This is a genomic window from Variovorax sp. J22R115 (assembly GCF_030317005.1).
GTDB lineage: Bacteria > Pseudomonadota > Gammaproteobacteria > Burkholderiales > Burkholderiaceae_C > Variovorax.
Map to the genome: position 1 here is coordinate 1 of NZ_JASZYM010000023.1, position 54,991 is coordinate 54,991.

Below are 54,991 nucleotides of genomic sequence, written 5' to 3' on the forward strand. Positions count from 1 at the left end.
CGCCTTCAACCTGATCTCCAGCCCGGGCGTGGACATCAACGGCGTCACCTTCGGCCAGACCACCTTCTCGCCCAACAAGACCCGCTTCATCCTCACTCTGACCAAGACGCTTTAGTCACAGAAGGCGCGGCCCCGGAGGCTGCGCCGTCCCTTTCATCTGTAGGAGAAACATCATGAAGCTGGTCACAGCCATCATCAAACCCTTCAAGCTCGACGAAGTGCGAGAAGCGCTTTCGGCGATCGGTGTGCAGGGGATCACGGTCACCGAGGTCAAGGGCTTCGGCCGCCAGAAGGGCCACACCGAGCTGTATCGCGGCGCCGAGTATGTCGTCGACTTCCTGCCCAAGGTCAAGATCGAAGCCGCCGTGGCCGACGAACTGGTCGAGCGCGTCATCGAGGCCGTCGAAGCCGCTGCACGCACCGGCAAGATCGGTGACGGGAAGATCTTCGTGTACGACCTGGAGCAAGTCGTGCGCATCCGCACCGGTGAAACGGGCCGCGAAGCCCTCTGATACGCAAGGCACGAAAGACAAATCGAAATGAAAAAATTCCTTGTTTCACTCGCGCTCGGCTTGAGCGTGCTGGCCGCCGGCACGTCCGGCTTTGCGCAGACGGCGGCGGCACCCGCAGCCGAGGCGCCCGCTGCCGCCGCGCCTGCCGCGCCTGCAGCCGCAGCACCCGCCGCCGCTCCTGCGGCCGCGGCACCTGCCGATGCCGCCGCGGCGCCCGCCGCAGCCGCGCCTTCCTTTAATAAAGGCGACACCGCCTGGATGATGGTCTCCACGCTGCTGGTGATCATGATGACGATCCCCGGCCTCGCGCTGTTCTACGGCGGCCTGGTCCGCAGCAAGAACATGCTGTCGGTGCTGATGCAGGTGATGGTCACCTTCTCGATGATCGTCGTGCTGTGGCTCATCTATGGCTACAGCCTGGCGTTCACGGAGGGCAATGCCTTCATCGGCGGCTTCGACCGGCTCTTCATGAAGGGGATCTTCGATCCGGCCACCGGCGTATTCGCACCCGGCGCGACCTTCAGCAAGGGCGTGTACATCCCCGAACTGCTGTTCGCCGCCTTCCAGGCCACCTTCGCCGGCATCACCTGCTGCCTGATCGTCGGTGCCTTCGCCGAGCGCATCAAGTTCTCGGCCGTGCTGCTCTTCATGGCCATCTGGTTCACCTTCAGCTATGCGCCGATCGCGCACATGGTCTGGTTCTGGATGGGCCCGGACGCCTACGCCAGCAAGGAAGTCGTCGATGCGATGAACGACAAGGCCGGCCTGATCTGGCAATGGGGCGCGCTCGACTTCGCAGGCGGCACCGTGGTGCACATCAACGCGGCCGTCGCCGGCCTCGTGGGTGCCTTCCTGATCGGCAAGCGCATCGGCTACGGCAAGGAATCCTTCACGCCGCATTCGCTGACGCTCACGATGGTCGGTGCCTCGCTGCTGTGGGTGGGCTGGTTCGGCTTCAACGCCGGTTCCGCGCTCGAAGCCGGCACCAGCGCCGTGCTGGCCTTCATGAACACCTTCTCGGCCACCGCCGCCGCGGTGCTCGCATGGTGCATCGGTGAAGCGCTGATGCGCGGCAAGGCCTCGATGCTGGGTGCCGCCTCGGGGGCCGTCGCCGGCCTCGTGGCGATCACGCCGGCTGCCGGCAACGTCGGCCTGATGGGCGCGATCGTCATCGGCTTCGTCGCCGGCTTCGCCTGCCTCTGGGGTGTCAACGGCCTCAAGAGGATGCTCGGCGCGGACGACTCGCTCGACGTGTTCGGCGTGCACGGTGTCGGCGGTATCGTCGGTGCGCTGCTGACCGGCGTGTTCAACACCCAATCGCTCGGCGGCCCCGGCCTCGTGGGCGACTGGGTCACGGCCGGCATCGTCTCCAACGGCATCGGCGCACAGGTCTGGATCCAGCTCAAGGCGGTAGTGCTGACCATCGTGTGGTCGGGTGTCGTGTCCTTCATCGCCTACAAGATCGCCGACCTCACCATCGGCCTGCGTGTGAGCGAAGAGGAAGAGCGCGAAGGCCTCGACATCTCGGCGCACGGCGAGACCGCGTACAACCGCTGATCTGAAAAGTTTTTGTTAGCGAGAGTCTCCTTTGGATGTTCGGCCCGCACGCGCTTCGGCGTCTGCGGGCCTTTTTTCGCCTAAGCTGCGGCTGATGTGGACCACGCTGAATGACAGCCTCAGCCAGCTCGGCGAGTCGCCGTTCTGGCACCCGGCCGAGCGGTCGCTCTACTGGCTGGACATTCCGGGCCGCGCAGTGCTGCGCACGCGCGGCGACATCGCCCGGCCCGAGATCGAGCGATGGAATGTGCCGACCGAGCCCGGCTGCATGGCGCCCGCGCGCACGGGGGGCCTGGTGATCGCACTGCGCGACGGTGTCTATCGCACGCGGGAGTGGGGCGGCGAACTCAAGCCCATCGCGCGCGTCGACCACGACGTGCGCACGATGCGCTTCAATGACGGCAAGTGTGATCCGCTCGGCCGCTTCTGGGCCGGCACCCTCAACGAGGCGAAGGACCGTACCAACGCCGCGCTCTACTGCCTCGACGCACGCGGCGGCCGCGCTCCGACGCTCACGCAGATGGCCAACGAGGCGACCACCGCCAACGGCCTCGCCTTTTCGCCCGACGATACGACCGTCTACTGGGCCGACACCGCGGCGCATCGCGTGCGCGCGTGGACGTGGGCGGCGCGGCCCAATCGCCTGTCGAACCCGCGCGTGTTCCGGCAGTTCGGCGACAAGCCTGCGGGCTGGACGGCGGAATCGCTCGTCCGCTACGAAGGCCGGCCCGATGGCGCCACCATTGACGCCGCGGGCCACTACTGGGTCGCGATGTTCGAGGGCGGCCAGTTGCTGCGCTTCGCGCCTTCTGGCGAGCAGGTATCCGCGCTGCCGACGCCCGTGCAGTGCCCGACCATGCCGTGCTTCGGTGGCGACGACCTGCGCACGCTGTTCGTGACCACCGCGCGGCGCGGCCGGCCGGTCGCCGAACTCGAGCAGCGGCCCGCATCGGGCCACGTGCTGTCGATCCGGGTCGCCACGCCCGGATTGCCCGTGCGCTTCTTCGAGGACTGACTGTTGCTCGCCCCCAGGCTTGCCCACTTCGTGTGGCCGCCCACCCCCTACCGGGGGCAACCCCTGCGGGCCGGCAAAGCCGGTTCCGCGGGGTTTCTGTTCTGGATCGGGCTGGGCGAAGCGCGGGAGTGTTAATGGGATGCGCTGGCGGTAGGATCGCTGGCATGGATCCAGCCCTTTGCCAGATCATCGAGCGCATACGCGCCGCCGCCGCCGATGCCACGATGCTGCGCATTCGTGGGGGCGATACCAAGGACTTCTATGGCGAGCCGCCGCAAGGCGCGCCGCTCGCCACCAGCGAACTGACGGGCATCACCAGCTACGAACCAAGCGAACTGGTCGTCACTGCACGCGCCGGCACGCCCTTGGCCGAACTCGAAACCGCGCTGGCCGACAAGGGCCAGTGCCTGGCCTTCGAGCCGCCGCGCTTCGGCGCAGGCGGGACAGTGGGTGGGATGGTTGCCGCTGGGCTCAGCGGGCCTTCGCGGGCCAGCGTAGGTTCGGTGCGCGACTACGTGCTCGGCGCCACGCTGGTCAATGGTCGCGGGGAGGTGCTCACCTTCGGCGGCCAGGTCATGAAGAATGTCGCGGGCTACGACGTGTCGCGCGTGCTCGCGGGTTCTCTGGGCGTGCTCGGGCTCATCGCGGAAGTGAGCCTCAAGGTGCTCCCGGTCGCGCCCGCCGAAGCGACTCTGGAGTTCGCCTGCAGCCAGGCCGATGCGCTGCGCCTGCTCAACGAATGGGGCGGCCGGCCGCTGCCGCTGAACGCAAGCGTCTGGCGCGAGCGGGATGGCGAGGGCGTGTTGTCGCTGCGCTTGCGCGGCGCGGTGGCAGCGGTCGAAGCAGCTTGCACGCACCTGGGCGGCGAGCGTCAAAGCGGTGACCGCACTGCCGCAGGCTGGCAGTCGCTGCGCGACCAGCAGCATCCGTGGTTCGCTGCGCGTGGCGCGCGCGATCTCTGGCGCCTCTCGGTGCCACAGACCTCGCCGGTGCTGGAGGTCGACAGCACGCCGCTGATCGAGTGGCACGGCGCGCAGCGTTGGTACCTCGCGCCGCCCGATCGGCGTCCGCAGTTGCGCGCAGCCGCCCGTGCAGCCGGCGGCCATGCGACGCTGTTCATGCCCTCGGACATCCACGGCCAACGCGTGCTCGGCAGGTTCGACTCGCTGAGCCCCGCCGTAGAGCGCATTCATCGCGCGCTGATGCGCGAGTTCGATCCTCAATCCGTCTTCCATCGTGGACGGCTCTATCCCGCGGACTGACCCCACGCATGCAAACCGAACTCGCTCCCGAATTCCAGGGCACCGCCGATGGCCGCGAAGCCGAGGCGATCCTGCGCAAGTGCGTGCACTGCGGCTTCTGCACCGCCACCTGCCCGACCTACCAACTGCTCGGCGATGAACTCGACGGGCCGCGCGGGCGCATCTACCTGATCAAGCAAGTGCTCGAAGGCAAGGCGCCTACGCGCAGCACGCAACTGCACCTCGATCGCTGCCTGACGTGTCGCAATTGCGAGAGCACCTGCCCGAGCGGCGTCCAGTACGGGCACCTGGTCGACATCGGCCGCAAGATCGTCGACGAGAAGGTGCCACGCCCGCCTCTCGAAAGCGCGCTGCGCTGGACGCTCAAGGAGGCACTGCCTTCATCGCTCTTCGGCCCCGCGATGAAGCTCGGCCAATCGGTGCGCGGCCTGCTGCCCGAGAAGCTCAAGGCCAAGGTGCCTGCGCCGCGGAAGGCCGGGGAATGGCCCACGCGCACCCATGCGCGCAAGGTGCTCATGCTCGCCGGCTGTGTGCAGCCCTCGATGGCGCCCAACATCAACAGCGCGACCGCGCGCGTGCTCGACGCGGCTGGCATCCAGGCAGTGATCGCGCCCACCGCGGGCTGTTGCGGCGCGGTGAAGTTCCATCTCAACGACCACGACGGCGGCAAGGCGCAGATGCGCGCCAACATCGATGCCTGGTGGCCGTTGGTCGAACGCAAGGAGGTCGAGGCGATCGTGATGAACGCCTCCGGCTGCGGCGTGACGGTGCGCGAATACGGCCACATGCTCAAGGACGACCCGGCTTACGCCGCCAAGGCGGAACGCATCAGCGCGCTCACCCGGGACTTGAGCGAGCTGCTGCCCGAGCTGGTGCCGGTGCTGAAGGGCCGCGTCAGCGCGCCGCGCGGCGTGATCGCCTACCACCCGCCCTGCACCCTGCAGCACGGGCAGAAGCTGCGCGGCGGCGTCGAGACGAACCTTCGCGCGCTGGGTTTCGACGTGCAGGTGGCGCTCAACGAATCGCACCTTTGCTGCGGTTCGGCCGGCACCTACTCGGTCCTGCAGCCCGAGCTGGCCTACCCGCTGCGCGATCGCAAGCTGGGCCATCTGAACCAGCTCCGGCCGACGACCATCGTGTCGGCCAACATCGGCTGCATCACCCATCTGCAAAGCGGCAGCGAAACGCCGGTGCGGCATTGGGTCGAGTTGCTCGACGAAGCGTTGCCGACGCCGCCGACGGCCTGATCGCACACGCACTGGGGTTCTGGTCCGACTCGCCGACAGGCGGTGCGAAGGGACCATGCTTGGATGTTCACTACGGGAGCGTTTCCATGCACGCCTCATTTCGATTCATTCTGCGCGGCACAGTGGTTTGCGCCTGCGCGGTCGCACCTTGGGTGGTGCAAGCCCAGTCCGCCGCCGTTCCCGTCGTGGTGCCAGTTGTCTCGCCGACGATGAAGAGCGACGGTTCCGGGCAGTACGTCTGCGGCGGCGTCGGGTCGGACGAATCCGTCGCCATGCGCGCCGCGATGAAGGACCATCCGCTCTCGCTGCTCTTCGCGCGCGCCAGCGGTGCTTACCTGGCGGATGTCGCGGTCACGGTGAAGAACGCGAGCGGCGCCACCGCGCTGTCACTGGTCTCCAACGGACCCATCTGCCACGTCGATCTGCCGCCCGGCCGCTATACCGTCGAGGCAGCGTCAGAAGGCGTCACGAAGAGCCAGGTCGTCACGCTCGGCGGCGGCTCGAAGACCGCCGACTTCCGCTTCTGACGAAGTGGCTCAGGCAGCCAGAGCGGTCTCGATGTCGCGGCTGATGGACTCGGGCTTGTCGAGCGGCGCGTAGCGGCGGATGACCTGTCCGTCCTTGCCGATCAGGAACTTGGTGAAGTTCCACTTGATCGCCGTGCTGCCCAGGAAGCCCGGCGCTTCCTTGACCAGCCACTTGTAGAGCGGCGCGGCACCAGAGCCGTTGACGTCGATCTTCTCCATCATCGGAAAGCTGACGCCGTAGTTCTCAACGCAGAAGGCGCCGATTTCCTCGTTGGTGCCCGGGTCCTGGTTGCCGAACTGGTTGGACGGGAAACCCAGCACCGCGAGGCCCTTGCCCGAGTACTTCTCGTACAGGGCCTCCAGCCCCTCGAACTGCGGTGTGAATCCACACTTGCTGGCTGTGTTCACGATCAGCAGCACCTTGCCCTTGAACGAGGAAAGCGGCACCGGCTTGCCATCGATCTGGCGGGCTTCGAAGTCGTAGACGGTGGTCATGGCGATTCTTTCTGGAGGGAGGATGGTCGATCATCCTCGCCGGCCGGCGATCGCGCAAACGCCGACCACACCGCGGCCAGCACGATCAGCGCGCCGCCGATCCAGATCCGAGCATCCATCGTGGCCGCGCCCAGCGCCACCGACGAGCTGCTGGCAAACAGCACTTCCGACAGCATGATCACCGAGGTCGCGCTCGCTGCAAGCCGCGCTGCGCCGTACTGCAGGCAGATGTTGGCGAAGACGAATGCGACACCTAGCAGCAGGGCCCAGCCCAACCATGCGGTTGAGGCCATCGGCGGCGGGGCGATCGCGCCGAGCGCGGTCCCGGCCAGTGCCGTCGCACCGGCCACCAGAGCGCAGCCGCCGAACATCGCCAGCGCACGCGATTCGCCGGGCGCGGCGCGCAGCCGGCGCAGCAGGATGTTGGTCACTGCAAAGCTGAAACCCGCGGCGACGCCGAGCCAGTCCGGCAGGCTCGACGGTATCGGCCAGTCGGTCTCCGGCGTCTTGAGCACGACCGCCACGCCGACGAGCGCGAGCGCGACCCGTGCGAGCGCCGCCGGCGTCGGCCGCTCGCCCAGGAAGGCCCAGGCCAGCAGCACGCTCCACAGCGGCATCAGGTAGAACAGCAGCACCACGCGCACCACATCGCCCTGCGTCACCGCCCAGTTGAAGCCGACGTTGGTGAAGCCGGCCGCCAGCCCGAGCAACACGAGCCCGGGTTGCCGTACGAACACATGCCACATGCTGCGGCGCAGCAGCGCCATCACCGCGGCGATCGCGGCATAGATCAGGCACGTCGCCCACACCGGATGAAGACCGTGGCTCTCGATCTGACGGAAGGGAAACCAGGAGACGCCCCAGACGAAGGCGTTGAAGATCAGCGCAATGGCAGGCAAGACAGGATCAGTGGTGCTTGTCGCTGCGCGCGATCGCGAGCAAGTGCTCGACCTCTTCGGGGTACTTGCGCAGGTTGCTCTCGTGCCAGCGTTTGATGAGCCACATGAAGCCGGCCACCACGACGCCGAAGGCGGTAATGGCCGCATAGGCCGACAAGCCGAGGCCGGTGCACGCGCTGTAGAACGCGCCGAGGATCAGGATGCAGGATTGCTCGTTGAAGTTCTGCACCGCGATGGAGCGGCCCGCGCCCATCAGGTTGTGGCCGCGGTGTTGGAGCAGCGCGTTCATCGGCACCACGAGGAAGCCGCCCAGCCCGCCCAGCAGGATCAGGAAGGGCACGGCCAGCCAGATGTTGCCGATGAAGTTCATCCCGATCACCAGCACGCCCATGCCGATGCCCAGCGGGATCACGCGCGTCGCCATGTCGAGCCGCATGCGAACCGAAGCGACGATCGCGCCGACGGCGGTGCCGATCGCGACCACGCCCGTCAGCGACGAGGCCTGCGCGGTGTTGTAGCCCAGCGCCAGCGACGCCCACGCGAGCACGATGTACTTGAGGTTGCCGCCCGCGCCCCAGAACAGGGTCGTCGTCGCCAGGGAAATCTGGCCGAGCTTGTCGCGCCAGAGGCGTGAGTTGCAGTGCCAGAAATCAGGCAGCAGCGCGGCCACGTTGCGGACGAAGCCGTGCTGCGGGTTGGAGCGCAGTGGCCGCATCTCCACGCCGGTGTCGGGGATGCGCGTGTTGAACCACGCGGCCACGATGTAGACCAGGATCAGCGCGGAGATCGCCGCTTCGGGCGGTGTGTCGACGCCCGTATTGATGACGGGGAAATCCAGCGAGAGCAATTGGGTCGACAGCGCATGGCCCACGAGCTGGCCGCCGAGCACGATGCCGAGAATGATCGAGGCGATGGTCAGGCCCTCGATCCAGCCATTGGCCTTGACCAGTTGCGAGGCCGGCAGCAGTTCGGTCAGGATGCCGTACTTGGCCGGCGAGTACGCCGCGGCGCCCAGCCCGACGATGGCGTAGGCCAGCAGTGGATGCGAGCCGAACAGCATCATCACGCAGCCCACCACCTTGATCGCATTGCTGATGAACATGACCTTGCCTTTGGGTAAGGCGTCGGCGAAGGCTCCGACCAGCGGCGCCAGCGCCACATAGAAGATGGTGAAGATCGGCACCAGCGCCGCGCGTTGCCACTCGGGTGCGCCGTTGGTTCGCATCAGTTCCACGGCAGCAACGAAAAGCGCGTTGTCGGCCAGTGACGAAAAGAACTGGGCCGACATGATCGTGTAGAAACCGCGCTTCATCGATTGGCTGCTGGCCAGAAATTGAGACTGCTGGCGATAGTGGAAGAGGGGCCGCTTCCGTGGCGGCTGCGCGGTTATAGCATGGGGGTGCGGTGTCAAAATGGCATGACGCGCCTGTCACTCTGGGCGCGTTTGCGTGAGTGTTTCCTGCTTTTCACAGGGTTTTTGCCGTGCCGCGTCCGATCCTCGCCACTGTCCATGTTGCTGCACTGCGGCACAACCTCGATCGCGCTCGCCGCGCGGCGCTCGACTCCCGTGTGTGGGCTGTCGTCAAGGCCAACGCCTACGGGCACGGCATCGAGCGCGTCTTCGACGCCTTTCGCGCCGCCGACGGCTTTGCCCTGCTGGATCTCAAGGAGGCCGAACGTGTGCGCACGCTTGGCTGGCGCGGACCGATCCTGTTGCTCGAAGGCGTGTTCGATGCGCGCGACCTGGAGCTGTGCTCGCGCCTCGATCTCTGGCATGCGGTGCACTGCGACGAGCAGATCGACATGCTTGCCGCCCACAAAACGCAGGCGCCGCAGCGCGTCTTCCTCAAGATGAACTCGGGCATGAACCGGCTCGGCTTCACGCCCGAGCGCTTCCGCTCGGCGTGGACGCGGCTGAACGCGCTGCCGCAGGTCGATGAGATCACGCTGATGACGCACTTCAGCGATGCCGACGGCGCGCGCGGCATCGACCATCAGATCGAAGTTTTCGAGCGCACCACGCAGGACCTGCCGGGCGAGCGCTCGATCGCCAACAGCGCCGCCACCTTGCGCCACGCTCCGAGCACGCGCGCCGACTGGGTGCGCCCCGGCATCCTGCTGTACGGCAGTGCGCCGGACTTTCCGGAACACGACGCCGCGCACTGGCAGCTGCAACCCGGCATGACGCTGTCGACGCAACTGATCGGCGTGCAGAACCTGAAGGCGGGCGACACCATCGGCTACGGATCGAGCTTCACCGCCGAAGGCCCGATGCGCATCGGCGTCGCGGCGGTCGGCTATGCCGACGGCTACCCGCGCCACTGCACCACCGGCACGCCCGTGCTGGTGAACGGCGTGCGCACGCGCATGGTCGGCCGCGTGAGCATGGACATGATCACGGTCGATCTGACGCCGGTGCCCGATGCCGGCTTCGGCAGCGAGGTGACGCTGTGGGGCCGCGCGTCCGACGGCACGCTGCTGTCCATCGACGACGTGGCGCAGGCTGCCGGTACCGTGGGCTACGAGCTCATGTGCGCCGTGGCGATGCGGGTGCCCGCCACGGTCGATTGAAGGCGTGGGTCAGTAAAGGCCCAGCTGTCTCGCCCGCAACCGTGCAAGCCCCAGCAACGCATCGGTGAACGGCGTCTGCACGCCGGCCCGTTGCCCCAGCTCCCGCACCGCCGAAACCAGCGCATCGAGTTCGACCGCGCGTCCCGCTTCGACGTCCTGCAGCATCGAGGTCTTGAAGGCGCCCAGCTTGCGCGTGACGGCATGCCGATCCTCGGGGCTCTCGGCGATCGGCACGCCGATGCGCGCACCGATCTCCTTGGCCTCCAGCATGATCGTGGAGATGAAGCCGCGCACCAGATCGTCGTTGAGGATGAGGTCGGTCGTGGCGCCGGTCAACGCGCTGATGGGGTTGACCGTCATGTTGCCCCAGAGCTTGTACCAGACGTCTTTCTGAATCTGCGGCGAGAGCTTGGTGTCGATGCCCGTGCGCGCCAGCAGGTTGCGCAGGGCTCCCGCACGCGGCGTCGCTTCGCCCGAGGGCTCTCCGATGATGAGTCCGTTTCCGAAGTGATGCCGCACCACGCCGGGCGCATCCAGCGAGCAGCTCGCATGCACCACGCAGCCGATCACGTGCTTCGCCGGGATGGCTGCGTCGATCTTGCCGCCCGGATCAATGGCCTCCAATTGCGCGCCGGCCAGGCTGCCGCCGAAGCCGCCTTGCAGGAACCACCACGGTACGCCGTTCATGGCCGTCAGCACGATCGTGTCGGGGCCGAGCAGTGGCGCGATCTGCTGCGCGACGGCGGGCAACGCCGGCGCCTTCACCGCCACCACCACGAGCTGCTGCACGCCCAGTGCCTTCGGATCGCTGCTCGCGTTGACCGGCACCGACACGCGCGATTCGCCGCTCACCAGCGCGAGGCCGTCGCGCTCCAATGCTTCGAGCGTCCCGCCACGCGCCACCACGTCGATCTCGCAACCCGCCTGCGCGAGCTTCGCCCCGATCCAGCCGCCGATGGCGCCGGCGCCGTAGATGCAAACCTTCATGATTCAGTCAGTTCTTGTAGGAGGAATCGATGCGGTCGACTTGGCGCACAAGGGCGTCGAACACGTCCTGCCCGGCACCGTGGTTCGGATTGAATTGCAGCGCATCGCGCGTGCAGTTGCGGGCGATGTCTTCCGACACCGGAATCGCCGCGCCCATCGAGAAGGTCGCCATCTGGATCTCGCAGGCACGCTGCAGGGTCCAGAGAATCGCGAATGTCTGCGGCAGTGTCTCGCCCCACGCCAGCAGGCCGTGGTTGCGCAGGATCACCGCCTTGCGGTCGCCGATGCTCTTCAGCAGGCGAGGACCTTCGTCGGCATGGATCGTGATGCCCTCGAAGTCGTGGTACGCCACCATGTCGTGCAGCTGCGCGGTATAGAAATTGGTCTGCTGCAGTCCGCCCTGCAGGCAGGCCACCGCCACGCCCGCCGTGGTGTGCGTGTGCATGACGCAATGCGCATCAGGCAGGCCGTCGTGGATCGCGGCATGGACCGTGAAGCCGGCCGGGTTCACCGGCCAGCTCGAACCGTCGAGCACCTTGCCCTGCAGGTCGATCTTGACCAGGTTGCTGGCCGTGACCTCGCTGTAGTGCAGGCCGAAGGGGTTGATGAGGAACTGCTTCTCGCCACCCGTCACGCTGTCGGGCAGCCGCACCGTGATGTGGTTGTAGATCATCTCGGTCCAGCCCAGCATCGCGAACACGCGGTAGCAGGCGGCGAGCTGCAGGCGCGCCGCGCGCTCGTCCGGGTGGATGTCGGGATGGCCCAGCGTCGAGATCGGCGCGGCGAGTCGGGTGTTCATAAGCAGTTCCTTGTCATGGTCAGGCCTCCGCCGTGAATCCGATCTTTTTCACGATCGGCGCCCACATGGCGGTGTCTTTCTTGAGCAGTTCGGCCAGCTCGGTCGGCGACGACCACATCGGCTCCAGCCCGAAGCCATGCAGTCCGTCGATCACTTCCTTGGTGGCCAGCGCGCTCTTCATTGCAGCGTTCAGGCGGTTCACGGTCTCCGGCGCGGCCTTGGCCGGCAGGAAGAAGGCGAACCATTCGCTGAACGCCATGTCCTTGAGCCCCTGTTCGCCGAAGGTCGGCACGTCGGGTGCGAAGCTGCTGCGCTTGGTGCCCGATACGCCCAGGATGCGAATCTTGCCGGTCGGCAGGTGCTGCGTGATGTCGCCGATCGGGCCCGAGACGGCCGAGATGTTGCCGCCGAGCAGGTCGAGCATCGCGGGCTGGGTGCCGCGGTAGGCCGCATGCTTGAGGTCCACGCCGGCGTTCTTGCCGAGCAGCGCGCCGATGAAGTGCGGCGTGGAGCCCGCGGCGGGCGAACCGAAGTTGCCGCCGGCGGGATTGGCCTTCACCCATTCCAGGAATTCCGGCACCGTCTTGACGCTCGTGGGCACGGCCGGGCCGACCGCAAAGCCGAAGTCGAAGATGCAGGCCAGCGACACCGGCGACAGATCAGTCACCGGGTCGTAGGGCAGCTTCTTGTAGATGTGCGGATAGATCGTGAGGATCGAGGTCGGCGTCTGCAGGATGGTCGCGCCGTCGGCAGGCTGGCTCTTGACGTAGGTGACGGCGATCTGGCCGCCCGCACCCGTGCGGTTCTCCACCACCACGGTCTTGGCGTAGTCCGGCGCCAGCTTGGTTGCGAGACGCCGGCAGGTCGTGTCGGAGGTGCCGCCGGCCGCGAAGCCGGTGATGATCCGGGCGGTCTCGATCGTCGTTTGCGCAAAGGCCTGCTGGCCGATGCTGGCGAGCAGCGCGGAGGCGCCGGTGGTTTGCAGCAGGCTGCGGCGGGTGAAGTTCATGCGGATGTCTCCAAGGGTGGTGCTTCAGGACTCGTCGCGCAGCCAGGTGACTGCGCCGGAGTGGGTCACGGCGCCCTGGTGGCCAGGCCGCACGGTGAGGGCATATTTTTCCAGCAAGCCGCCATGCCGCACCCCCGCGTTTACCTCACGTTTCGCGAGCCGCGCGGCGATTTCCGCGTCCGTCAGTTCCACCGCGATGCTGCGCGATTCCGCCCGCGCGTCGATCGCGATCAAGTCACCATCCACCAGCGCCGCGATCGGGCCGCCATCGGCCGCCTCCGGCCCCGCGTAGCCGATGCACAACCCGCGCGTCGCGCCGGAAAAGCGTCCGTCGGTCAGCAGCGCCACCTTGTCGCCCATGCCCTGTCCGTAGAGCAGCGCGGTGATGCCGAGCATCTCGCGCATGCCCGGGCTGCCCTTGGGGCCTTCGTTGCGAATCACGATCACGTCGCCGGGTTCGTAGCGTCGGGTCTGCACCGCCGTCTGCGCCTCTTCCTCCGAATCGAAGACGCGCGCCGGGCCACGGTGCACCAGCGTCTTCAGCCCCGCGGTCTTGAGCAGCGCGCCGTCGGGGCACAGATTGCCCTTGAGCACGGCCAGACCACCATCGCGCGAGATCGGGTCGCCCGCCTTGCGCACCACGCGGCCATCGGGTTCGGCGGCGTCGGCCACTTCCTCGGCCAGCGTGCGCCCGGTGAAAGTCATGGCGTCGCCATGCAGATAGCCCTGCGCCAGCAGCGTGCGCAGGATCACGCCGGCGCCGCCGATGTAGAACACGTCGCGCGCCAGGTACTGGCCGCCCGGTCGCAGGTCGGCGATGAGCGGCGTGCGCGCGAACACCTCGGCCACGTCGTCCAGGTGGAACTTGATGCCCGCCTCGTGCGCGATCGCCGGCAGATGCAGCGCGGCGTTGGTCGAGCCGCCGGTGGCCGACACGACGGCGCAAGCATTCTCGAGGGCCTTGCGCGTCACGATGTCGCGCGGCAGGGGGCTTTCGCCCATTACCGCCCGCATCAGCGACTTCGCGGCGCGGCGCATGAGAGGTGCTCGCTCGCTGAAGACGGCCGGCACCATGCTGGAGCCGATCGGCGCCAGGCCGAGCGCTTCGGAAACCATGCCCATGGTGTTGGCGGTGAACTGCCCCGCGCAGGCGCCCGCGGTGGGCAGGCAGGCACGGCTCATGGCTTCGAGCTCGTCGGGGGTGGCGTCGCCGGCCAGCACCTTGCCGATGGTCTCGTAGGTGTCGACGACGTTCAGGTCGCGGCCGTCCGGGCCAGGCATCTGGCCGGGCAGGGCGGACCCGCCATGCACGAACACGCTCGGCACGTTGCAGCGCACCATGCCCATCATCAGGCCCGGCAGGTTCTTGTCGCAGGCGCCGATGGCGAAGATGCCGTCCCACTGGTGGCCGCGCGTCGAGGCCTCGACGCTGTCGGCGATCAACTCGCGCGAGATCAGCGAGAAGCGCATGCCCGAATGAGCCATCGTCAGACCGTCGCTGACCGACACCACCGGGCACTCGTGCGGCGTGCCGCCGCCCGCATAGATGCCCGTCTTGGCATGCTGCGCCTGCTCGCGCAGGTTCAGGTTGCAGGGGCTCATCTCGCCGCCGGTGTGGAACACGCCGATGTGCGGGCGCGCGATGTCCTCGTCGTCCTGCCCCAGTGCGTGCAGGAAGCTGCGCGTGGTCGCGCGAATCACGCCGTCGCGGATGGTCGCCGAGCGGAAGGGCTTGCGCCCGTTTGGCGAATCGGTCATCGCACTCAGTAAGTGCTGCTCGCGGGCGATGCCTTCGCGCCGTCCTTGAAGCGGGCGGCCAGCGAGGAGGTAGTCCGCACCAGCAGGTTGGTGTCGAGGCCGACGGCGACGAAGAGCGCGCCCAAGTCCAGGTACTTGCGGGCCAGCGCCTCGTCCGGCGTCAGAATGCCTGCTGCCTTGCCGGCGCGGTTGATGCGCGCGATGGCGTCTTCGATCGCCGCCTGCACCTCGGCATGGCCGGGGTTGCCCATGTGCCCCATCGATGCCGACAGGTCTGCGGGGCCGATGAACACCCCGTCGACACCGTCGACTGCCGCGATGGCGTCCAGGTTGGCGAGCGCCTCGCGCGTCTCGGCCTGCACCAGCAGGCAGACCCGGTCGTTCGCTTCCTTTGCATAGGCGGGGTAACGGCCCCAGCCCGACGCCCGCGCGCCGCCCATGCCGCGGATGCCGTCGGGCGGATAGCGCATCGCGCGCACGATGGCTTTCGCCTGCTCGGGCGTATCGACCATGGGCACCAGCAGCGTCTGCACGCCGAGGTCGAGGTACTGCTTGATCAGGGCCGTGCCGGCGTCGCCGTGGCCGAGCGGCACGCGCGCGATCGCGTTCGCGCCGGGGTACGCGGCGATCGCCTGCGCCTGCTGCAGGATGCTCTGCAGGCCGTTCGGCGAATGTTCGCCGTCGATCAGAAGCCAGTCGAAGCCGGCGCCGGCGCAGATCTCCGCGCTGTACGAATCGGCGAGGCCGAGCCAGAGGCCGATCTGGGCGCGCTTGGCGGCGAGGGCTTGCTTGAAGGGGTTCGCGGGTGTTTGCATTGGCGTCTTTCAGGTGAAGCGGAAGGCGATGGAGCCCAAGGGGCCGTAGTCGGCATGGAAGGTGTCGCCGGGCACGGCGGTCGTCGGCCGCGTGAACGAGCCGCCGAGCACCACCTCGCCGGCTTCCAGGCATTCGTCCCACGGCGCGAGCTTGTTGGCAAGCCAGGCCACTCCGGTGGCGGGGTGGTTGAGCACGGCGGCGGCCACGCCGGATTCCTCGATCACGCCGTTCTTGTAGAGCAGGGCGCTGACCCAGCGCAGGTCCACCGCGTCAGGCTTCACGGGGCGGCCGCCGGTCACGATGCCGGCGTTGGCCGCGTTGTCGGCGATGGTGTCGAAGACCTTGCGCATCGCCTTCGTGTGGCGATCGAACTGCTCGATGCGCGCGTCGATGATCTCGATGGCCGGCACCACGTAATCAGTGGCTGCCAGCACGTCGCAGATCGTCACGTTCGGCCCTTGCAGCCGCTTGCCGAGCACGAAAGCCAGCTCGACCTCGATGCGCGGCGCGATGAAACGCGTGAACGGGATGTCGGCGCCCTGCTCGAAGAACATGTCGTCCAGCAGCGTTCCGTAGTCCGGCTCGGTGATCTGGCTGGCCTGCTGCATTGCGCGCGAGGTGAGGCCGATCTTGTGACCCTTGACGACGCGGCCCTCGGCGATCTTGGTCTTGACCCATTCGCGCGAGATGGCGTAGCCGTCCTCGATGGTCATCTCGGGAAAGCGCTTGGAGAAATGCTCGACCTGAACGCGCGACTTCTCGCTCTCGTGAAGTTCGGCGGCGAGTTGCTGGATGACGTTCAGGGCGAGCATGGCGGGTTCTGCTGATTATTTGGTGAAGAGCGGATGCAGGTTGCTGTGCTTGCCGTCGTAGACCTGGCCGGGGCTTTCGTCGATCTGCAGTGTGATGCCGATGTATCGCCGCGCGAAGACCGGCTCGAAATGGCGCTTCGACTGGTCGAGCAGTGCATCGCCGATGCGCTTCTTCACCGCATCGGAGCGACCGGCGGCCATCCTCACATTGAGATAGACAAAGGCGTAGTCCGCCTTGCCGTCCGCCACCGCATAGTGCGCGGCAGGGTAGGCGAGGACGCGCGTGCCCCCGGTCGGATAGACCTGCTTGCCTTCCTCGTCGCGCTGTTCGAGCATCGTGTCGGCAAGCGTGCGGCACAGCGCCGACATGTCGGTCTCGGGCTCGATGTTGGGGGTGTAGAGGATCACCAGATGAGGCATGGTTCGCGCTCCTCAGGACGTGGTGGCTGTCGCTGACAGCGGCGTGACCGGGAAGATCGCATTGATCTGCCCCGTGCCCGAGCTGCCGAAGTAGGGCGTGACGATCTCTGCCGGCGCCTCGTAACTGTCCCAGCCCAGCAGGCCGAGCAGCATCGCGGTGTCGTGCATGTCGCCTTCGCCCCAGCACTTGTCGGCATACATCGGCAGCATCCCGATGAAGGTCTTCCAGTCGCCGGCCTTCCAGAGTTCGACCACGCGATGGTCGACCTGCTCCAGGAACGGGTCGTACACCTTGTGCATGAACTCCGGCGCACGGCCGTTGTCCGCGAAGTGATGGGACAGCGATCCGCTCGCGAACACCGCCACCGTGCCGTCGTAGCGCTCCTCGATGGCGCGGCGCACCGCGAGGCCGAAGCGGCCCGACTCCTGCAGGTCGTGCCAGTCGCACCAGCCGCTGATGCTGATCACCTTGTAGTGCTGGTCAGCGTTCATGTAGCGCATGGGCACCAGCGTGCCGTACTCCAGGTCGAGCGTGGTGTCGCTGTGGGCGCGGCTCTTCACGCCCATCTCGTTCGCCATGTCGCCGATCAGGTGCCCGAGTGCCGGATTGCCCGGGTACGCATAGGGCATGTTCTTGATGAAGTGCGGTAACTCGTTGCTCGTGTAGATGCCTTCGAACTTCGGGCCGCAGTTGATGTGGTATTCGCTGTTCACCTGCCAGTGGACGTCGAAGACCACGATGGTGTCGACGCCGAGCGCGCGGCAGCGGCGGTCGATTTCCTTGTGCCCGTTGATCGCCGCATCGCGGCAGCCGAAGTTCGGGCCGGGGAACTCAGACAGGTACATCGACGGCACATGTGTGATCTTGGCTGCGAGTGCGAGCTTGCCCATGGTCAGACTCCCCAGTGCGGAATGTGATGGCTGCCCATCGAGACAGCAATGTTCTTCGGCTCGCAGAAAACTTCGTAGCTCCATGTGCCGCCTTCGCGCCCCGTGCCCGAGGCCTTGGTGCCGCCGAAGGGCTGGCGCAGGTCGCGCACGTTCTGGCTGTTGACGAAGCACATACCGGCCTCGACCGCAGCGGCCACGCGATGGGCCTTGCCGATGTTCTCGGTCCACACGTAGCTCGACAGGCCATATTGAATGTCGTTCGCGAGCCGGATCGCATCCGCCTCGTCCTGGAACGGGATCAGGCAGGCGACCGGGCCGAAGATCTCGTCCTGAGCGATCTTCATGCGGTTATCGACGTCGGCGAAGACGGTCGGCAGTACGTAGTTGCCCTTCTTCACGCGGTCGGTCAGATCGGGCGCACCGAGGCCGCCACACAGCAGCGTCGCGCCTTCCTTCGGGCCGAGTTCGATGTAGCTGCGCACCTTGGCGAGATGCGCCTGCGAAATCATCGGGCCGACGATGGTCTTCTCGTCGAGCGGGTCGCCCACCACGATGCGCTTCGCGCGCTCGGCGAACTTCGCCGCGAAGTCAGCGTAGATCGACTGCTGCACCAGGATGCGCGAGCCTGCGGTGCAGCGCTCGCCGTTGTTGCTGAAGATCATGAACACGGCCGCGTCGAGCGCGCGGTCGAGGTCGGCGTCGTCGAAGATCACGAAGGGGCTCTTGCCGCCGAGCTCCATGCTGAACTTCTTGAGGCCCGCGCTCTTGACGATGCGGTTGCCGGTCGCCGTCGATCCGGTGAAGGAAATCGCCCGCACGTCGGGGTGCGCCACCAGCGGCTCGCCGGCCTCCTTGCCGTAGCCGTGCACGAGGTTCAGCACGCCGGGCGGAATGCCCGCTTCGAGCGCCAGCTCGCCCAGGCGCGCGGCCGTGAGCGGCGAGAGTTCGCTCATCTTGAGTACCGCCGTGTTGCCGAAGGCGAGGCAGGGCGCGACCTTCCACGTCGCCGTCATGAAAGGCACGTTCCAGGGCGAGATCAGCGCGCACACGCTGACCGGGTGGAACAGCGTGTAGTTGAGATGCGTGGGCGTCGGGTAGGTGTGGCCGTCCACACGGGTGCACATCTCCGCGAAATAGTAGAAGTTGTCGGCCGCGCGCGGCACCAGCTGCTTGCCGGTCTGCGCGATGACCTGGCCGCAGTCGTTGGTCTCGGTCTGCGCGATCTCCGGCACGTTCTTCGCGATCAGGTCGCCGAGCTTGCGGATCAGCTTCGCGCGTTCGGGCGCGGGCATGCCGGCCCATTTCGGGAAGGCTTCCTTGGCAGCGGCCACGGCCGCATTCACTTCGGCCTCGCCGCCCGAGGCGACTTCGGCCAGCACTTCCTGCGTGGCGGGGTTGACGGTCTGGAAGTAGTCGCGGCCGGCGACCCGCTTGCCATTGATGAGGTGATCGATCTGCATGGGGTTCGTCTCTGGTGGTGAATGCGCCGCTCAGCCCGCAGCGATGGTGTTGACCAGCGCGCCGATCTGCGCGATCTCGGTCACGATGACGTCGCCCGGGCGGCAGTCGACCACGCCGTCAGGCGTGCCCGTCAGGATGATGTCGCCTGGCGACAGCGTCATGAAACTGCTGAAGTACTCGATCAGGAAGGGCGCGTCGAAGATCATGTCCTTCGTGTTGCCCGCCTGCGTGAGCTTGCCGTTGACGGTGGTGCTGAGCGCCAGCGCCATCGGATCTGCCACGTCCTTGGCGTCGACCAGCCAGGGGCCGATCGGCGTGCAGGTGTCGCGGTTCTTCACGCGCAGGTTGGGGCGGTACCAGTTCTCCAGGTAGTCGCGGATCGCGTAGTCGTTGGCGACCGTGTAGCCGCCGATGAAGTCGTAGGCGTCGTCGCGCTTCACCTTGCGTGCGGTCTTGCCGACCACGATCACCAGTTCGCATTCGTAGTGCATGAACTGCACGTCCGCCGGCCTGCGAGTGAGTTGGCGATGGCCCGTCAGCGTGCTCTCACCCTTGACGAACACCAGGGGTTCCTCGGGCGCCTTGAACTCCAGCTCCTTGGCATGGTCGGCGTAGTTGAGCCCCAGCGCGAGGATGGTGCGCGGACGCGGCACCGGTGCCAGCGGCGGCAGCCACGTCACGACATCGGCTGCCAGCAGCCGGCCATCGGCCAGCCTCAGTCGGCCGTCGTCCTCCACGGCGTCGTGCACCGCGCCTTCGAACAGGATGCGCGCGTGCTTCATGCCTGCTCCTTTACCAGTGTGTTGACCAGTGTCTCGAAGCCTGGCGCGCTGATCTCGATGCGGTCGCCTGGGCGCGCCAGCGGGCGGCCGGCGTCGCAGCCGAGCATCAGCACTTCGCCGTGCGCAAGCGTCATGAAGTCGCCGACATCGGCCAGCAGTTGCGAGGCGCTGCGCACCGTCCGCGAAAAATCGACCGACTGCTTCAACTCGCCGTTGATGCGCACTTCGAGCCTGAACTGCGCCGGGTCGGCCACCTCCTGCGCATCGCGCATCGCCGGGCCGATGCCCAGGAAGCCGTCGACGCACTTGAACTTGACCGGCGGGCGGAAGAAGCTCGCATGCGGAATCGACAGGTCGTTCATTAGCACGAAGCCTTCGACGTCGTTGTCGGCGCCGATCACCATCGCGATGGTGGCGCCGACCTCGACCGCATCGACCTTCGCCGGCACCGTGATCGCGCTGCCGTGCGGGCTCCAGGTGTTAGCGGTCTTGACGTAGAGCACCGGCGCTTTCGGGGGGGCCTTGTAGGGCGGCTGGTTCATCTGCGGCGCCAGTGCCTCGACCTCCGCGCGGAAGTTCAGCAGCACGCCGTAGACGGTGCCTTTGGGGGTGTAGGTCATGGTTGCGGTTGTTCCAGTGCGATGAGTTCGTCGAGGAGTTGGTAGAGCTGGGTCAGCTTCTCTTTGCCCATCGCCTCTTCCATCCAGCCGTAGTGCGCCTCGATGCTGGTGGACAGCTTCGTCACCAGCTTGCGGCCGCGCGCGGTGGCTTCGACCACGGTGCGGCGCTGGTCCTCGGGGTCGCGGCTGCGCGTGATGAGTTCGTCGCGCTCCATGCGTGCGAGCACGCCGGTCAGGCTCGGGCCGAGGATGAAGGCCTCGCGCGCCACGCGGCCGGTTTCGACCGCGCCATGTTCACCGAGCACGCGCAGCACGCGCCACTGCTGGTCCGACAACGCATGCTCGCGCAGGCTGGGCCGCGTATGGCCCATCACGGCTTCGCGAGCCTGCAGCAGCAGGCGCGGCAAGTTGCGGTGGGAGAAGGGAGTGATCATGCTGCGTCAATTTATTTAATATGTTAAATGATTGATCGAAGGACGTACCTCGGGTTAACCCTTTGGCGTATGCGCCAGCGCAGGTGTGGCAGCGCATTCGAGCCTTGAGGCGCGTACTGGCGTGAGCCGCTGAGCGCATCCCTACACTCGACGCATGGCCAAGGAAAAAACACTCTACGTCTGCAGCGAATGCGGCGGCACCAGCCTCAAGTGGCTCGGCAAATGCCCGAGCTGCGGCGCCTGGAACACATTGATCGAGCAAGTCGGCGCTGCTGCGGGAGGGTCGTCCAACAATCGCTTCGGCACGCAGTTCGCGGCGCTGGCGGGCTCGGCCGAACTGGCGACCCTGTCGGAGATCGAGGCCACCGACATCGCGCGCACGCCAACGGGCATCGACGAACTCGACCGCGTGCTGGGCGGCGGCATCGTGGACGGCGGAGTCACGCTCATCGGCGGCGACCCCGGCATCGGCAAATCGACGCTGCTGCTGCAGGCGGTCGACGCGCTGCAGCGTGCCGGGCGCAACGCGCTCTACGTCACCGGCGAGGAAAGCGGCGCGCAGGTCGCGCTGCGCTCACGTCGACTCGGGCTGGAACACTCACAGGTGCAGGTGCTGGCCGAGATCCAGCTGGAGAAGATCCTTGCCACGCTCGACGCCAACCGCCCGGCGATCGCGGTCATCGACTCCATCCAGACCGTCTACTCCGACCAGCTCACTTCGGCACCCGGCTCGGTCGCCCAGGTGCGCGAGTGCGCAGCGCACCTCACTCGCTTCGCCAAGGCCAGCGGCACCGCCATCGTGCTGGTTGGCCACGTCACCAAGGAGGGCGCCCTGGCCGGCCCACGCGTGCTGGAGCACATGGTCGACACGGTGCTGTACTTCGAGGGCGACACGCATTCGAGTTTTCGCCTGGTGCGGGCCATCAAGAACCGCTTTGGCGCGGTCAACGAGATCGGCGTCTTCGCGATGACGGAGCGCGGGCTCAAGGGCGTGACGAACCCGAGCGCGATCTTCCTGAGCCAGCACGCCGAGCCGGTGCCGGGCAGCGTCGTGCTGGTCACGCTCGAAGGCACGCGGCCGATGCTGGTCGAGATCCAGGCGCTGGTCGACAACGGCGGGCCCAGCCCGCGGCGCCTGTCGGTGGGGCTGGACCGTGATCGTCTCGCCATGCTGCTCGCGGTGCTGCACAGGCATGCGGGCGTGGCCTGCATGGACCAGGACGTGTTCGTCAACGCGGTGGGCGGGGTGCGGATCAGCGAGCCTGCGGCCGACCTGGCGGTGATGCTGTCGATCACGTCGAGCCTGCGCGGGAAGCCGCTGCCCAAGGGCTTCATCGCGTTCGGTGAAGTGGGGCTGGCCGGCGAGGTGCGGCCCGCGCCGCGCGGGCAGGAGCGGCTGCGCGAAGCCGCCAAGCTCGGATTCAGCGTGGCGGTAGTGCCGAAGGCGAATGCGCCGCGCAAGGGCTCGAAAGAGATCGAGGGGCTGACGATCCATGCGGTGGAGCGGATCGAGGAGGCGTTGGACATCGTGCGGCAGATGCAGTAGCGCTGGTGCGTGAGCCACGTCATCAAAGACTTGGTCGGGTTTGGAAGCCCGAACACCCTGCGGCTTCCTCGTTCGCGTCCCAATTTTTGGCGGCTCGGACGGGACGACGAAAGTCCTGCCGGTTTGTTCGTGAGAAGTTGTCCGGTCTTCCAACCCGTTCGAGCTGCCGCCTTCGACAGGGCCAAGTCTGCTGCTCGTGGAGGACGAGTTCAACAATGTGCGCGCAGCACATCGTGCGTACGACTGCGTGCAAAGTTTTCTGACGCCTCTCTATCGCGAAGAATTCGAGGAGTTCCCCATTCGGCCGACCGAGTTGCGCGCCTTGATGGAGGTGGTCAACGCAGAGATGGTGCGGCGAATGCAGATCGTGACCGAAGCGAGCCAGTCGGTGAGTAAAGCACGTCACTGAGGCCCGAAGACAGTCTGGTCCTTGTGCGCGGTCGTGACGGACGTGGCCTGAACATTGGCTCTGCAGCGTTGCGGTCTTTCAGCCCAGTGGAAACGGACTGTCAGGCGTCGATAGGGGCGCCGCCAGCGAGAAACGTTGAATAGCGCGAGAACTGGCCCTGCCAAAACACCCACATGGCGGCGGGCCATGGTGCGAGCGCCAGCAACTGGTTCAAGTGAATCTGGACGAGAGGCACTTCACGCGCCAAGGAGTCGGAAGGGTCCGTATCGCGCGTCAAGGACTCGGGAGTTGCGTGCATGGAAAGTCTCCTGTTGTGAGAAGGAATGCTACGCAAGCGTCTTGGACGCCGCCTTGATGTAGCTCAAAGCACGTTCTCTTCACCTCACGTGCAGTTCGCCAACGCGCCAAAACGCGAACGCGAGTCGGCGATTCACTCCGTGGCTACTCCATCGAGGCTTCGGTTCGCGGCAGCCGGCTACATCGGGCATGGCGCCTAGTATCGAGATCTGCAGCCCACCTGCGGCAAGACTGCCGGGCAAGCACTCAACAAGGCCTGGGGTGCGGTGATTCAACAGGCGGACCGGGAAGCCTCCTACCCGTTTCGAAGGGCCGCAAAGCACGCCCGCTAGCGAGGATGGCCAATCGACCGCACGCGGCTTGGAGCGGACGAGATTCGCACGATGCCGTTGGCCTGACCTCCCGAGCGGTCGGCGAAGTCGTCGTGTCCTGCCCGGTCATTGCGGTTCTTGAGGATGTCAGCGATGAAGCGCTCTTGCGCCGGCTTGCCAAGCATCACAGCCCCGAATCCCAGTAGGGCGGGTCGCCGAATGCGGCCTTGAGCGCATCGGTCATCGCCCGCAGCTTCGCCGAGGGCGATCGTCCTTCCGGATGCGCAACGTACAGAAACTCTTCCTCCGAAGGAAGCCCGATATCGATGGCAAGCAGCCTGCCGGCACGCAAAGACTCCCCGACGATGAAAGTGGGCAGCAGCGCGATGCCCAGCCCCGTCTCGCAGGCATCCCGCATCATGTCGCCGTTGTTCACGCGCAGGGCCCGCGACGCGCGCACCGACACGAGTTCGCCATCGCGCCGGAACTGCCAGTCGGCAACGCCCCGGTTCGTGTAGAACACGCCCCGGTGGCGCTGCAGATCCTCGACGCTGGAGGGCCGGCCTTGCTTCTCGATGTAGTCCGGCGAGGCGACGAGCGCCCGGCGGCTCCGGGCCAGCGTCCACGCCACCAGGCGCGAATCGACAAGCGGCCCGCTTCGGACCACGCCGTCGTAGCCTTCCGATGCGGCGTCGACTCTTCGATCATCAAGTTCGAGCGCCAACTCGATGCCGGGATGGGCCGCGATGAACGGATACAGCGCCGGGCCCAGGTGCATGCGCCCGAAGGTGACCGGCGCGGAAATTCTCAGCGGCCCGACCAGCGTGCCGCGCCGCTGCGCCAACTCTGCGGCGGCCTCCTCGACATCTCGCATGATGGCGGAGGCGCGCGCCAGGAAGGTGCTGCCGTCTTCGGTGAGCGTCAGCTTGCGCGTCGAGCGGTGCAGAAGACGAACCCCCAGTTCCTTTTCAAGGTCGGCGAGGCGCTCGCTCACGACGGACTTGGAGAGATTCAGCCGTCGCGATGCTTCGCTGATGGAGCCCGACTCCGCGACCGCCACGAAGGTGGCCAAGCCGTCCAGCTTCACCATGCCCGATCAGGTGCGCGTGATGGATGCGCCGCCATCGACCAGCGATGCCGTGCCGGTGACGAACGACGAGTCGTCTGAGGCCAGGTAGAGCACGGAGCGGGCCAGTTCCTCCGGCGTCGCCACGCGCTTGAGCGCGTGGAGGTTCGTGACGAAGGATTGCGACTCCTTGGAGTTGTTCATGCTGCGGTACATGTCGGTGTCGACGGCACCCGGCAGGATCGCATTCACGCGCACTCTTTGCGGCCCGTATTCGGCGGCAAGTGCCTGGGTAAGGCCGATGAGGCCGGCCTTGCTCGCCGCATAGGCAGCCACGCCCGGGAACGCAAAGGTGTGGCCGACGAAGGTGGAGGTGAAGATGACCGAGCCGCCGCCGTTCTCCAGCATCTGCGCGACCTGGTGCTTGGCGCCGAGGAAGGCGCCGGTCAGGTTGATCGCCAGGGTGTCGGTCCAGCCGGCTTCCGAGATCCCCGTGCTGGGGCCGCCTTCGCCGAGGGTGCCCGCGTTGTTGAAGGCGATGTCGAGGCGGCCGTAAGTCGAAACGGCCAACGCGACGAGGGCGCGCGCATAGTCTTCGGAGCGCACGTCGCCGGCGAGTGCGACGGCATGGCCTCCGGCGGCGCGAATTTCTTCGACGAGTTTTTCGAGTTCGGCTGCCCGGCGCGCGCCGACGACCAGTTTGGCGCCTTCCGCCGCGAAAAGCTTGGCGGTTGCATGGCCGATGCCGGCGCTGGCGCCGGTGATGAGAGCTACTTTTCCTTCGAGACGGTTCACGGTTCGATCCTTGGGTTGCTGATCGAGGCGATCAGATGCAGTCAGTATGGGGACCGGAAAGTGTTCGCGCTAGACGTCGAATGTCGTTTCTGGCTTCCGGAAAAACCGAACAAACGGGATTGCTTCGGTAGGTGATTGTCACTTTTGGTGAATATTTGTTCATCAAAAAGCCGGAACGCTCTAAGATCGCGCCGTGAAACCCAAGGACGACGAAAAGCTCCGCGCCATCGCCGAGGCCACGTTCACGCTGGTCGAGCAGACCGGCCTGAGCGGCCTCACCATGGCCGCCATTGCCCGCGAGGCCGGCCTTGCCACGGGTACGCTGTACGTCTACTTCAAGTCGAAGGAAGAGTTGATGGTCGCGCTCTACGAGCAGGCCAAGACGACGATCGCCGCCAGCCTCATGCACGGCGACGACCCGAAAGCGCCGTTTCGCAGCCGCTTCCGGCACATGTGGATGAACTGGCTCGAGCACCGCCTGACACACTATGCGCAGGTCGTTTTCCTGGAGCAGTACTACAACTCGCCCTGGTTCAGCGAAGAGAGCCGCAATCTCTCGGCCCGGCTCATCAAGGACTGGGTTGATCTGATCGAGTCGGCCAAGGCGCACCAGATCCTGAAGGACGTGCCCACCGTCCTGCTTATCAACACCTTCGGCGGCTCGGTGCGCGAGACCGCCAACCTGCTTCGCTCCGGCGCGCTGGCCCGTACGGACGAGAACCTGGCGATGGCCTTCGGGCTCTGCTGGGACGGCATTAAGGCCTGAGCTCTCCCCCAGGCTTGCCCACTTCGTGTGGCCGCCTACCCCCTTCCGGGGGCAACCCCTGCGGCCCGGCAAGCCGGTTCCGCGGGATTTCTGGCCTTGGCCGCGCTTGACCTCGCACGCGCACAGGTCTATTGTTTGACCGAACCGATATTCACCCAAGAAGAGAAAGCCCCACCATGACCACCCTGAACATCAACGGCAAGGACCGGCAGGTCGACGCCGACCCTTCCACCCCCATCCTCTGGGCCCTGCGCGACACGCTGGGCATGACCGGCACCAAGTTCGGCTGCGGCGCGGCGCTGTGCGGCGCCTGCACCGTGCACCTCAACGGCCAGGCGATCCGCTCGTGCGTGACGCCGATCTCCGCCGCGGCGGGCCAGAAGATCACCACCATCGAAGCCGTCACCGACGGCGGCGACAAGGTCGGCAAGGCCGTGCACGACGCCTGGGTCAAGCATGACGTGGCGCAGTGCGGCTACTGCCAGAGCGGCCAGATCATGTCCGCCACCGCCTTCCTGAAGACCGTCGCGCCCGGCAAGCTGCCCAGCGAAGCCGAGATCGATTCGGCCATGGCCGGCAACATCTGCCGCTGCGGCACCTACGCGCGCATCCGCGCCGCCGTCGCCGACGCCGCCAAGACGCTGGCTTGAAGAAGGAGATCACCATGAACTTCGATCAAGCCACTTTCGAGCTGCCCGCCAACCTCCGCGCGCTGATGACGCGCCCCGAGGACACCACCGAACCCAGCGGCCTGCCGCGTCGCAGCTTCTTGAAGCTCACGGCGGTGAGTGGCTTCGCGCTCGGCGTCTTCCCGATGGGCGCGCTCGCGCAGGACACGAGCGCAGCGGCCGCCAAGCCGGCGGGCCTGAAGCCGCTGCAGCAGCCGGCGGCCTTCGTGCGCATCGACCGCGACGGCACCACCACCATCACCATCAACCGGCTCGACTTCGGGCAGGGCGTGCAGACCGGATTGCCGATGATCCTGGCGGAAGAACTCGACGCCGACTGGTCCAAGGTCCGAAGCGTTCACGGCACCAACGACCCGGCTTATGTCGACCCTGCCTTCGGCATGCACATCACGGGCGGCTCGGGTTCGATCAAGAACTCGTACACGCAATACCGCGAACTCGGCGCCCGCACCCGCGCCATGCTGGTCAGCGCGGCGGCGGCACAGTGGAAGGTGGATGTCGCGACGCTGCAGACGCGCAGTGGCGTCGTCATCGGCCCCGGCGGCAAGCAGCTCGGCTACGGCGAACTGGCCGAAGCGGCAATGAAGCTGCCCGTGCCCGAGACCGTCAAGCTCAAGGACCCGAAGGACTTCCGCCTCATCGGCAAGCCCACCGGACGGCTCGACGCGCAGGCCAAGTCCAGCGGCCAGCAGAACTACGGCATCGACATGCGCCTGCCCGGCATGCTGACCGCCGTCGTGTCCCATCCGCCGTTGTTCGGCGCCAAGCTCAAGTCGGTGGACGACAGCGCCGCGAAGGCGATCAAGGGCGTCAAGGCCGTGCTGCGTGTACCGCTGGACCGCGGCGCCGAAGGCGTGGCCGTGGTCGCCGACGGCTACTGGGCCGCCAAGCAGGGCCGCGATGCGCTCAAGCTCGAATGGGACAACAGCGGCGTCGAGAAGGTCGACAGCGAGAAGCAGCTCGCGCAATACCGCGAACTCGCGAAGCGGCCGGGCAAGCGCAAGTACGACGCCGACGTCTCGAAGCTCGCCGGAGCCCCGCACAAGATCGAGGCCGAATTCGTCTTCCCCTACCTCGCGCACGCGCCGATGGAACCGCTCAACTGCACCGTCAGCCTGGCGGGCGGCAAGGCGGAAGTGTGGACGGGCACGCAGATGCCGGGCATCGACGGCATGGCCGCCGCCAAGGTGCTGGGTCTGCCGCCGGAGAACGTCAAGGTCCACGTGCAGATGGCGGGCGGCGGCTTCGGCCGTCGCGGCCTGCTGACCAGCGACTACGTGGCCGAGGCCTGCGGCGTCGTCAAGGCCGCGCAGGCCGCGGGCATTGCCGCGCCGATCCGCACGCTGTGGAGCCGCGAGGACGACATCAAGGGCGGCTACTACCGCCCCATGCACCTTCACACCGCGAAGATCGGCTTCGACGCGCAGGGCAAGGTCACCGGTTGGGACCACGTCATCGTCGGCCAGTCGCTGCTGATGGGCAGCATGTTCGAGCCGATGATGGTCAAGGACGGCATCGACGGCACCGCAGTCGAAGGCATGAAGGAGCCCTACGACGTGCCGATGCGGCTCACCGTGCATCACCCCAAGCTCAACGTGCCGGTGCTCTGGTGGCGCAGCGTGGGCTCGACCCACACCGCGTTCGTCATGGAAACGCTGCTCGACGAGATCGCCCGTACTACGAAGCAAGATCCGGTCGCCTACCGCATGAAGCTCATCGGCGACCAGCACCCGCGCCACAAGGCGGCACTGCAACTGGCGGTGGACAAGTCCGGCTACGGCAAGAAGAAGCTCGGAGCGGGACGCGCCTGGGGCGTGGCGGTGCACGAATCCTTCAACTCGGTGGTGGCGTATGTCGTCGAAGCCTCGGTGAAGGACGGCACGCCCACGCTGCACAACGTGACGGCGGGCGTGCACTGCAATCTCGTGGTCAACCCGAAGAGCGTGGAGGCGCAAGTGCAGGGCGGCGCGGTGATGGGGCTGTCGATGTGCCTGCCCGGCGCGGCGATCACGCTGAAGGATGGGGTGGTGCAGCAGAGCAACTTCGGTGACTTCGTCGTGCCGCGCATGACCGACATCCCGCAGATTGCGGTGCACATCGTGCCGAGTGCCGATGCGCCTACCGGCATGGGTGAGCCAGGGCTTCCGCCGCTGGCGCCGGCGTTTGCGAATGCGGTGGCGGCGATTACGGGGAAGCCGGTGCGGGAGTTGCCGTTCAAGTTGGGTTGAAGGTCGTGCGCCAGTTGTCTTCGTTCGTGCCCCAGTTTTGGCGGCTCGAAGGGGGGCGCAAGCCCTGCCGGCTTTTTTCGTAAGAGGTTCCCCGGTCTTCCAACCCGTTCGAGCTGCCGCCCCCGTTTGGAAGCGGGTGCGACGGTTTGTGCAAACCGGAACTTCAGGGAGGCCAACATGGCCAAGTCATTTCGCGCGCTCGTGCGTGCATCCAGCGATACCAAGTCCAAACGGCGCGAAGCCGTCAGACGCCGACCGGCAACAAGTCCCGCGCCTCGCAAGTCAACCAAAAACAAGGCCGCCAGCGACGCGGTGCTACTCGTGGAGGACGAGTTCAACAATCTGCGCGCGGCACATCGGCGGCGTCAGAAAGCTCTGCGCGCAGTCGTATTGCGGCGCATCGATTTGACGGGGGACCTTCGAGGTGATCGCCCGGAAGGTAGTTTAGGGCCCAAGACGGAAGTACCCGTCTCAAGATTGAACGCCCGTAAGCCGACCTTCCGCGATGCCGGAAGAGCTGAAGAATTGGGGGGCAGCTCGGCGCGAGCACCGACCTCGAGACGACCGCTTAAGCAGCTTCTTCACTCTCTGCCAGAGGCATCGAAGCGCTCGCAAGACGCCTCGATGACCTTGCGCTTGGCAGCGGCCTACTGGCCAAGACTCGAGATCCGAATGAGCAGGGACTTCCCGAGAGCAGTCAGATCGCATCGAAATTTGCGATCACGACTCATCAGTCGAACTTGACCAAGTCCTTAAAGATCAGTTGACCCCAGCTATTTCCGCGCGCCTGGACGAGCAGCCCACCTTCCGAAAGCCCGCCAAGTTTGATCGGCGAGAAACCGAGATTTACCGCAAGCGCACCAATCTCCGCTGCTGCGTCGTCATCGTCGCTCGACAGGAACACGACTCTCCTGCCACCATGTACGGCCGGATCTTGGCCAAGGACGGAAGCGACCAAATGGTTGAAGCCCTTGACCAGTCGTCCACCAGTGAAGGTCTGCGCGACGAACTTGGAAGAAGGCTGTCCTCCGAGTTCCTCAGGGGGCACGCCGTAGGCATTGGTCACATCGACGATAGTCTTCCCCTGCCAGGTCGGCAGCGCCTTCGCGACATCCCGGTGCGACTCGTAACGGACAGCCAAAAAGACGATGTCCGCCTTGACGGCTTCCGCCAGTTTTTTGGGAATGATCTCGGGTCCGATCGCGGCCGCAGCGGATGCAAAGCTTTCCGGGTCGCGAGTGGTTGCAACGGATACCTCGACGCCGCTTCGGGCAAACGCCTTAGCAAGAGCTTGGCCGATCTTGCCGAAGCCAATAATTGCGTAGCTCATATATTCTTCTTCGGTTTCAGAGTTGCGCCAGGCCGCCGTCGACGGCGATCTCGCTGGCGGTCATGAAGCTGCTGTCCGGCGACGCGAGAAAGGCGGCCACCGCTCCGATCTCCGCCGGATCGGCCATGCGCTGGAGCGGAGTCATCGAGGCGAAGGCCTTCTGTCCCTCCTCGCCTAGGGCTTCCTTCGCGAGTTCGGTGGCCGTCGCCCCGGGCGACAGCACGTTTACCCGGATGCCGGTGCCCTTCAGGTCCTCCGCCCAGGTCCGCGCGAGGTTGCGCACTGCCGCCTTGCTCGCGCTGTAGGCGCTGAATGCCGGGGCGCCCGTGGTGCCAGCGCTCGATCCGGTCAGGATGATCGAACCGCCCTCGCTCATCAGTGGCAGCGCCTTTTGGACCGTGAAGATCGTACCCTTCACATTGGTGTCGAAGGTCTCGTCAATGTGCTCGGCGGTGATCTTGCCGAGCGGAAGTGGGCTTCCCGTCCCGGCATTGGCGAAGACGACGTCGAGGGTCCCGCGCTCGGCCTTCACCGCCGCGTAGAGTCGGTCGAGGTCGGCCAGATTGGAGACCGAGCCCTTCACCGCGCGGGCATTGGGCCCGAGGTCGGCCACAGCGGCGTCGAGCGCTTCCTGCCGGCGACCGAAGATGAAGACGAAGGCGCCCTCCTCGATGAAGCGTTTTGCCGCGGCGCGGCCGATGCCGGTAGCGCCACCGGTGATCACGGCGGTCTTTCCATTCAGTCTGCTCATGTCATGGATCCTTAGCTGGAGTTGCAAGGAAGCAGGGGATTGCTTACTTGAGGACAGTGTGCAGCTCTGATAACCTAAGGACAAGTATGCACTTTTTGGTAAGTATCAAAAAATGACCACGCCTTCTCACGAAACCTGCGGTACGGGTGGCTTCTCCTGCGGGCTCGACGCCACGCTCCGCATCATCTCGGGCAAGTGGAAACCGTTGGTCCTATTTTTCCTGCGCGACGGGCCGAAGCGCTACGGCGAGCTCAAGCGCCTGATTCAGGGCGTCAGCGACAAGGTGCTGATCCAGCATTTGAAGGATCTGGAGGCCGATCACGTGCTGGCGCGGACCGACTACAAGGAGGTGCCACCGCGTGTGGACTACGCGCTGACCCCGCTCGGTCGCAGCCTGGCCGACGCGATCGTGCCGCTGTGCACCTGGGGAACCGAGAACATGGCGGAAGTGGCAAGCATCTTTGCCAAGCGCGACACTTTGCCCTAGCGGCTTGCCAAGGGTGGACGCCTCGACGCATTCATCGCAGCCGACGATGCGGAGGCCAAGGCGCGCGTCTCAACTTTCCTCGAAAGTCTCGGGCTGCGTCCGTTCGTGATCGGCCTGGCCAAAAACGGCGCTGGGCACCTGGAACATCGCCTTGAACGTCGATATCGGCTGAATCCCTGACACCACAGGCTTTGTGCGCGATGCCACAAGTACCCACGAATGGGGTACCCGAAAGCGTGAGGGAAGCGAATGCAGTGCCCTTGGCACGGCTGTCCGTCTGGTGCTTTGGTTTCCAGTCATATTTGATCGTGGCTTGCTCGGTAGCTGACATCCGCGACTGACTGCTGCTGGCCGAAAGTGCCACACGGGCGACGGCGCGGCTTATCGTGGCCAACGCGGTGTCGCCTTGACGAAGATCTACTTGCTGATCGATCTGCAGAACCGGAAGCCGACGCCGAAGCGCGTGCGTCGTGGAGCCGTGCGCCGGCTTGGCCGATTCGTCTCGCAAATGGTCAAATGACGACGCTCCTGCGGAGGCGAAGTCGATATGGATGCCTTGTCCGAGGTCTTGAAGGTCCTGCAGTTCAACAGCGCGATCTTCTTCAATGCCAGATTCACCGCGCCGTGGTGCTTTGCTTCACCGGAAGCGGAGACCGTGGCGAGGCAGGTCAACGCAGGATCCGAGCGCCTGCTTTTCTACCATTTCTTCGTGGACGGTTCGTGCACCGTGAAGCTCGACGGCATGCCGCCGCTTCACCTGCAAGCCGGCGACATCATCCTGTTTCCGCATGGCGATGCCCACACGATGGCGTCGTCCGGAATGGACGAGCCGGGGCCGCTGCTCGATGTTCGGGCGCTGTTGCGCGAGAAGCCCGACGAACTTCAATTGGGTGGCGGTGGCGAGCCGACGCGCTTCATCTGCGGCTATCTGTCATGCGATCCCATCCTGTGCCGGCCGGTCCTGGCGACGCTGCCGAGGGTGCTGACGGTCAGCCTCCGAAGGGACGAAAAGACCGATTGGGTGGAGCGTTCGTTCGTCTATGCGGTGGCGGAGGCCGCTTCCACGCAACCCGGTGGCGAAGGCGTGCTGGCCAAGTTGTCCGAGGTGCTGGTGGTCGAGACCTTGCGCCGCTACATCTCCCAGATGTCCGAGGGCCAGACCGGTTGGCTCGCGGGCTTGCGCGATCGCGTCGTCGGCAAGTCCCTCGCGCTCATGCACGAGAACCCGGCGCATCCATGGACGCTGGAAAGCCTTGCGCGCGAGGCCGGGACATCGCGTTCGGTTCTTGCCGAAAAATTCACTCACTACGTTGGGCAGCCGCCCATGCAGTATCTCGGCAAGTGGCGCATGGCGCTCGCGTCGAACCTGTTGCGGCGCAGCGCCTTGAGCATGATGCACATCGCGCTGGAAGTCGGCTATGAAACCGACACCGCCTTCAGCCGCGCCTTCAAGCGCGAGTTCGGCATGCCCCCGGCATCCTGGCGCCGCGAGCACAGCCTCCAGAGTCCGCCTGAGTTCAATGACGGAAAGCGATCAATGCAATCAGCGCACAGAAGCTGAGGAATTGAACGAAGAAGAGCGCGAAGCGCACCGACACGACGCGATCCGTCTGCGCGAAGCAGACGTGGACCAGCGACTGGGGGATCCGCGCCGCCAGGATGACCACGCACAGCGCGTCCACCGCGGGATCGGCGATGCCGAAGACGCGCAACGCAAAAACCAGCACAGCGAACACCGGCAGGTTCTCGACGCAGTTTGCGTGTGCCCGCATCGCGCGCCGGTACCAGTCCTGGCCCTCGACCTGGTCGGCCCGGAATTCACTCATTCCCGCTCGACCGCTGAAGACCCGGCTCAACCGGTAGGCGCCCACGGTGGTGAGCAGGAGAGCGAGGGTCCAGGCGGCGAAACCCAGCAGCATCAACTCGGGCAGCATGATCTCGGTCTCCTGTTGCGCACCACCGTGGGCAAGGCGGCTCCCTACTGGAGGGGCACCATGGAAGAGCGGGCGGGCACCGCGTAGAGCAGCGGCTGGAGCGCATCCGTCACTCGGGCAGCCTGCGTGTCATCGAGAACGCCGAAGAGGACCTTCTGGAAGCGTGGCTCGGTTACGCCCGTCACGATGTACTGCCAGCGATACGCCTTCAGGATGCCCTCGCCGATGGCGCTGCGTTGCGCATCGTCGTAGCGCTGGCCCGCGATCGACTCGAAGTAGGTCGCATCGGCGCGCGCCTGAGCCTGGAGAATGCCGTCGACCGCCACGACCAGGTCGATCAGGTCGCCGACGGCCGCGTCGCGCTCGGCGGTGTTCAGGCGTGCGTCCTCGCGAAGGAACTCGAGTTCGTCCAGCACCGCGTGCTGCGACTCCTCCTTCCAGTGGGCCAGGAACACGTCCTTCCACAGCTCGCACAGGTCGTCCCGTGGTTCGATGCTGGCGCGATAGTGGGCCAGCGTGAAACGCTCGATGTCCAGTGTGAGCGCAAGGACCGACCAATTGCTCTTGCTCAGCACGGCGGTCGCGACGGCGTTGGGTTCGGCCGTTGCCATGTAGCCCGCCGGCATGTCGGCGGCCATCATCGCTTCCATGCGCCGGAACAGCTCCTGGTGCTTCAGCTCCTCGTCGGCCATGCGGACCAGGGCCTCCAGGGCCACCTGGTCCCCGAGCGCGTGCTGCCGGCTGATCTCGAGCATCTTGGCGCCGATGAATCGCTCCACCAGCCCGAAGATGTAGGCGTAGCTTCGACCCTGCACCTGGCTCAGCAGGCGCTGGTCGTCGGACGTCAGGAAATCCAGCTCGTTCACCAGTGACAGGCCGGCCGGCAGGAAGGTCTTGTCGAGATCGAATCGCCGGTGGCGGATGACGTCGATGTCGATATCCCAGCGGATGCGTTTGGAATTCGCGATGACCTTCGAGTACTGGTTCGCGGAGGGAGCGCTGTGCATGATGGCCTCTTTCGATGTTCGTTGAAGGAGTGGCCATGATCGAAGCGCGAGGGGAATGAGGTCGGGCCATGCGTCCGCGAATCTTGCCCGGTGATCCGATTCACAATGGTCCCGCAAGGAGCCCACCATGTCCAAACTTCGCGTCCAAAGCTTCGGCGTCTCCCTCGACGGCTACGGCGCCGGCCCGAATCAAGGTCTCCAGAACCCGCTCGGCGTCCGCGGCATCGAGCTGATGGATTGGTTCGTCCACACCCGTCTTTGGCGCAACATGTACGGCCAGGGCGAGGCCGAGACGGGCGTCGACAACCGCATGGCGGAGCAGGGCTTCGACGGCATTGGCGCCTGGATCCTTGGGCGCAACATGTTCGGCCCGGTTCGTGGCCCGTGGCCGGACGACAGCTGGAAGGGCTGGTGGGGCGACGAGCCTCCGTATCACACCCCCGTGTTCGTGCTCACGCACCATGCGCGTGCGCCGCTGGCGATGGCCGGCGGGACGGAGTTCCGCTTCGTCACCGAAGGCATACATGCAGCCCTGGAGCAGGCGAAGGCCGCGGCGGGTGGCCGCGACGTACGCCTTGGCGGTGGTGTGTCGACGGTGCGTCAGTACCTGAGCGCGGGGCTGATCGACGAACTGCATCTGGCCGTGCGGCCCGTGCTGCTCGGGGCAGGGGAGCATCTCTTCCAGGGGCTCGACCTGCCGGCCTTGGGCTATGAATGCGCAGAGAGCATTGCCGGCGAACGGGCGACACACGTGTTCTTGCGCAAGCGTCCGTGAGCTATTGGCCGGCGAGCGACAATCCGCGCATGAATTTTGGAAGAATCCTCGTCCCCGTCGGCGGACTGATCCTGCTCGGCGTGGCCTACCGCAGCTACGGCTGGGCCGGCGTGGCGCTTGTCGGCGGCGCGATCGTCATGTTCCTGCTGCTGCATTTCAACCGCGCGATGCAAGTGTTGAAGCGTGCCGCCGACAGGCCCATGGGCACGGTCGCGAGCGCGGTGATGCTCAATGCCAAGTTGAAGCCCAAGGTCAATCTGCTGCACGTGGTCGCCATGACGCGCGCGCTCGGCGAGCTTCGCACGCCCGAGAACACGCAACCCGAAGTCTTCCGCTGGACCGATGCCGGCGGCTCGTGGGTCGATGCGACTTTCGTCGGCGGAAAGCTCACCGAGTGGACGCTGGTACGGCCCCAGCAACCCGAGGACGACGCGCCTCCGTCGGATGAGTCGAGCGCCGACGCCGTCAAGCCGGGCGCGACCGACGCGCTGCGGCCTCCGGTTTAAAACGGCGCGGATTCGTCAGCCAGCGCTTCCTCGGCATCGGACTTCGACTGCGGGGCGGCTGCCGCAGCAGGCGCCGCATCGGCCGATGCCGTGCCCAGGCGCATTTCGCCGCCCAGCGCTGCCAGCAGTTCCGGCACGAGTTGCCCAAGTTCGCCCGTCGCGATCGCGGCATCCGCGTCGAAGTTGTCTTCCTTGCCGCCTGAAGAAGAGCCCGGCGCGTCGTCCAGCGTGCCTTCGAGGAACACGATCTTGCGGATCTGCAGGCCTTCGGTCAGTTCGAAGGACACGCGGTCGTCCCACGTCATGGCGAGGCGGGTCGGGCGCTTGCCGTCGGCGATGTGCTGGCGCACCTCCTCGATGTCGAGCGGGTGCTTGGCGTAGCGCACCACGGCCTTCGATTCGTCGCTGGCCTTGAGTTCGCATTCGCGGTCGATGGTGAAGCCGGCGGGCGGCTCCTGGCTCGACAGCCACTCCGACATGGCGACGGCCGGCTCGACCTGGGTATTGACGAGCGAGACGGCAAAGCCGTCGAGCGCCTTCACCAGGTTGGTGACGACTTCGTCGGCGCGTGCCGCGTTGCTGGAGTTGACGACGAGCCGGCGTGCGGCCGGGTCGATCCACACCGCGACGCGCGCGTGGCGGGTGAAGGCCAAGGGCAGCAGTTCGAGGGTGATGTCCTCCTTGAGCTCCTTCTTTTCCTTCTTGCCGGGCTTGCGGCCCGTGGTGGCCTCGATCTGCGCGGCGCGTTCGTCGACCTTGCGGCGCACGACAGAGGCCGGCAGGGCCTTGGTCTCGACCATGAATTCGAGCAGCCACTGGCCGCCGATGGATTCGGCGAGCGGGCCGTGCTCCTGGCCGCGCGGTTCGACCCAGCCGGCGGACTTTTCCTGCGAGGGGCTGCATGGGACGAAGCGCTGCGTGCCGAGGCCCTGCTCGACCTGGTCAAGCGACTGCGACCACGTCGCTTCGATGCGGTAGACGATGACGTTCTTGAAGACGGACACTGAAACCCTTTGATGGCTGATTGGCAAAGCTGTGCATTGTCGGTGCGGCGGAAACGGGCGCCGCCGTAAAATCGAAAGCTTTTGCGACATACCAACGCCTGAGGACCAAGAACATGAGCGCGCTGCCCCCCGCACTGGACGATCGTGACGGCAAGATCTGGATGGATGGTGATCTCGTGGACTGGCGCGAAGCCAAGATCCACGTGCTGACCCACACGCTGCACTACGGCTGCGGCGTTTTCGAGGGCGTCCGCGCCTACAACACGGTCAATGGCACCGCGATCTTCCGCCTGGCGGAGCACACCGAACGTCTCTTCAACAGCGCCAAGATCCTGCGCATGAAGATCCCGTTCTCGCCGGAGCAGCTCAACGAGGCGCAGAAACAGGTGGTGCGCGAGAACAAGCTCGACAGCTGCTACCTGCGCCCGCTGGTGTGGATCGGCTCCGAGAAGCTCGGCGTCAGCCCCAAGGGCAATCGCATCCACGCGATGGTCGCTGCCTGGTCCTGGGGTGCCTACCTCGGCGATGAAGGCATGAAGCGCGGCATCCGCGTCAAGACATCGAGTTTCACGCGCCATCACGTCAACATCACGATGACGCAGGCCAAGGCGGTGAGCAACTACAGCAACTCGATCCTCGCCAACATGGAAGCGCTGGACGACGGCTACGACGAGGCCCTGCTGCTCGATTCGAGCGGTTTTGTTTCCGAAGGCGCGGGCGAGAACGTGTTCGTGGTCAAGGGCGGCGTGGTCTACACGCCCGACCTCTCGGCCGGCGCGCTCAACGGCATCACGCGCAACACCATCCTGCACATCTGCAAGGACCTCGGCATCGAAGTCGTGCAGAAGCGCATCACGCGCGACGAGATCTACATTGCCGACGAAGCCTTCTTCACCGGCACGGCGGCCGAAGTCACGCCCATCCGCGAACTCGACCGCGTCGAGATCGGCATCGGATCGCGCGGCCCCGTCACCGAGAAGATCCAGAACGCGTTCTTCGACATCGTGAACGGACGCAATCCCAAGTACGCCCACTGGCTCACGAAGGTCTGAAGGCCATGTCTAAATCCGTCATCGAACTGCTCGCCAAGGACCTGAACGACCAGGGCGGCGTTTTCTGTCCGAACCTCAAGGCCGACATGCCGCTGTGGAGCGCGCACCCGAAGGTCTATCTCGACGTGGCTCGCACCGGCGAAGCCAAGTGCCCCTATTGCGGCACTGTGTACCGCCTCAAAGCGGGCGAGGCGGTGGGTCACCACCACTGAGAACGCGCACTTCGCGGCGCGGCACCAGGCCGCGCCACGGGTCGCCCGGCTCCTGCGCCAGCCGCAGGTAGACCATCCCCACCCACAGGATCGCGAGCCCGATCTGTGCGTCGCGCAGCGCGGAGTTCACCATGGTGGCGATCAGCACGATCAGCGTCGCGACGAACGCGTAGCGCCCGGCCATGTCGTCCCGCTTCCACGCCACCCAGACGCTCACGAGGATGATCGCCAGCAGGCTGAGCGCGCCGGGTACGCCGCTCTGTGCGCCCATCCACAGGAAGTCGTTGTGCGGCATGTTCTTGTAGTCCAGCAGCTTCGGCCCGCGCAGGTGCCACTGCTCGGTCCAGCCGCCGATGCCCCAGCCCGCGAAGGGCCTGTCGATGATCATCCGGGCGGTGTCGCGGTACATGTAATAGCGCACCACCCAACTGGCTTCCGAGATCTCGCCCGCCTGCGCCGCCTCGATCTCCTGGATGCCGACCGTGAACTTCTGCTGCACCACGGGTGAGTTCCACAGCCCGGCCGCGGCGACCACGCCACCCACCATCAGCACCACCGCCAGCACCTTGAGTTGCCGGCGCCATTGGTGCACACAGGCGGCGGGGATCGCGAGCAGCAGCGCCAGCAGCGAGGTGCGCGAGGGCAGCGTGAAGGTGATGATCGCGATCACCACCGGAATCAGCGCGAAGGCCGCGATGGCCCGCCCGGGGCGATGCTCGGAGAGCTCCTTGAGGCCGTACACCGCGGCGGTCCCAGCCATGATGGTGAACAGCAGCGCATTGCTGATCGACTTGTTGCCGATCAGGATCAGCACGCCGCGCCACGGCTCCAGCATCGGGAAGCCGACCGTGTAGTACAGCGCGATCATGACGATGTTGACAAGCCCCATGATCCAGAAGCCGCGCACGGCCCAGATCGCCTCGTCGCGCGTGAGCGCCAGCGCCATCAGCACGGTCGCCGCGATCCGCAGCCCATGGAACAGGTTCGACCCCGTCTCGGGGTAGTAGGGGCCGAGCGCCAGGATGACCAGCGTCCACGCTACATAGGCCACGACGGGCCACCACATCGGGTTGTTGCGCAGGCGGATGGCCCGCTCGCGCCAACCGCCGGAAGCCACCAGCGTGATCAGCAGCAGCACGGCTGCAAAGTACGTGACGCCGACCGGCATGAACACCGTCAGCCCCCAAAACATAGCCGCAGGGCTGACAAGGTTCGATCTCGACATGGCCGGAATTTTAGTGGCGCGCCCCGCGGTGTTCCGTTCGTGGAACACCGCGGGGAGGGCGTCAGTGCGGCAATGTGATGACGAAGCTCGCCCCGCCGCCGGCTCGGTCTTCGCAGCGCACGCTGCCGCCGTGACGTTCGGTAATCGACTTCACCAGCGCCAGGCCGAGGCCCACGCCGCCGTTGCGTTCGCTTGCGCCGGGCAGGCGATAGAAGGGCTCGAAGATGCGATCGCGCAGTGCGGCGGGGACGCCGGGCCCACGGTCGCTCACGCGGATCTCCGCGGCGCCCCCGCGGCTCGCCAGTTCCACGCTGGTTTCACCCGCACCGTAGCGGCGCGCGTTCTCCAGCAGGTTGCGAATCGCGCGCCGCAGCAGGCGCGGCACACCGCGCACGGTCAACGCGTCGCTGTGGGTGCCTTCGCTGACTTCCAGGTCGGCATCGACACGCGCGCACTCCTCGGCCGCCAGGCCCGTGAGGTCGACAGTCTCGACCGTGCCCATGTCGGCTTCCTTCGCGTCCAGCCGGCTCGCGAGCAGGATCTCGTCGATCAGTTGGTCGAGCTCGCCGATGTTGCGCGAGATCTCCTCGCGCGCGCCGGGGCTGGGCCGGTCGCCCATCAGCTCCAGGCCCATGCGGATGCGCGTGAGCGGGGAGCGCAGTTCGTGCGAGGCATTGGCGAGCAGCGACTTGTGCGATTGCACCAGCTCCTCGATGCGCGCCGCCGCGGCGTTGAAGCCGTTGGAGAGATCTGCCACTTCGTCCTGACCCTCTTCAGCGACGCGCGCCGACAGGTCGCCCTCGCCCCAGCGCTGCACGCCCCGCTGCAGGGCTTCGAGCCGCTTGGTCAGCCGGCGCACGATCGGATAGACGCCCAGCGCGACGGCGACGCCCACGAGCGCCACCATCCAGCCCAGCCCGAAGGGCGTGCGCCAGGGCGCCATGCCGCCGCCCGGCGGACGTTCGCGCGGCGCCACCTGCAGCGAGAGGGAGCGACCATCGTTCAGCGTGACGTCGAATTCAAGGCCCTGGCCCGGCACGCGCATCGCCTTGCCGTGGCCGATCGGCTGGTCCTTGCCGTCGAGCACGACCACTTCGCGCGGCACGGGGGCCAGTCGCTCCCGCTCGTTCTCGGCGGCTTCGCGCACGATCCAGTTGGCCGTCAACGTGAGGATGAAGACGCCCGCGACCACCGCCAGCCAGATGCGGACATAGAGGTGCCGCCTGTAGAGCTTGAGGAGCATCGCGTCAGTCTTGCTGCTTGGCGAACACGTAGCCCACACCGCGCACCGTCAGGATGCGCTTGGGGTTCTTGGCGTCGACCTCGATCGCGGCGCGGATGCGGCCCATGTGGACGTCGATCGAGCGGTCGAAGGCTTCGAGCTCGCGGCCGCGCACAGCTTCCATGATCTGGTCGCGCGTGAGCACGCGGCCGGCGCGTTCGGCCATCGCGACCAGCAGGTCGAACTGGTAGGAGGTCAGGTCCGCCGGCTCGCCGCCGACGGTGACCGTGCGCGCGTTGCGGTCGATTTCCAGCGATCCGAAGCGCAGCACGGACGGCGCGCTCGCATCGGCCGCGGTCTCGCCGCGCCGGCGCAGCACTGCGCGAATGCGGGCGAGCAACTCGCGCGGCTCGAAAGGCTTGGGGAGGTAGTCGTCGGCGCCGATCTCGAGACCGATGATGCGGTCCATCGGGTCGCCCTTGGCGGTCAGCATCAGCACCGACACCTTGGCGAGGCCATTGGGCAGCGCGCGGATACGGCGGCAGACCTCCAGGCCGTCGGTGTCCGGCAGCATCAGGTCGAGGATGACGAGGTCGGGCGAACGCTGTTGTAGCTGCTCCAGCCCGCTGGCGCCATCGGCCGCGTGGGTGAAGCCGAAGCCGGATTGCGTCAGGTATTCGCCGACCATCTGCGCGAGGCGGATGTCGTCTTCGATCATCAGGAGTTGGGGGGTGCTCATGGGTTGTCCTTCGCGTTGAGCGCAGCGTATGGAGGTTCTCCCCGCGGCGCCAAGCAGGCTTGAACGCTACGTAAAGTTGGGTAAACGTCGCCGTTGCCTGGTTTTTTATCCCGGCTCGAAAAGCATGGTTTCGCGCTGGGCGTCTGGATGGGGCTGGGCTGCCTTTTCGGCCAGCACGGCGCCAAGTTCGCCGGCCGCCAGCGTGGGATTGTCGTGCCTCGCGCGTTCGAGGATTTCCACCGCCAGCGCGCGCAGCCTTTCCGCCGAAGCCCGCATGCGGGCCTTGAAGGCGTCGTCGTCGAGCCGGTCATTCAGGCTGCGATTGAGTTCGGCAAACCAGGGCAGGGCCGCCTGGTCGAGCATCACCGGCCGGTTGCGCCGGCGGCTGACGCCGGACCACGCGCGCAGGAAGTCCTGCACCGCGAAGTTGAGGCGCTGGCAATCCTGCAGCTCCTCGCGCAGGCTGCCCAGCACCGCCAGGTCGGTGAGCCGCTGCTGGAAGAAGATCTGCGACAGCACGCCCCAGTAGTAGGTGTAATCCCAGATCACCTTGATCGGCAGCACCTCCGGATCGCCGAAGAGCGGGTACTGGTCGGTGTAGAGCGCGAGCGTGCTTTCGTAGAACGAGTGGTAGATCTGGTCGTAGAGCTGCGCCCGCGCCTCCAGCGCGTGTCCGGCGCGGTCGTGCGCGATCAGGTCGGTGATGTAGGTATTGCCCACCGCGATGAAATCGCTGCCCGGCGAGTAGAAGGGATCGAGGAAAAGTCCCGCCTCCCCGGTCAGTGCCCAGCGCTGGCCCGAGAACACCTGCTTGCACCCGTACGAGAAGTCGCGGAAGAAAGCAAAGTCCTGCAGCAGGTGGCGCTTGCCATCGAGGTCATCGTAGAGGCGAGGCTGCCAGGTCCGGAACCACTGCATCGCCTTGTCGAAGGTGTCCATCGTGTCGAGCGGGTGCAGTCGCGGGTCGGCCACGATGCCGACCGAATGCGAGCCCGATGCGAGCGGAATCAGCCAGACCCAGTAGCCCGCGCCGACCAGGTGATTGGTCGAGAGCCAGCGCGCCCGTGGCTCGCAGCGCGTGCGCCATGCCGGGTCGTCGGACCAGTCGTCGATGGTGATGCGCTCGCTGACCCGGAACCACACGGCGTTGCAGTGATGCGCATTGGGCTGCGCGAGCCCGAGCTTGCGCTTGAGCATGCCGGCGCGTCCGCAGGCGTCGATCAGCCAGCGGGCATGCACGATGTGCGTCCCGCCGTCCTGCGACCATTCGATGCGATGCGGCTGGCGCGCGTCGTCGGCCAGCTCGATCACGCGCACCATCGCACTGTCGACGAAGCGCACGCCATTGCGCGCGGCCTCCTCGGCCAGGTAGTTCTCGAAGATGCCGCGGTCGATCTGGTAGCTCGGCACCGAGAGATAGCGGCTGGCGCCGATCTCCATCACCTGGTCGATGTCGCGGCGGCCTTCGCTGAAGAAGAAGCGGAAACCGAACTTGCGCAGTTGGGCGCCATGCATGTGCGGCTGGAGGCCGAGCACCGTGTCGAAGTAATGGGCACCGATTTCGACCGACGACTCGCCCACCTTGTGCGTTGCGTGCGGCACCGGATGCGCGCGGCGCTCCAGCACCACGATGTCGATGTCGGCGAAGCGCTGCTTGAGCTGCAGCGCGAGGGTGAGCCCCGCGAGTCCTCCGCCCATGATCACGACATCGTGCTGGTGGAGGATCGCGGTCATGGCTTCAACTCTGCGCTTCGAGCTGCAGTTCGGGTTGCAGGGCCAACTGCAATGACAGCGCGGCCGACAGCGGCAGCGCGAGCGATTCGGCCTTGCCGCGTGCGAGCGCCTCGAAGAGGGGCAGCGCGTCGGCCATCGCATTGACCCTCAGTGCGCGCGCGGCATCCGAACGGAGAGCCGGCGGTAGCGAAGCGCCTGCCGAGAGCGACCATTCGAATGCCGCGACCGTGCGCTCGGTGCGCTTCGGCGAGATCACCAGCGCGACGGCCAGCAGGTCGCGGCTCGTCGTGATCGACGCGAGCGCGCCCACGGCGGGCATGTCGTAGCCGGCCAGGAGCACGGCACGTTGATCGGCCGCGCATTGCGCCGCGGCTTCGAGCAGGCCCGAAGCGAAGGTGCTCTCGAAGGCCGTCAGCGAGTTGCTTGCCGCCATGCAGCCGGTGCCGATGGTCCAGTAGCCTACGGCCGCGTTGTGCACCGAGTTGTGGAACTTGATCGGCGACAGCAGCTTCGGATCGCTCGCCAGCGTGCTGCACATGTAGTCGTTGATGCCGAGATCGCCATGCGCCGAAGCGAATACGCACGGCAGGTCCGCAGCATTGCGGCCCGAGGCAGCGACCGCGGCGGCTGCGACTTCCAGCGCCAGCGCCACCGTGTCGGGCGCGCGGCGCCTTTCGGCGGGCGCGAGCACTTGCGGCGATGGGCGCTTGGCCGGCGGATCGGACGGCGCGGCTTCGCCACGGAACACGGCGCTCGCGAGTTCCCATCCGGGCAGGCTGGGCGCCCAGAAAGCGGGGCCTTCGATGTAGAGGGTTGGTGTCTTGTATGCTGCGCTCATGCTGCGGCTCCCTTGCCGAAGACCAGCGAGCAGTTGTTGCCGCCGAAGCCGAAGGAATTGCTCAGCGCATAGCGCACCTCGCCGCGAGCGGGCTGCAGCTTGATCTGCGGCCCGCAGTCGGCGTCGAGCGTGGTGGTGTTGACGGTGCCCGGCTTCAGGCCGGTCTCGATCGCCAGCAGGCTGATGACCGCCTCGACGATGCCTGCGGCACCCAGCGTGTGGCCCGTGAAGCCCTTGGTCGAGCTGGCATGGGTCGTCTCGGGGAAGCGCCGCGCCACCAGCGCGCCTTCGACTTCGTCGTTCTTCGTGCTGGCGGTGCCGTGCATGTTGATGTAGTCGATGGCGTCCGTGTTCAGGCCGGCGCGTGCGAGCGCGTCGTCCATGGCCTTTTCGGCGCCCAGGCCCTCGGGGTGGGGCGTCGACATGTGGTGCGCGTCGCTCGCCTCGCCGTAGCCCAGCAGTTCGAGCTTGCCGGGGCCGCGCTCGACCAGCGCGAAGCCGGCGGCCTCGCCCAGGCTGATGCCGTCGCGGCCGGCGTCGAAGGGCCGGCAGGGTTCGGGCGACACCAGTTCGAGCGAATTGAATCCGAACAGCACGCTGCCGCACAGCGTGTCGACGCCGCCGACCACGGCCGCATCGACCAGGCCCAGGCGGATCAGCCGCTCCGCCGACGCAAACACCTTGGCGCTCGATGAGCAGGCGGTCGAGATCGTCTCGGCCGGCCCTTCGAGGCCCAGCGCTTCCTGAACGAACATCGTGAGCGAATGGGGCGTGTGGACCTTGGGGCGCCTCTGGTCGACGGGGAATGCGCCGTCGACGAGCCGGGTGTAGGCCTCCTCGGTCTCGCCAATGCTCGACGTCGAGGTACCGAGGATCAGCGCAATGCGCGCCGGGCCGTAGCGCTTGCGCGCGGCAGCCACCGCTTCCATGAAGCCGTCGGCCTGCAGGCCGAGCCATGCCAGCCGGTTGTTGCGGCAATCCCAGCTCGCCAGCGACTCCGGCAGCCGGAGTTCTTCAAGGCCGTCGACGCGCCCGATCCACGTCGGCAGCGGCGTCGGGCCGAAGTCATTGGCGCGCAGGCCGCTGCGCGACTGTTCGAGTGCCGAGAGGAGGGCGGTCTTGCCCACACCGACCGACGAGGTCGCGGTGAAGGCGCTGATCTGCAGGGGGGGTATGCGTGAAGGTGACACGGTGGAGGCCGGATGGATAAATGACGGTAGCGTGCAAAACATCACAGCGTACCAGCCAGCCGAACCGGTCCGCGTCGGCCAATGTCCCGGTTCGTCGCGAGGTGGGCCTGCGACGCAAGGGCCATGCGCCCTTGCGGAAGGCTCAGGGCAGGGCGCTCAGATGGGCCTGGGCGGCCGTCGCGAGCTTCTGGTCGAAGGTCGCCAGCGGCGCCTTGATCTCCGCCGCGAGCCAGAGGTAGGCCGCGTCGTAGGCCGACAGTGCATAGCGGGCCGCCAGCTGGTACTGCGCGGCCGGATCGACCGGATGCAATTCAAGGTCGTACTCGGCATAGTCGGCCAGCGCCAGCGCGAGGGAATCCGAAGGCCAATCCAGTCGCCGTTTCTTGAGTGCCACGCTGACGATCTCGTGATCGAGCAGGTTCGGCGCATGGAGGCTGAAGCCGACGAGCCGCGCCAAGGCTTCGTCGCGCGTGGGTTCATCAAACAGGATGGCGCTCAGGGCGCTGCAGTCCACCACCAGTGGCGGGCGCATTCGGTACGACGCCGGCGGTTCGGCGACGAAGAGCGGGCTCGGTGCGCCGCTCACCGCGCGTCCCGGTCCGCGCGGATGATGTCGACGGCGTTCGGGCCGGACCCGATGGGCTGTGGAAAGCGGACGCGATGCTCGGCGGCGATCTGTTCGATCGATTTGGAGCCGCGCCGGGTGACGGGGCGGCGGCCCGGGGCGACATCCGAACCTTCGACACTGATGGCCACAGGAAGGGCGGGTGCGGCCGCCGCGCCGGTTTCGTAGGCCGCCTGCTCGATGATGGCCATCAACTCACCTTGCAACGACCGGTGATTGCGCGCCGCGCGCTGCCGGAGTCGTTCAGCCAGATGCTCCGGTACGTCTTTCACGGATAGATTGGCCATGACGCCTCCAAAATGGAGCCATTATGGCGCCATTTCAGAAGGCGCAGTGCTGGAGGCTGGAGCTGTCACCTTGCCATTGCCGGTCGTTCGCGACGCTAGCGCCACCAGCACCAACACCGGCACGCCCAGCGCCGCAGTCCCGACAAAGAACGCGTGGTACCCGTAGAGGTCCACGAACTTGCCTGAGTAGCCCGCGATGAACTTCGGCAGCAGCAGCATCAGCGAACTGAACAGCGCGTACTGCGTCGCCGAGTAAGTGATATTGGTCAGGCTCGACAGGTAGGCGATGAACGCCGCGGACGCGATGCCGCCGGCCAGGTTGTCGGCCGACACCACCAGCACCAGCGCGGTCAGGTCGTGGCCCCGCGTCGCCAGGCCGGCGAAGAGCAGGTTGCTCGCGGCACTCAGCACCGCGCCCAGCATCAGCACCCGCATCACGCCGAGCCGCATCGACAGCACGCCGCCGACGAAGGCGCCGACCAGCGTCATGATCACGCCGTAGATCTTGCTGACCGTCGCGACCTCGTCCTTGGTGAAGCCCATGTCCACATAGAACGGGTTGGCCATGATGCCCATCACCACGTCGCTGATCCGGTAGACGGCGATCAGCGACAGGATCAGCACGGCCTGCCACTGGTAGCGGCGGATGAAGTCGGCGAAGGGTTCGATCAGCACGCTCTGCAGCCAGGCGCCCACCGTCTTGGGCTGGGGCAGGGCGACGCGCGCGGGCTCAGGCGACAGCAGCACCGTGAGCACGCCCACCGCCATCGACGCCGCCATCACGAGGTAGGCGGTCTTCCACGCGTTGTCCTGGTAGCCAGCGAGGCCGGGCAGTTCGGCCCAGGCTGCAACCCAGAGGACGCCGGCGCCGGCCCAGATCATCGCGAGCCGGTAACCCGTCTGGTAGGCGGCGGCCAACGCGGCCTGCTTGCGCGCGGCGGCGGATTCGATGCGGAAGGCGTCGAGCGCGATGTCCTGCGTGGCGGACCCGAAAGCGACCAGCAAGGCGCACCAGACCAGCGGCGGCAGTCCGTCGCGCGGGTCGTTGAAGGCCATGCCGGCGAGTCCCGCGATGACGCCCAGTTGCGCCAGCAGCAGCCAGCCGCGGCGGCGACCGAGCAGCGTGGTCAGTGGAGGGATCGGCAGGCGGTCCACGAGAGGTGCCCAGACCCACTTGAAGCCATAGGCGAGCCCGACCCAGCTCAGGAAGCCGATGGTCGTGCGATCGACTCCCGCCTCGCGCAGCCGGAAGCTCAGCGTGCCGAGCACCAGCAGCAGCGGCAGCCCAGCGGAAAAGCCCAGCGCCAGCATGCGCAGCGTCGCAGGTTCGAGGTAGACCTTGAGCGCGTCGCGCCAGGGCAGGGAAGGTGGGGCTTCGTCAGCCGATGGTGCGGGCATTGAGCAAGTGTCGTTGGGGGCTCCTTATTATTCCCCCATGTGTTTGCTCTGCGAGTTTCATTCCGGTCCCCCGCACGGTCGACGTGCATTCCTGCTGGCGGCGGGCACCTTCGTGGCCGCGCCCGCACTGGCGCAGGTCGACGTCGGCGAGGCGTCGATGGCGCGCAACATCGTCCCTGCGGAGAACATCGAGCAGGCCGGTGTCCAGCAATATCACCAGCTCCTGGCGCAGGCCCGGGCCAAGGGCGCACTCGCTCCCGACAGCAGTGCCCCATTGCAGCGCCTGCGTGCCATTGCCAGGAAGATCATTCCCTTCACCGCCCAGTGGAACCCGCGCGCCGCGTCCTGGAAGTGGGAAGTCAACCTGATCGGCAGCAAGCAGATCAATGCCTTCTGCATGCCGGGCGGCAAGATCGCTTTCTTCACCGGCATCCTCGATCGGTTGAAGCTCACCGACGACGAAATCGCGATGGTCATGGGCCACGAGATGGCGCATGCACTGCGCGAGCATGCGCGGGCGCGGCTTGCGAAGAACGCGGGGACGGGGGCGGTGCTGTCGATCACCGCCCAGTTGCTCGGCCTGGGCCAGGCCGGCGACCTGGCGGCCCGGGCCGGCACCCAGCTCATCACGCTGAAGTTCAGCCGCAGCGATGAGACCGACGCTGACCTGGTCGGCCTCGAACTGGCGGCGCGTGCGGGCTACGACCCGAGGGCTTCGGTGTCGCTGTGGACCAAGATGGCGAAGGCGTCGAAGAGCGAGGGCGCGCTTGGTTTCCTCTCGACGCATCCGAGCGGGCCGGACCGGATCAAGGTGCTGCAGGCGAACGTGCCGAAGGTGGAAGGCCTGTACCAGGCCAGCCGGCGCGGCTGACGCGTCCTGGCGGCCCGAACGCGCGGGCGCCGTCGATCACGAACTTGCTGGACCCGACGGTTGAAGCCGTTGGCACACCCTTTGCATGTCATCTTGTACACAAGACAGGATGCTTGATGATGGTGCATGAAAGGGGCGTGTCCGAGAACGGGCCCGGGACTTCGTTGAAGGCGCTGGCTGCGGCGGCGTGGATCGCCCGGCTGGACTCACCGCTGCGTGGCGCCGGCGAAGGGCCGCTCGCGGGTCTTCGCTTTGCCGCCAAGGACAACATCGACGTCGCCGGTGTGCCCACCACCGCGGCCTGCCCTGCCTTCGCGCGGACGCCGACCGTGCATGCGCACGTGGTGCACCGGCTGCTCGATGCCGGTGCGGATCTGCTGGGCAAGACCAATCTGGACCAGTTCGCCTGCGGCCTCAACGGCACGCGTTCACCTTATGGCGCGGTGCCGAACAGCTTCGATGCGCGCTATGTGTCGGGCGGATCGAGTTCGGGTTCGGCCTATGCGGTGGCGACGGGACAGGTCGATTTCGCGCTGGGCACGGACACGGCGGGCTCAGGCCGTGTGCCCGCGGGGCTCAACAACATCGTCGGCATCAAGCCGTCGCGCGGCTTGCTCAGCGCGCGCGGCGTGGTGCCGGCCGCGCAGAGCGTAGATTGCGTGTCGATCTTCGCGCGCACTGTGGGCGTGGCCGCCCGCGTGCTGCACGCCGCAATGGGCTTCGACGCCGAAGACCCGTACTCGCGCAGTCTCTCGCTCGCGACGCAGACCTTCCCCGCGAGCTTCCGCTTCGGCGTGCCGACGGCGCTGCGCTTCTTTGGCGACAGCCAGTCGACCGCTGCCTTCGACCGCGCCATCGAGCAGATGAAGGCGCTTGGCGGCACACTGGTCGCGATCGACTACGCGCCGCTGGCCGAAGCCGCTGCGCTGCTCTACGACAGTGCGCTGGTCGCCGAACGCTATGCAGCCGTGCGCGAATTCTTCGATGCGCATGAAGCCGAGGTGGTCGAGCCCGTGCGCGGCATCCTCGCGCAGGGCCGCGACTACAGCGCGGCCGACTTCGTCGACGCGCGCGTCAAGCTGCAAGCGCTCGGCCAGCGCGCCGCGGCCATGTGGGGCGACATCGACCTCCTGCTGGTGCCGACCGCGCCCACGCACTACACGATCGAGTCCATGCAGGCGGACCCGGTCGCGCTCAACCGGAATCTCGGCGAGTACACGAACTTCGTGAACCTGCTCGACTACGCCGCCATCTCGGTGCCGGCCAGCCTGCGCGAGGATGGGCTGCCTTTCGGCATCACGCTGATCGGCCGCTGCGGCAGCGACTTCCAGTTGGCCGAACTCGGGCAGCGTTTTCACCACGCGACCGGGCTGCCGCTCGGCGCGACGGATGCGCCGATGCCCGCCCCCGAAACACTACCGGGCATGGCGCCCGCGCAGACGGTCAAGGTCGCCGTCGTCGGCGCGCATCTCTCGGGCATGCCGCTCAACTCGCAGTTGACCGAGCGCGGCGCCCGGCTCCTGGCCGCGACGCACACCGCGCCGTTGTATCGCCTCTACGCCTTGCCCGGCACCGTGCCGCCCAAACCCGGCCTGCTACGGGTGCAGCCCGGCGAGGGCTCTGCCATCGCGCTGGAAATCTGGGAGATGCCGATCACGCACTACGGCAGCTTCGTCGCGCTCATCCCTGCACCGCTGGGCATCGGCAGCCTCACGCTGGCCGATGGCAGCAGCGTGCAGGGCTTCCTGTGCGAAGCGCTCGCGGTGGCGGGTGCCGACGACATCACGCACCTCGGCGGATGGCGTGCCTACATCGCTTCGCGTGCCGCGCTCGCGGCCTGAATCCGTTCAAGAACTGTCACATCACAAACCTTCCGGAGTATTCAATGGCCTTCAAACACACGTTGCCTTCCATCGCCGAACCGGCTTCACGGCGCCAGGTGCTGCAGGCGGGCGCGGCCGGCCTTGCCGTGCTCGCCGCTCCAGCGCTCGTGCGTGCCCAGGCGGCGACCAAGATCCGCATCGGCTACTGGCCCATTGCTGCGGGGCTGCCTTTCTACGCGGCTGTGGAGCAAGGCTTCTTCAAGACCGCCGGCCTCGACGTCGAGGTGCAGCGCTTCGCCGGTGCTCAACAGATCATGGAAGCCATGCTGTCCGAACGCTGCGACGGCAGCGCGAACGGCACGGGCTCCGCCAACATCGCGATCGGCGAGATCGCCGCACCCGGAAGCTTCAAGATCTTCTGCTCGAACCCGAGCAACGCGAAGAACGTGCTCGACCAGATGCTGGTGCCGACGGCCAGCACCGCGAAGACCATGGCCGACCTCAAGGGCAAGCGCGTCGCGTCCGGCCCCGGCATCCAGAACGTGACCCTGGCGAAGACCGTGCTGGAGCGCGGCGGCGCGACCGGCGCCACGGTCGTCGAATTACCGATCGGCCAACACGTGGCCTCGCTCGCCGCCGGGCAGGTCGACGGCTGCTACACGCTGGAGCCGACCGGAACGATCGGCCGCCTCAACGGCAGCACGCGCGTGCTGGAAGCGGGGGTGATCGCCAAGTACGTGCTGGGCGATCCGATGGCGCCGTGGTTCGGAGGCTCGGCTTCGCTGACGTCGGCGTTCATCAAGAAGAACCCCGATGCGGCGAAGAAATTCATCACGGCGTACGGCCAGGGCGTGGCCTTCGTTCGCAACAAGCCGACCGAAGCGCGCCAGTACCTCAAGGGCTATACCGCCATCGAAGGTCCGCTCACCGGCGAGGTGCCGCTGGCGGCCTACACCATGTACAACGAGTTCACGCCGGCCGACGTCGCGTACTTCCAGAAGTTCTTCGACCTGTTCTCGGAAAAAGGCATCTTCTCGTCGCGACTGATGGTCGACTCGATGCTCTACAAGGGGTGATGACATGAGCACCCCTGCACCAACGGGCGCGGCACCATGGGCGCCGCCGGCCACTGCCACGGCCTCCGCGCCGCCGCGCGAATCGCACTGGGTCAAGGCGCTGCCCTTCATCGGCCCGGTGGTGCTCTTCATCATCTGGGACCTGGCCGTGCGGCTGGGCTTCATCAAGGCGATCCTGCTGCCGATGCCTGCGGACACCATCGGCACGCTGCTGTCGGGCCTGGCGGGCGGACCGCTGCTGACCGACTTCGCGGTGACCGTCTGGCGCACTCTGCAAGCCTTCCTCATCGCGGCCATCGTCGGCGTGCCGCTGGGCGTGCTTCTCGGCAGCAACGAGAAGGCCTATCGCAGCGTCGAATTCCTGATCGACTTCTTCCGCTCCACGCCGTCCTCCGCGCTCATCCCGCTGTTCCTGATGATCTTCGGCGTGTCGGACGTCAACAAGGTCGCCATCGCCGCCTTCGGGGCGCTCCTCATCGTGGTGTTCAACAGCGCCTACGGCGTGATGAACGCGCGCAAGCAGCGCGTGATGGCGGCCAAGGTGATGGGCGCGTCGCGCTGGCAGATCTTCCGCGACGTGCTGGTGTGGGAAAGCCTGCAGCCCACCTTCGTCGGCCTGCGCTCGGCGGTCTCGATGGCGCTCGTGATCGTGATCGTGGCCGAGATGTTCATCGGCTCCGACAGCGGCCTCGGCCACCGCATCATCAATTCGCAGCAGGTGATGAACGTGAAGGACATGTACGCGTCGATCCTCGCGGCGGGCGCGCTGGGCTATGCGCTCAACATCCTCTTCCTGCTGGCCGAGCGTCGCATCGTGCACTGGAGCGGGCGATGAGAACCATCGACAACGTCATCAACGGGCCCGTCTATGCCGACGTGCCGAAGCCCGTCTTCACGCCCGGCCCGGCCGGCACGCACATCACCATCCGCGGGCTCACCAAGTACTTCGCCGGCTGGCCGCTGTACGAGAACTTCGACCTCGACATCCCCAAGCAGAAGATCGTCTCGGTCTTCGGCCCCAACGGCTGCGGCAAGTCGACGCTGATCAACATGATCGCCGGGCTGATCCCCATCGATTCGGGTGAGATCCTGTTCGACGGCAAGTCGCTCAAGGACACCAAGATCGGCTACGTGTTCCAGAACTACCGCGAGGCGATGTTCCCGTGGATGCGCACCATCGACAACATCGCCTATCCGCTGAAGCTCGAAGGCCGCTCCAAGGCGGAAGTGGACCGACGGATGCAGGAACTGGTGGCCTCGTTCGACGTCAAGTTCGACCTCAAGCGCTATCCCTACGAGCTGTCGGGCGGGCAGCAGCAGACCGCTTCGATCATGCGGGCGTTGGCGCCGAACCCCGAGGTGCTCTTCCTCGACGAGCCCTTCTCGGCGCTCGATTTCGAAATGACGCTCTTCATCCGCGAGAAACTGCAGGAGGTGTTCATGCAGACCGGCACGACGATGCTGTTGGTCTCGCACGATCTCGAGGAGGCCGTGTACCTGGCCGACCAGGTGCTGCTGCTGACCAAGCGGCCGACCAAGGTCGCGGAGATCCTGGACTACGGCGACGCGCGTCCCCGTACGCTCGAGACGCTGAGCTCGGCCAGCTTCGTGAGCATGAAGAAGCTCAGCCTGGAAATCTTCCAGCGCGAAGTGCGCCGATAGAGGAACCGTCATGACGCCCGCACAGATCGAATCCTATGTCGATGCCACATCGGCCGCGCTGGGACTGCGCTTGCGGCCCGACCATCGTCCCGGCGTCGTGCGTTTTTTCGGGCTGGCCGCGGAGTTCGCCGCGCTCGTTGAAGCGGTCCCGCTCAGCCCGCATGACGAGCTCGCGGTGAACTTCACGCCGGTCACGCCACGGGAGAAGGAGGCATGAGCGTCGATGCGTTGCTCCTGAAGGACGCGTCGACCATGGCTGCCGCCGTGCAGTCCAAGGCGGTCAGCGCCGTGGCGCTCGTGCAGGCCAGCCTCGATCGCATCGAGGCGACGAACGCCCGCGTGAATGCCTTCACCGACGTGGTTCGCGAACGCGCGCTGCGGCGGGCGGCCCAGATCGATGCCTCGCTGTTCTCGGACAGGGGCGCGCGCACCCGCGAGTTGCCGCTGCTCGGCGTGCCCTTCGCGGTGAAGAACCTCTTCGACATCGCCGGCCTGCCGACGCTGGCCGGCTCGAAGATCGAGCGAGAGAGCCCTCCGGCGCGCAGCGACGCTGAGCTGGTCCGTCGGCTCGAGAACGCGGGCGCGGTGCTGGTCGGCGCGCTCAACATGGACGAGTACGCCTACGGCTTCACCACCGAGAACAGCCACGTCGGCGCGGCGCACAACCCTCACGATCTGTCGCGCATCGCCGGCGGCTCGTCGGGTGGCTCGGGCGCCGCGGTGGCGGCGGGGCAGGTGCCGTTGACGCTGGGTTCGGACACCAACGGATCGATCCGCGTGCCGGCCTCGCTGTGCGGCGTGTTCGGCTTGAAGCCGACCTTTGGCCGCCTGCCTCGCACGGGGAGCTATCCCTTCGTGTCGAGCCTCGATCACCTGGGCCCCTTCGCGCGCTCGGTCCGCGATCTGGCGCTGGCCTACGACCTGATGCAGGGGCCGGAAACCGCCGGCCCGCACGATCCCGGCTGCGCGCAGCGCGCGGTCGAGCCGGCGACCCCCGCCATAGGGCGCGGCCTGCAAGGCCTGCGCATCGGCGTGCTCGGCGGCTACTTCCGCGAGCGCGCCCAACCCGAGGCGCTGACCGCCGTCGATGCCGTCGCGCAGGCCTTGGGCGCGAGCCAGACGGTCGAGTTGCCGATGGTGGAAGCCGGGCGTGCTGCCGCCTTCCTCATCACCAATTCCGAAGGCGCGGCGCTGCACCTGCCCGACCTGCGCACTCGCGCCCACGACTTCGAGCCCTTGTCGCGCGATCGCTTTCTCGCTGGTGCGCTGCTTCCGGCCGCCTGGATCGCGCGCGCGCAACGCGTGCGGCGTCTCTACGCGGAGCAGGTCGCACGGCTGTTCGAGCGCTACGACGTGCTGCTCGCCGCCGCCACGCCTTGTGCGGCGACACCCATTGGCGCCGAGTGGTTCGAGATCAACGGCCAGCGCCTTCCGGTGCGCCCCAGCATGGGCGTGCTGACCCAACCCATCTCGTGCATCGGCCTGCCGGTCTGTGCCGTGCCCGTGTGGGGCGCTCACCCGGACCTGCCGATTGGCGTGCAGGTCATCGCGGCGCCATGGCGCGAAGACATCGTGCTGCGCGTTGCCGCCGCACTCGAATCGGCCGGCGTGGCGCTAGCGCCCGTGGCGGCACTCTGACAAGGGAAACGATGAACACCCCCATCAACCTGCCCGAGGTGCTGGCCGAAGTGACAGCCGCCTTCGAGCGCTACGAAGACGCGCTGGTCCACAACAAGGTCGAGATCCTCGACGAACTGTTCTGGAACAGCCCGCACACGCTGCGCTACGGCGCCACCGAGAACCTGTACGGCTACCCGGAGATCCAGGCCTTCCGCGCAGCGCGACCTTCGCAGGGCTTGGCGCGCGAGATCCTGCGCACCGTCATCACCACCTACGGCCACGACTTCGCTACCGCCAACGTCGAATTCCGCCGCGAGGGAAGCACAAAGACGGGGCGCCAGAGCCAGACATGGATGCGCACCGCCCAAGGCTGGCGCGTCGTGGCGGCGCATGTGAGCCTGATGGGCTGATTTCGGCGCCCAAACCGGCTGTTTGCGCTGGTACGGTTTATGCACACCGTCTTGTATCCAAGACAGGACTACCCGGCCCTCCGACCCCTCCCCCATCTTCAGGAGCAATCAGCATGAGCCAGTTCAATCGTCGCGATTCCCTCAAGTCCCTCGCAGCACTGGCCTCCGCCACAACGCTGGGCGGGTGGAGTGCCCTCGCCAACGCGCAGAAGCCGCTGACGGTCGGCGTGAT

General features: G+C 66.6%; 59 protein-coding genes and 1 pseudogene (1 of these 60 cut by a window edge). 28 read left to right on the forward strand and 32 right to left on the reverse strand.

The window, feature by feature from the left end; genetic code table 11:
- The first annotated feature begins 173 nt into the window (after positions 1-173).
- From glnK to QTI04_RS30015, 6 genes are all read left to right on the forward strand, one after another.
- Positions 174-512 carry a P-II family nitrogen regulator gene (gene glnK, locus QTI04_RS29990; RefSeq protein WP_028249673.1) on the forward strand — a complete coding sequence of 113 codons (339 nt, stop codon included), beginning with the start codon at positions 174-176 and terminating at the stop codon, positions 510-512.
- A gap of 27 nt (positions 513-539) precedes the next feature.
- Positions 540-2,069 (forward strand): ammonium transporter, encoded by a 1,530-nt coding sequence (locus QTI04_RS29995; RefSeq protein ID WP_286618856.1) that lies wholly within the window; start codon positions 540-542, stop codon positions 2,067-2,069.
- Between the two features lie 94 nt (positions 2,070-2,163).
- Positions 2,164-3,084 carry an SMP-30/gluconolactonase/LRE family protein gene (locus tag QTI04_RS30000; RefSeq protein WP_286618857.1) on the forward strand — a complete coding sequence of 307 codons (921 nt, stop codon included), beginning with the start codon at positions 2,164-2,166 and terminating at the stop codon, positions 3,082-3,084.
- 164 nt (positions 3,085-3,248) lie between these two features.
- A complete protein-coding gene (glcE, locus tag QTI04_RS30005) occupies positions 3,249-4,346 on the forward strand; it encodes a glycolate oxidase subunit GlcE (RefSeq protein ID WP_286618859.1) in 1,098 nt (365 codons plus the stop codon).
- Positions 4,347-4,354: 8 nt separating this feature from the next.
- Positions 4,355-5,593, forward strand: coding sequence for a glycolate oxidase subunit GlcF (gene glcF / locus QTI04_RS30010; RefSeq protein WP_286618861.1), 1,239 nt, complete (start codon positions 4,355-4,357; stop codon positions 5,591-5,593).
- An 86-nt stretch (positions 5,594-5,679) separates the two neighbouring features.
- The gene (locus QTI04_RS30015; RefSeq protein WP_286618862.1) at positions 5,680-6,120 is read left to right on the forward strand and encodes a carboxypeptidase-like regulatory domain-containing protein; all 441 of its coding nucleotides are present in this window, start codon (positions 5,680-5,682) and stop codon (positions 6,118-6,120) included.
- A gap of 9 nt (positions 6,121-6,129) precedes the next feature.
- On the opposite strand, the gene QTI04_RS30020 is transcribed toward QTI04_RS30015, so the two are convergent.
- From QTI04_RS30020 to lplT, 3 genes are read right to left on the reverse strand one after another with little or no spacing between them, the layout of a single operon-like run.
- Complete coding sequence (locus QTI04_RS30020; RefSeq protein ID WP_286604988.1) at positions 6,130-6,615, reverse strand: glutathione peroxidase; 486 nt, start codon at positions 6,613-6,615, stop codon at positions 6,130-6,132.
- Entirely contained in the window at positions 6,612-7,514 is a 903-nt protein-coding gene (locus tag QTI04_RS30025) for a DMT family transporter (protein WP_286604987.1), read from the reverse strand. The genes QTI04_RS30020 and QTI04_RS30025 overlap by 4 nt, the downstream gene beginning before the upstream one ends.
- A gap of 7 nt (positions 7,515-7,521) precedes the next feature.
- Positions 7,522-8,826, reverse strand: coding sequence for a lysophospholipid transporter LplT (gene lplT, locus QTI04_RS30030; RefSeq protein WP_286618864.1), 1,305 nt, complete (start codon positions 8,824-8,826; stop codon positions 7,522-7,524).
- A 170-nt stretch (positions 8,827-8,996) separates the two neighbouring features.
- Here lplT and alr point away from each other — a divergent pair, with 170 nt between their 5' ends.
- A complete protein-coding gene (gene alr / locus QTI04_RS30035) occupies positions 8,997-10,085 on the forward strand; it encodes an alanine racemase (RefSeq protein WP_286604983.1) in 1,089 nt (362 codons plus the stop codon).
- Positions 10,086-10,094: 9 nt separating this feature from the next.
- Here the strand turns inward: alr and QTI04_RS30040 are convergent, their stop codons facing one another.
- Genes QTI04_RS30040 through hpaR form a run of 12 tightly spaced genes read right to left on the reverse strand, consistent with a single transcriptional unit; the run spans position 10,095 to position 20,874 of the window.
- Positions 10,095-11,072: a 2-dehydropantoate 2-reductase gene (locus QTI04_RS30040; protein WP_286618865.1), complete on the reverse strand. Its 978-nt coding sequence runs from the start codon at positions 11,070-11,072 to the stop codon at positions 10,095-10,097.
- Between the two features lie 7 nt (positions 11,073-11,079).
- Positions 11,080-11,871 (reverse strand): class II aldolase/adducin family protein, encoded by a 792-nt coding sequence (locus QTI04_RS30045; RefSeq protein WP_286618866.1) that lies wholly within the window; start codon positions 11,869-11,871, stop codon positions 11,080-11,082.
- A 19-nt stretch (positions 11,872-11,890) separates the two neighbouring features.
- The gene (locus tag QTI04_RS30050) at positions 11,891-12,880 is read right to left on the reverse strand and encodes a Bug family tripartite tricarboxylate transporter substrate binding protein (protein ID WP_286604975.1); all 990 of its coding nucleotides are present in this window, start codon (positions 12,878-12,880) and stop codon (positions 11,891-11,893) included.
- A 24-nt stretch (positions 12,881-12,904) separates the two neighbouring features.
- Positions 12,905-14,638, reverse strand: coding sequence for a dihydroxy-acid dehydratase (gene ilvD, locus QTI04_RS30055; protein WP_286618867.1), 1,734 nt, complete (start codon positions 14,636-14,638; stop codon positions 12,905-12,907).
- A 5-nt stretch (positions 14,639-14,643) separates the two neighbouring features.
- Positions 14,644-15,453 (reverse strand): 4-hydroxy-2-oxoheptanedioate aldolase, encoded by an 810-nt coding sequence (hpaI, locus tag QTI04_RS30060; RefSeq protein ID WP_286604971.1) that lies wholly within the window; start codon positions 15,451-15,453, stop codon positions 14,644-14,646.
- A 9-nt stretch (positions 15,454-15,462) separates the two neighbouring features.
- Entirely contained in the window at positions 15,463-16,266 is an 804-nt protein-coding gene (gene hpaH / locus QTI04_RS30065) for a 2-oxo-hept-4-ene-1,7-dioate hydratase (RefSeq protein ID WP_286618868.1), read from the reverse strand.
- Positions 16,267-16,281: 15 nt separating this feature from the next.
- A complete protein-coding gene (locus QTI04_RS30070; protein ID WP_286604969.1) occupies positions 16,282-16,686 on the reverse strand; it encodes a 5-carboxymethyl-2-hydroxymuconate Delta-isomerase in 405 nt (134 codons plus the stop codon).
- Between the two features lie 12 nt (positions 16,687-16,698).
- Complete coding sequence (gene hpaD, locus QTI04_RS30075) at positions 16,699-17,577, reverse strand: 3,4-dihydroxyphenylacetate 2,3-dioxygenase (protein ID WP_286604967.1); 879 nt, start codon at positions 17,575-17,577, stop codon at positions 16,699-16,701.
- A 2-nt stretch (positions 17,578-17,579) separates the two neighbouring features.
- A complete protein-coding gene (hpaE, locus tag QTI04_RS30080) occupies positions 17,580-19,037 on the reverse strand; it encodes a 5-carboxymethyl-2-hydroxymuconate semialdehyde dehydrogenase (protein WP_286618869.1) in 1,458 nt (485 codons plus the stop codon).
- Positions 19,038-19,067: 30 nt separating this feature from the next.
- Entirely contained in the window at positions 19,068-19,820 is a 753-nt protein-coding gene (locus tag QTI04_RS30085) for a fumarylacetoacetate hydrolase family protein (RefSeq protein WP_286618870.1), read from the reverse strand.
- Positions 19,817-20,440 (reverse strand): fumarylacetoacetate hydrolase family protein, encoded by a 624-nt coding sequence (locus QTI04_RS30090; RefSeq protein WP_286618871.1) that lies wholly within the window; start codon positions 20,438-20,440, stop codon positions 19,817-19,819. The genes QTI04_RS30085 and QTI04_RS30090 overlap by 4 nt, the downstream gene beginning before the upstream one ends.
- Positions 20,437-20,874: a homoprotocatechuate degradation operon regulator HpaR gene (gene hpaR / locus QTI04_RS30095; protein WP_286604959.1), complete on the reverse strand. Its 438-nt coding sequence runs from the start codon at positions 20,872-20,874 to the stop codon at positions 20,437-20,439. Before hpaR ends, QTI04_RS30090 begins: the two co-directional genes overlap by 4 nt.
- Before the next feature lie 154 nt (positions 20,875-21,028).
- On the opposite strand from hpaR, the gene radA reads away from it, so the two are divergent.
- The gene (gene radA, locus QTI04_RS30100) at positions 21,029-22,420 is read left to right on the forward strand and encodes a DNA repair protein RadA (protein WP_286618873.1); all 1,392 of its coding nucleotides are present in this window, start codon (positions 21,029-21,031) and stop codon (positions 22,418-22,420) included.
- Positions 22,421-22,616: 196 nt separating this feature from the next.
- Complete coding sequence (locus tag QTI04_RS30105; RefSeq protein WP_286618874.1) at positions 22,617-22,829, forward strand: hypothetical protein; 213 nt, start codon at positions 22,617-22,619, stop codon at positions 22,827-22,829.
- A 100-nt stretch (positions 22,830-22,929) separates the two neighbouring features.
- On the opposite strand, the gene QTI04_RS30110 is transcribed toward QTI04_RS30105, so the two are convergent.
- From QTI04_RS30110 to QTI04_RS30120, 3 genes are all read right to left on the reverse strand, one after another.
- Entirely contained in the window at positions 22,930-23,127 is a 198-nt protein-coding gene (locus tag QTI04_RS30110) for a hypothetical protein (RefSeq protein WP_286618875.1), read from the reverse strand.
- 494 nt (positions 23,128-23,621) lie between these two features.
- The gene (locus QTI04_RS30115; protein WP_286618876.1) at positions 23,622-24,527 is read right to left on the reverse strand and encodes a LysR family transcriptional regulator; all 906 of its coding nucleotides are present in this window, start codon (positions 24,525-24,527) and stop codon (positions 23,622-23,624) included.
- A 6-nt stretch (positions 24,528-24,533) separates the two neighbouring features.
- Positions 24,534-25,298, reverse strand: a complete 765-nt coding sequence (locus tag QTI04_RS30120) for an SDR family oxidoreductase (protein ID WP_286618877.1) — start codon at positions 25,296-25,298, stop codon at positions 24,534-24,536.
- Between the two features lie 193 nt (positions 25,299-25,491).
- Between QTI04_RS30120 and QTI04_RS30125 the strand changes: the two genes are divergently transcribed.
- The 3 genes from QTI04_RS30125 to QTI04_RS30135 all read left to right on the forward strand — a co-directional run bounded on the left by QTI04_RS30125 (position 25,492) and on the right by QTI04_RS30135 (position 28,981).
- Positions 25,492-26,064, forward strand: a complete 573-nt coding sequence (locus tag QTI04_RS30125) for a TetR/AcrR family transcriptional regulator (protein ID WP_286618878.1) — start codon at positions 25,492-25,494, stop codon at positions 26,062-26,064.
- Positions 26,065-26,240: 176 nt separating this feature from the next.
- Positions 26,241-26,714: a (2Fe-2S)-binding protein gene (locus QTI04_RS30130; RefSeq protein ID WP_286618880.1), complete on the forward strand. Its 474-nt coding sequence runs from the start codon at positions 26,241-26,243 to the stop codon at positions 26,712-26,714.
- 14 nt (positions 26,715-26,728) lie between these two features.
- A complete protein-coding gene (locus tag QTI04_RS30135; RefSeq protein WP_286618881.1) occupies positions 26,729-28,981 on the forward strand; it encodes a xanthine dehydrogenase family protein molybdopterin-binding subunit in 2,253 nt (750 codons plus the stop codon).
- 730 nt (positions 28,982-29,711) lie between these two features.
- Here QTI04_RS30135 and QTI04_RS30140 read toward each other — a convergent pair.
- Positions 29,712-30,311 carry an NADPH-dependent F420 reductase gene (locus QTI04_RS30140; RefSeq protein WP_286618882.1) on the reverse strand — a complete coding sequence of 200 codons (600 nt, stop codon included), beginning with the start codon at positions 30,309-30,311 and terminating at the stop codon, positions 29,712-29,714.
- 16 nt (positions 30,312-30,327) lie between these two features.
- Positions 30,328-31,062, reverse strand: coding sequence for an SDR family NAD(P)-dependent oxidoreductase (locus tag QTI04_RS30145; protein WP_286618883.1), 735 nt, complete (start codon positions 31,060-31,062; stop codon positions 30,328-30,330).
- Positions 31,063-31,174: 112 nt separating this feature from the next.
- On the opposite strand from QTI04_RS30145, the gene QTI04_RS30150 reads away from it, so the two are divergent.
- From QTI04_RS30150 to QTI04_RS30160, 3 genes and pseudogenes are all read left to right on the forward strand, one after another.
- Complete coding sequence (locus QTI04_RS30150) at positions 31,175-31,549, forward strand: helix-turn-helix domain-containing protein (protein ID WP_286618884.1); 375 nt, start codon at positions 31,175-31,177, stop codon at positions 31,547-31,549.
- A 3-nt stretch (positions 31,550-31,552) separates the two neighbouring features.
- Positions 31,553-31,721 (forward strand): annotated as a pseudogene (locus QTI04_RS30155) (NADP oxidoreductase); the annotation flags it as partial.
- Between the two features lie 375 nt (positions 31,722-32,096).
- A complete protein-coding gene (locus tag QTI04_RS30160) occupies positions 32,097-33,110 on the forward strand; it encodes an AraC family transcriptional regulator (protein WP_286618885.1) in 1,014 nt (337 codons plus the stop codon).
- Here QTI04_RS30160 and QTI04_RS30165 read toward each other — a convergent pair.
- A complete protein-coding gene (locus QTI04_RS30165; RefSeq protein ID WP_286618886.1) occupies positions 33,067-33,483 on the reverse strand; it encodes an MAPEG family protein in 417 nt (138 codons plus the stop codon). The two genes, QTI04_RS30160 and QTI04_RS30165, sit on opposite strands and share 44 nt — an antisense overlap.
- A 44-nt stretch (positions 33,484-33,527) precedes the next feature.
- Positions 33,528-34,490, reverse strand: a complete 963-nt coding sequence (locus tag QTI04_RS30170; RefSeq protein ID WP_286618888.1) for a hypothetical protein — start codon at positions 34,488-34,490, stop codon at positions 33,528-33,530.
- 127 nt (positions 34,491-34,617) lie between these two features.
- Here QTI04_RS30170 and QTI04_RS30175 point away from each other — a divergent pair, with 127 nt between their 5' ends.
- Together QTI04_RS30175 and QTI04_RS30180 are read left to right on the forward strand one after the other, a co-directional pair.
- A complete protein-coding gene (locus tag QTI04_RS30175) occupies positions 34,618-35,265 on the forward strand; it encodes a dihydrofolate reductase family protein (protein ID WP_286618889.1) in 648 nt (215 codons plus the stop codon).
- A gap of 29 nt (positions 35,266-35,294) precedes the next feature.
- Positions 35,295-35,771, forward strand: a complete 477-nt coding sequence (locus QTI04_RS30180) for a glycerate kinase (RefSeq protein ID WP_286618891.1) — start codon at positions 35,295-35,297, stop codon at positions 35,769-35,771.
- Here QTI04_RS30180 and QTI04_RS30185 read toward each other — a convergent pair.
- On the reverse strand, positions 35,768-36,775 hold the full coding sequence (locus tag QTI04_RS30185; protein ID WP_286618892.1) for a recombination-associated protein RdgC: 1,008 nt from the start codon (positions 36,773-36,775) through the stop codon (positions 35,768-35,770). The genes QTI04_RS30180 and QTI04_RS30185 overlap by 4 nt on opposite strands.
- A 113-nt stretch (positions 36,776-36,888) precedes the next feature.
- On the opposite strand from QTI04_RS30185, the gene QTI04_RS30190 reads away from it, so the two are divergent.
- Together QTI04_RS30190 and QTI04_RS30195 are read left to right on the forward strand one after the other, a co-directional pair.
- A complete protein-coding gene (locus QTI04_RS30190) occupies positions 36,889-37,827 on the forward strand; it encodes a branched-chain amino acid transaminase (protein WP_286618893.1) in 939 nt (312 codons plus the stop codon).
- Between the two features lie 5 nt (positions 37,828-37,832).
- Positions 37,833-38,039: a zinc-finger domain-containing protein gene (locus QTI04_RS30195; protein ID WP_286604930.1), complete on the forward strand. Its 207-nt coding sequence runs from the start codon at positions 37,833-37,835 to the stop codon at positions 38,037-38,039.
- Here QTI04_RS30195 and QTI04_RS30200 read toward each other — a convergent pair.
- The 9 genes from QTI04_RS30200 to QTI04_RS30240 all read right to left on the reverse strand — a co-directional run bounded on the left by QTI04_RS30200 (position 38,005) and on the right by QTI04_RS30240 (position 47,297).
- The gene (locus QTI04_RS30200) at positions 38,005-39,264 is read right to left on the reverse strand and encodes an O-antigen ligase (protein ID WP_286618894.1); all 1,260 of its coding nucleotides are present in this window, start codon (positions 39,262-39,264) and stop codon (positions 38,005-38,007) included. The genes QTI04_RS30195 and QTI04_RS30200 overlap by 35 nt on opposite strands.
- 61 nt (positions 39,265-39,325) lie before the next feature.
- On the reverse strand, positions 39,326-40,507 hold the full coding sequence (locus QTI04_RS30205; RefSeq protein WP_286604927.1) for an ATP-binding protein: 1,182 nt from the start codon (positions 40,505-40,507) through the stop codon (positions 39,326-39,328).
- Positions 40,508-40,511: 4 nt separating this feature from the next.
- Positions 40,512-41,225, reverse strand: a complete 714-nt coding sequence (locus QTI04_RS30210; RefSeq protein ID WP_286604926.1) for a response regulator — start codon at positions 41,223-41,225, stop codon at positions 40,512-40,514.
- Between the two features lie 105 nt (positions 41,226-41,330).
- A complete protein-coding gene (locus QTI04_RS30215) occupies positions 41,331-42,959 on the reverse strand; it encodes an NAD(P)/FAD-dependent oxidoreductase (protein ID WP_286618895.1) in 1,629 nt (542 codons plus the stop codon).
- A gap of 4 nt (positions 42,960-42,963) precedes the next feature.
- On the reverse strand, positions 42,964-43,797 hold the full coding sequence (locus tag QTI04_RS30220) for a beta-ketoacyl synthase chain length factor (RefSeq protein ID WP_286618896.1): 834 nt from the start codon (positions 43,795-43,797) through the stop codon (positions 42,964-42,966).
- Entirely contained in the window at positions 43,794-44,987 is a 1,194-nt protein-coding gene (locus QTI04_RS30225; RefSeq protein WP_286618897.1) for a beta-ketoacyl-[acyl-carrier-protein] synthase family protein, read from the reverse strand. The genes QTI04_RS30220 and QTI04_RS30225 overlap by 4 nt, the downstream gene beginning before the upstream one ends.
- Before the next feature lie 142 nt (positions 44,988-45,129).
- On the reverse strand, positions 45,130-45,573 hold the full coding sequence (locus tag QTI04_RS30230; protein WP_286618899.1) for a type II toxin-antitoxin system VapC family toxin: 444 nt from the start codon (positions 45,571-45,573) through the stop codon (positions 45,130-45,132).
- Positions 45,570-45,899 (reverse strand): Arc family DNA-binding protein, encoded by a 330-nt coding sequence (locus QTI04_RS30235; RefSeq protein WP_286604919.1) that lies wholly within the window; start codon positions 45,897-45,899, stop codon positions 45,570-45,572. Before QTI04_RS30235 ends, QTI04_RS30230 begins: the two co-directional genes overlap by 4 nt.
- Positions 45,900-45,920: 21 nt before the next feature.
- Positions 45,921-47,297 (reverse strand): AmpG family muropeptide MFS transporter, encoded by a 1,377-nt coding sequence (locus QTI04_RS30240; RefSeq protein WP_286618900.1) that lies wholly within the window; start codon positions 47,295-47,297, stop codon positions 45,921-45,923.
- Positions 47,298-47,334: 37 nt separating this feature from the next.
- Between QTI04_RS30240 and QTI04_RS30245 the strand changes: the two genes are divergently transcribed.
- From QTI04_RS30245 to QTI04_RS30285, 9 genes are all read left to right on the forward strand, one after another.
- The gene (locus QTI04_RS30245) at positions 47,335-48,168 is read left to right on the forward strand and encodes a M48 family metallopeptidase (RefSeq protein WP_286604917.1); all 834 of its coding nucleotides are present in this window, start codon (positions 47,335-47,337) and stop codon (positions 48,166-48,168) included.
- A 116-nt stretch (positions 48,169-48,284) separates the two neighbouring features.
- Positions 48,285-50,009 (forward strand): allophanate hydrolase, encoded by a 1,725-nt coding sequence (gene atzF / locus QTI04_RS30250; protein WP_286618901.1) that lies wholly within the window; start codon positions 48,285-48,287, stop codon positions 50,007-50,009.
- A 44-nt stretch (positions 50,010-50,053) separates the two neighbouring features.
- The gene (locus tag QTI04_RS30255) at positions 50,054-51,067 is read left to right on the forward strand and encodes an ABC transporter substrate-binding protein (protein ID WP_286604915.1); all 1,014 of its coding nucleotides are present in this window, start codon (positions 50,054-50,056) and stop codon (positions 51,065-51,067) included.
- A 4-nt stretch (positions 51,068-51,071) separates the two neighbouring features.
- Positions 51,072-51,902 (forward strand): ABC transporter permease, encoded by an 831-nt coding sequence (locus QTI04_RS30260; RefSeq protein ID WP_286618902.1) that lies wholly within the window; start codon positions 51,072-51,074, stop codon positions 51,900-51,902.
- Positions 51,899-52,729 carry an ABC transporter ATP-binding protein gene (locus QTI04_RS30265; protein ID WP_286618903.1) on the forward strand — a complete coding sequence of 277 codons (831 nt, stop codon included), beginning with the start codon at positions 51,899-51,901 and terminating at the stop codon, positions 52,727-52,729. The genes QTI04_RS30260 and QTI04_RS30265 overlap by 4 nt, the downstream gene beginning before the upstream one ends.
- A 10-nt stretch (positions 52,730-52,739) precedes the next feature.
- Positions 52,740-52,946 (forward strand): DUF4089 domain-containing protein, encoded by a 207-nt coding sequence (locus QTI04_RS30270; protein WP_286618904.1) that lies wholly within the window; start codon positions 52,740-52,742, stop codon positions 52,944-52,946.
- Positions 52,943-54,367: an AtzE family amidohydrolase gene (locus QTI04_RS30275; RefSeq protein ID WP_286604910.1), complete on the forward strand. Its 1,425-nt coding sequence runs from the start codon at positions 52,943-52,945 to the stop codon at positions 54,365-54,367. The genes QTI04_RS30270 and QTI04_RS30275 overlap by 4 nt, the downstream gene beginning before the upstream one ends.
- Before the next feature lie 11 nt (positions 54,368-54,378).
- A complete protein-coding gene (hpxZ, locus tag QTI04_RS30280; RefSeq protein ID WP_286604908.1) occupies positions 54,379-54,759 on the forward strand; it encodes an oxalurate catabolism protein HpxZ in 381 nt (126 codons plus the stop codon).
- Between the two features lie 113 nt (positions 54,760-54,872).
- Positions 54,873-54,991, forward strand: partial view of a BMP family ABC transporter substrate-binding protein gene (locus QTI04_RS30285; protein ID WP_286604906.1) — the 5' portion only. It continues 997 nt past the right edge of the window; the window shows 119 of its 1,116 coding nt (coding positions 1-119); it begins with the start codon at positions 54,873-54,875; the stop codon falls past the right edge of the window.

Coding starts and splice junctions, on each gene's coding strand:
- glnK (WP_028249673.1), top strand. CDS start 174: ATGAAGCTGGTCACAGCCATCATCAAACCCTTCAAGCTCGACGAAGTG.
- QTI04_RS29995 (WP_286618856.1), top strand. CDS start 540: ATGAAAAAATTCCTTGTTTCACTCGCGCTCGGCTTGAGCGTGCTGGCC.
- QTI04_RS30000 (WP_286618857.1), top strand. CDS start 2,164: ATGTGGACCACGCTGAATGACAGCCTCAGCCAGCTCGGCGAGTCGCCG.
- glcE (WP_286618859.1), top strand. CDS start 3,249: ATGGATCCAGCCCTTTGCCAGATCATCGAGCGCATACGCGCCGCCGCC.
- glcF (WP_286618861.1), top strand. CDS start 4,355: ATGCAAACCGAACTCGCTCCCGAATTCCAGGGCACCGCCGATGGCCGC.
- QTI04_RS30015 (WP_286618862.1), top strand. CDS start 5,680: ATGCACGCCTCATTTCGATTCATTCTGCGCGGCACAGTGGTTTGCGCC.
- QTI04_RS30020 (WP_286604988.1), bottom strand. CDS start 6,615: ATGACCACCGTCTACGACTTCGAAGCCCGCCAGATCGATGGCAAGCCG.
- lplT (WP_286618864.1), bottom strand. CDS start 8,826: ATGAAGCGCGGTTTCTACACGATCATGTCGGCCCAGTTCTTTTCGTCA.
- QTI04_RS30040 (WP_286618865.1), bottom strand. CDS start 11,072: ATGAAGGTTTGCATCTACGGCGCCGGCGCCATCGGCGGCTGGATCGGG.
- QTI04_RS30045 (WP_286618866.1), bottom strand. CDS start 11,871: ATGAACACCCGACTCGCCGCGCCGATCTCGACGCTGGGCCATCCCGAC.
- QTI04_RS30050 (WP_286604975.1), bottom strand. CDS start 12,880: ATGAACTTCACCCGCCGCAGCCTGCTGCAAACCACCGGCGCCTCCGCG.
- ilvD (WP_286618867.1), bottom strand. CDS start 14,638: ATGACCGATTCGCCAAACGGGCGCAAGCCCTTCCGCTCGGCGACCATC.
- hpaI (WP_286604971.1), bottom strand. CDS start 15,453: ATGCAAACACCCGCGAACCCCTTCAAGCAAGCCCTCGCCGCCAAGCGC.
- hpaH (WP_286618868.1), bottom strand. CDS start 16,266: ATGCTCGCCCTGAACGTCATCCAGCAACTCGCCGCCGAACTTCACGAG.
- QTI04_RS30070 (WP_286604969.1), bottom strand. CDS start 16,686: ATGCCTCATCTGGTGATCCTCTACACCCCCAACATCGAGCCCGAGACC.
- hpaD (WP_286604967.1), bottom strand. CDS start 17,577: ATGGGCAAGCTCGCACTCGCAGCCAAGATCACACATGTGCCGTCGATG.
- hpaE (WP_286618869.1), bottom strand. CDS start 19,037: ATGCAGATCGATCACCTCATCAATGGCAAGCGGGTCGCCGGCCGCGAC.
- QTI04_RS30085 (WP_286618870.1), bottom strand. CDS start 19,820: ATGAAGCACGCGCGCATCCTGTTCGAAGGCGCGGTGCACGACGCCGTG.
- QTI04_RS30090 (WP_286618871.1), bottom strand. CDS start 20,440: ATGACCTACACCCCCAAAGGCACCGTCTACGGCGTGCTGCTGAACTTC.
- hpaR (WP_286604959.1), bottom strand. CDS start 20,874: ATGATCACTCCCTTCTCCCACCGCAACTTGCCGCGCCTGCTGCTGCAG.
- radA (WP_286618873.1), top strand. CDS start 21,029: ATGGCCAAGGAAAAAACACTCTACGTCTGCAGCGAATGCGGCGGCACC.
- QTI04_RS30110 (WP_286618875.1), bottom strand. CDS start 23,127: ATGCACGCAACTCCCGAGTCCTTGACGCGCGATACGGACCCTTCCGAC.
- QTI04_RS30115 (WP_286618876.1), bottom strand. CDS start 24,527: ATGGTGAAGCTGGACGGCTTGGCCACCTTCGTGGCGGTCGCGGAGTCG.
- QTI04_RS30130 (WP_286618880.1), top strand. CDS start 26,241: ATGACCACCCTGAACATCAACGGCAAGGACCGGCAGGTCGACGCCGAC.
- QTI04_RS30135 (WP_286618881.1), top strand. CDS start 26,729: ATGAACTTCGATCAAGCCACTTTCGAGCTGCCCGCCAACCTCCGCGCG.
- QTI04_RS30140 (WP_286618882.1), bottom strand. CDS start 30,311: ATGAGCTACGCAATTATTGGCTTCGGCAAGATCGGCCAAGCTCTTGCT.
- QTI04_RS30145 (WP_286618883.1), bottom strand. CDS start 31,062: ATGAGCAGACTGAATGGAAAGACCGCCGTGATCACCGGTGGCGCTACC.
- QTI04_RS30150 (WP_286618884.1), top strand. CDS start 31,175: ATGACCACGCCTTCTCACGAAACCTGCGGTACGGGTGGCTTCTCCTGC.
- QTI04_RS30160 (WP_286618885.1), top strand. CDS start 32,097: ATGGATGCCTTGTCCGAGGTCTTGAAGGTCCTGCAGTTCAACAGCGCG.
- QTI04_RS30165 (WP_286618886.1), bottom strand. CDS start 33,483: ATGCTGCCCGAGTTGATGCTGCTGGGTTTCGCCGCCTGGACCCTCGCT.
- QTI04_RS30170 (WP_286618888.1), bottom strand. CDS start 34,490: ATGCACAGCGCTCCCTCCGCGAACCAGTACTCGAAGGTCATCGCGAAT.
- QTI04_RS30175 (WP_286618889.1), top strand. CDS start 34,618: ATGTCCAAACTTCGCGTCCAAAGCTTCGGCGTCTCCCTCGACGGCTAC.
- QTI04_RS30180 (WP_286618891.1), top strand. CDS start 35,295: ATGAATTTTGGAAGAATCCTCGTCCCCGTCGGCGGACTGATCCTGCTC.
- QTI04_RS30190 (WP_286618893.1), top strand. CDS start 36,889: ATGAGCGCGCTGCCCCCCGCACTGGACGATCGTGACGGCAAGATCTGG.
- QTI04_RS30195 (WP_286604930.1), top strand. CDS start 37,833: ATGTCTAAATCCGTCATCGAACTGCTCGCCAAGGACCTGAACGACCAG.
- QTI04_RS30200 (WP_286618894.1), bottom strand. CDS start 39,264: ATGTCGAGATCGAACCTTGTCAGCCCTGCGGCTATGTTTTGGGGGCTG.
- QTI04_RS30205 (WP_286604927.1), bottom strand. CDS start 40,507: ATGCTCCTCAAGCTCTACAGGCGGCACCTCTATGTCCGCATCTGGCTG.
- QTI04_RS30210 (WP_286604926.1), bottom strand. CDS start 41,225: ATGAGCACCCCCCAACTCCTGATGATCGAAGACGACATCCGCCTCGCG.
- QTI04_RS30215 (WP_286618895.1), bottom strand. CDS start 42,959: ATGACCGCGATCCTCCACCAGCACGATGTCGTGATCATGGGCGGAGGA.
- QTI04_RS30220 (WP_286618896.1), bottom strand. CDS start 43,797: ATGAGCGCAGCATACAAGACACCAACCCTCTACATCGAAGGCCCCGCT.
- QTI04_RS30235 (WP_286604919.1), bottom strand. CDS start 45,899: ATGGCCAATCTATCCGTGAAAGACGTACCGGAGCATCTGGCTGAACGA.
- QTI04_RS30240 (WP_286618900.1), bottom strand. CDS start 47,297: ATGCCCGCACCATCGGCTGACGAAGCCCCACCTTCCCTGCCCTGGCGC.
- QTI04_RS30245 (WP_286604917.1), top strand. CDS start 47,335: ATGTGTTTGCTCTGCGAGTTTCATTCCGGTCCCCCGCACGGTCGACGT.
- atzF (WP_286618901.1), top strand. CDS start 48,285: ATGATGGTGCATGAAAGGGGCGTGTCCGAGAACGGGCCCGGGACTTCG.
- QTI04_RS30255 (WP_286604915.1), top strand. CDS start 50,054: ATGGCCTTCAAACACACGTTGCCTTCCATCGCCGAACCGGCTTCACGG.
- QTI04_RS30260 (WP_286618902.1), top strand. CDS start 51,072: ATGAGCACCCCTGCACCAACGGGCGCGGCACCATGGGCGCCGCCGGCC.
- QTI04_RS30265 (WP_286618903.1), top strand. CDS start 51,899: ATGAGAACCATCGACAACGTCATCAACGGGCCCGTCTATGCCGACGTG.
- QTI04_RS30270 (WP_286618904.1), top strand. CDS start 52,740: ATGACGCCCGCACAGATCGAATCCTATGTCGATGCCACATCGGCCGCG.
- QTI04_RS30275 (WP_286604910.1), top strand. CDS start 52,943: ATGAGCGTCGATGCGTTGCTCCTGAAGGACGCGTCGACCATGGCTGCC.
- hpxZ (WP_286604908.1), top strand. CDS start 54,379: ATGAACACCCCCATCAACCTGCCCGAGGTGCTGGCCGAAGTGACAGCC.